Origin of the sequence: Cryobacterium sp. TMT2-17-1, assembly GCF_004402765.1 — a bacterium.
Classification (GTDB): Bacteria; Actinomycetota; Actinomycetes; order Actinomycetales; family Microbacteriaceae; genus Cryobacterium; species Cryobacterium sandaracinum.
Window position 1 is genome coordinate 1 of the sequence record NZ_SOGC01000041.1, and the last position, 57,164, is coordinate 57,164.

Sequence of the window (57,164 nt, forward strand, 5' to 3'; positions counted from 1 at the left end):
AAGAGATGAGGGCCTCCGTTGCATCGTGTTGAGTGTGGTAACCCAATCGATACCGGAGGTCCTCACCTTTTTAGCTCACGCCACGCTCACAACCTGTGTGGGAACAACATCTAGATCAGTCGGCATCAGAGCAAAATTATGGGAGCCGAAGATCACCGTTGGCGGTCTTCGCCTCCCACTCGTAAGGGTTCAACCCTTCAGCGCCGTTTCGATCCAGTCGGCTGGAATGATGTCGGAGAATGCGGGAGCATCGTCCACCAACCCTGTTTGGAGGTGGAAGTCGACGGACTTCTCGAAACCGGATTCGGTGGGTTGTGAGCTGGCTGAGACGTGCGCCTGAATGATCGGGATCAGGGCTTCCAGGGTGGCGGGGTCCATGGCCTCTTCGTATAGGGCAAGGAGTCTTTCCACCTCGGCTGAATCGCTCACAATGAGTTGCTCGGCCCGATCGATGGCTCGGAGAAATGCTGCCACGGTTGGACCCTTCTCGTCCAAGACGTCCTGCGCTTCTACGCCTCAGAATCAGCCCGTCGAAACGCACTGCCAGCATGGATCCACGAATACGATCACCACAAAGCCCCACACCGCCATCGGAAAATACCCGTCCATCAGCCGCTTAACTAACGTCTCTGGGCGGTACATCTAGGTCGATGGCCAAGAACGATCCAGATCCATGCGTCGTGCATCTGCAAGTGGATTTCCATGGTCACGTCCTACCAGGTTGTGCAATTCATCGGCAGTGCGCCGGTGATCTTCTTGCAGTGACCACTCCTGGTAAAAACTGCCTGCCGAAGTGCCCGCTATTTGTTTGCAGACTCCAGCGCGGCCGCCATCGCGTCAATGCTCGCGGACGAGAGGGCGAAGTCGATTGCCATGACGCTGGCTCCGATAATGCCGGCGTCGGCACCGGCTCGAGATTGTGCCACGATGAGATGTTCCGTGGCCAGCGGCATCGTGCGCGAATAGACAACTTCGCGAACGCCGGCAAGAAGATGGTCGCCGGCGAAGGCGAGGGAACCCCCGATCGAGATGATGGAGGGATTCAGGACGCTGACGCAGGTGGTGAGGACTTCGCCGATATCGCGGCCCGCCTGTCGAACTGCCTGAATGGCGGCCAATTCGCCAGCCTTTGTGGCGGCCACCACGTCGCTGAGAACAGCGATGGACTTGCCGTTGTATTCGACTCCGGCGAGGGCTAGTCGCTGAGCCAACGCTGGTCCAGCGGCCATAGCCTCCAAACAACCGCTGTTGCCGCAGCGACAGGGCACGTTCTGACCGCGGGCGATTTGCACGTGCCCGATATCTCCTGCGATACCTTCGGCGCCCCGTTGGAGTACGCCGCTGCTGATAATTCCGGAGCCGATCCCCGTGGACGCCTTCAGAAAGATGATGTTCTCCATGTCGGGCCAGGCGAACTTCTGCTCTCCGAGCGCCATGATATTCACGTCGTTATCGACAAGGACGGTCGCTGTGAGATGGTGGTTGACGAAGCCAGGTACATCGAAGTCATCCCACCCTGGCATGATCGGTGGGTTCGAAGGGCGCCCGGTAGAGTGCTCGACGGGGCCGGGGAGGCCGATTCCGATGGCGATCAGATCCGCTTCTTTGAGGCGGAGAGATGCGAGTTCTGAGCGAATTGTCCTAACCATCCAGCCGAGGCATGTTTCAGGACCATCCGCAATGATGATTTTTGACGATGTTCGGCCGAGGATCTCGCCTGCCAGATCTGTCAGAGCCAGGCTCGCTTGCGTTGCCCCAAAGTCCACGGCCGCAATCACACGGGCTTTGGGGTTGAGGGCTACTTGGGCTGAGGGTCGACCACCGGTAGAAACGGCATCATTGACAGGTGCAATGAGGCCCAGATCAAGCAAAGTGTCGATGCGGAGCTGGATGGTCGATCGAGCCAAGCCCGTCATTGTCACCAATTCGGCCTTTGTTCGTGGCTGCCCATCTCGTAGGAGCTGAAAAAGGGCTGCGGCACTGAAGCCGTTGAATTTGATTTGAATCTCAGCCATCCCCGAATTTTACTGGCGCCGGACGCAACGATCTGCCCCTGATCTGGTTGTTATCGACAGTAGTTGATAACAGGTAGGTAACGTAATGTTGATTTTCGACAGAAGACCATTGTTCACTGTCATTATCGATCCACACACAGAATCACCATGAGATCAATGCCACAGGGCAGTGGAGCTTTACTTATGAAAGGCACATCGATGAAGATTGGCTACTCGACCATTACATGGGGCGGGGTCGTCGGGCATCCCTCCGGCGTCACGGCTGTGAAAGACCTCTTTTATCGTGCGAACGGCGATACCCTCGAAGCGATCTCGGACATCTCATCCGTTGGTTATCAGGGGACAGAGGTGTTCGACGGAGATCTCGCCGAATATGCCGATCGGCCAGACGTGCTGATTGATGCTTTCAAGAAGGCCAAGCTTGAGCTCGTTGCCGTCTACACCGGCGCCAACTTCATTTATGACGACATCCTCGAAGATGAGCTTCACAAAATCTCCCAGTCGGCCAAGCTCGCCTCGGAGTTCGGCGCCACCAGGCTGGTTGTGGGCGGTGGCGCCAAGCGCGCTCGAGGCGAGCAGCCAGACGATATGGCCAAGCTGGGTCGTGCCCTTGACCAGGTTGTGGAGATCGCCGCCTCCTTTGGTCTGGACTGCACCTACCATCCTCACCTCGGAACCATCGTTGAGGGGCCGGACGCCCTCGAACGGCTGATGGGTCTGTCCACAATCAAGTTCTGTCCCGATACCGCCCACCTGACTGCTGGTGGCGGAAATCCGGTTGAACTGATCGAAAAATACGCCGACCGTCTGGCCCACGTACACCTCAAGGACTACAAATACGCCACCGGTGATTTTCTTCCCCTTGGACAGGGAGACATCGATATTCCTGGCGTGATTGCAGCAGTTCGATCAGCTGGCTACGACAGCTGGCTCATGGTCGAACTGGATTCATACGATGGCGACCCCACCGACGCCGCCGTCATCAGTAAGCGGTACCTCGATGACGTTCTTGCCCACTAGCAACACGCTTCGAGACTAATCCCCCCTCTCCCACAAAAAGAAAGCTATTTCAATGAAGAAATCAATTGCAGCGCTTGCCCTCGGCACAGCGTTGATGCTTGGTCTTGGAGCATGCTCAACGGCAGCCACCGGAACCGCGAGCAGTGAAAACGCTGATGTGTCGGCGCAGGTAGACGCGGCACTGTCCGAATTGTCGGGACAGGTGTTGAGTGTTGGTCCGAACGGCGAAAAACCCGCGGGTTTCGATGCAACGACGCTGACCGATGACGAAGTTGCCAAGGTCAAGACCGGAAACTTCAAGGTCGCGATTGTTATGCACTACGCCGGAAACGACTGGTCCACTGCACAGGTGGAAGGGCTCGAGTCAGAATTCACTCGCCTGGGCATGGAAGTCGTTGCAGTGACAGACGCCAACTTCAAACCCGAGCAGCAGGTCTCTGACCTGGAGACCGTACTCGCGTTGAAACCCGACCTGATCGTGTCTATTCCCACCGACCCGGTGGCAACCGCTTCCGCGTACGCACAGGCTCGCGACGCCGGCGTGAAGCTCGTCTTCATGGACAACGTTCCTGCTGGTTTTGTCGGCGGCAAGGATTACGTTTCGGTTGTCTCCGCCGACAATAAAGGCAACGGTGTCGTATCAGCTCACCTTTTGGCCAAAGCTCTCGGCGGCCAAGGCGAGATCGGTCTCGTCTTCCACGACGCGGAGTTCTTCGTGACAGCACAGCGCTACGAGGGTTTCAAAGAAACGATTGCCTTGTACCCCGGCATCACCATTGTTGAAGAGAAGGGTATCGGCGGCCCCGACTTCGCTGGCGACGCGCAGGCAGCCACCACCGCCTTGCTGACCAAGTACCCGAACCTCGCCGGAATCTGGGGAGTTTGGGACGTTCCTGCCGAAGGCATCATGGCCGCTGCCCGTGAGTCCGGTCGCCCGGACCTGAAGATTGCAACCGAAGACCTCGGAACCAACGTTGCTATTGCTCTGGCCAAGGACGAGCTCATCGTAGGCCTGGGCGCTCAGCGCCCCTATGACCAGGGTGTAGCGGAGGCTCGTCTTGGCGCAGCGGCACTCATCGGCAAGGCAGACATTCCGAACTTCGTTGCCCTCGGCGCCCTCCCGGTGACGCACGAGAACGTCCTCGAATCGTGGAAGACGGTTTACCAGGTCGAAGCACCTGATTCGATCTCAAGCGCTTACACGAAATAAAACGCACTTCCAACTGTGGGACCGGCAGCAGACATTTCATCTTTTGCTGCCGGCCCCACGGACTTCACGCTTTGCCCGAAACAGCTAGGTTGCAGCCTTTCCAAAGCTTTCGCCTAAAACGACAAGGAATTCACAATGAAGAGAATCAATGTTGGCCTCATCGGCGGCGGATTCATGGGCAAGGCCCACTCGCTGGCTTATTCGGCTGTCCCCATGTTTTACTGGCCCACCGACATCATGCCGGTCAAACACAGCATCGCGGAGGCCACGGATGACCTGGCTTCAGACGCTGCGGCGCGCTTCGGTTTTCAGAAGTCCACAAGTGACTGGCGCTCCATCATCGATGACCCGGAGATTGACCTCGTTGACATCGCAACCCCTAATAATCTTCACGCGGAGATCGCCATCGCCGCTCTCGAAGCCGGTAAGCACGTCATCTGCGAGAAGCCACTGGCCCGCACAGTGGAAGAATCAGAGAGAATGTACGAAGCCTCGCGCGGAAGCGATCGCGTCCACATGGTGGCCTTCAACTACCGCCGAACCCCCGCTGTCGCTCTGGCGAAACGATATATTGACGAAGGCGCCATTGGGCGCATCCTGAACCTTCGTGCGACGTACTTACAGGACTGGTCGGCCGACCCAAACTCTCCCCTGTCGTGGCGCTTCAAGAAGTCAATTGCCGGTTCAGGCGCTGTGGGCGACATCCTGACCCACGTGCTTGACATGGCTCGTTACCTCGCAGGTGAGATCACCGAAGTGAGCAGTCTGACGGCCAACATCATCACGGAACGCCCCTTGCAGCAGGCTGGTGCCGACTCGCTCGGGAATTCCAAAACCGATGGCGGACCAATGGGATCCGTTGATGTAGAAGACGAGGTCTTGTCGCTTGTGAAGTTCGCCAGCGGAGCCATCGGTTCCGTAGAAGCAACGCGTAATGCCTGGGGTCGCAACAACTTCATCACCCTCGAAATCCATGGTTCGGAGGGGTCCATCGTCTTCAACTACGAGAACAGGGACGAACTTCAGGTCTGTTTCAAGAGCGATGAAAACGATCGTCGCGGATTCCGCACGGTATACACCGGCCCCAACCACCCCAATGGCGCCAATCTGTGGCCCATCCCTGCGTTGGGTATCGGTTATGGCGAAACGAAGATCATCGAAGCCCATGACCTCTTCACCGCTATTGCAGGTGGTGACCCTGTTCGCCCCGACTTCGGCGATGGCTACCAGGTTGCTTTGGTCGATCACGCCATTCTCAGCTCGGCAGCGTCCGGGCAGTGGGTTAAGGTTCCTCAGCTCAACCGCGAGACCGGAAGGGTCGAATAAACCAGATGTCCACGACTCCTGTGCTCGCAGTTGAGATGTCCGGCATCACCAAGGCCTTCAGCGGAGTTCCTGTTCTTCGCGAGGTCGATTTTGAACTGGTCACTGGTGAAGTGCACGCTCTCGCTGGTGAAAATGGTGCGGGCAAGTCGACTCTCATGAAGATACTGCAGGGCGTGTATCAGCGTGACAGCGGCGAGGTGAGGGTTGCGGGTGAGACAGTCTCCTTGACCGACACCTTCGCTGCGCGGGCTGCAGGCATCGGTATGGTTTTTCAGGAGTTCAGCCTCATCCCCACCCTCACCGTCTGGGAGAACGTCTTCCTGACGGCTGAACCCATGGGCAAATTCGGTCTCATCAATGATTCACTCGCCCGTGAGAAAGCGCATGCCATTTTCGTGGACATGGGTGTCAGCGTCGACGTCACGAGCCTGCTCGAGAATCTGCCCACGGCGCTCTGGCAGCTCACCGAAATCGCCAAAGCTTTGGCCCAGAACGCCCGTGTGCTCATCATGGATGAGCCCACGGCATCGCTGGCCAAGCACGAGACGAATGCGCTCTTCGAACTCATCGAGCGACTCCAGGCCCGTGGAATCTCCATCATTTACATTTCACACCGCATGGATGAGGTTTACCGGGTTGCCGATCGCATCACCGTGCTTCGTGACGGCAAGAAAGCTCTGACCGCAAAACTCTCCGATGTCTCTCCGGCGCAGATTGTCGCGGCCATTGTTGGACGAGAAATGTCCGGAATCATGGCCTACGAAGACCGCAGCGCGAAGATCAGCACGGATGCCGTGATGACCGTGACCGGTTTGGCTTCCGGCAAACGTCTGTCAAATGTCACTTTCGACTTGCACCGCGGAGAAATTCTCGGTCTGGCAGGTCTCATGGGCAGCGGTCGCACGGAACTCGTGAACACGTTGTTCGGAATCGATCGGGCCTCCGCTGGAACCATCACGATCAACGGACAGACCGTATCCATTCGCAATCCAGGGCACGCGATCTCCCTCGGGCTCGCACTCATCCCCGAAGATCGCCGAGCTCAGGGTCTGGTGCTCGAGCACTCCGTGCAGGAAAACATCACCCTTCCTCTTCTCGACGAACTCAAGAGTGGTCCGCTCCTGCGTTCCTCCAAGATAGCCATACGAGCACAAGAGATCATTGGCAAGTTTTCCATCAAGGTCGCCGACCAAACAATGGATGTCTCGAGGCTCTCAGGTGGAAACCAGCAGAAGGTCGTGATCGGAAAATGGCTCGGCACTGATCCAGACATCCTCATGATGGATGAGCCCACGGCTGGCGTAGACATCGGTACCAAGAAGGAGATCTTGGCCATGGTTCGCCAGATTGCCGACGACGGCAAGGCCGTCATCATCATTTCGTCCGAACTTCCGGAACTGCTATCGGTGAGCGACCGCATCCTCGTTCTCCGAGATGGCGAAGTGGTTCGCGATCTTTCGCGGGCCGAGATCCCATCTGAAGAATTCCTTCAACTCGCTGTGCAAGGAGCATAAATGTCTACGCTGACTACGCAAATGACCCGCAGTTTTCGAATTGTTCAGCGCTTTGACTGGCGTCAGAACATTATTTACGTCGGTTTTGTAGTGGTGTTTATCCTCTTCGCCATACTCCTGGGCGACAGCGGTTTCACGAGTGCCAACAACCTCCTGAACATTGCGCGCCAGACGGCCACCATTTCGATCATGGCCGTGGCCATGACATTCGTGATCGCCACCGCCGAAATCGACCTCAGTATCGGGTCTGTCGCGGGTCTGTCCTCCGTGGTTTCTGCCCTGGCCGTGTCTTCCTATGGACTGGTACCGGGCATTCTCGCCGGCCTCCTGGTCGGACTCGTTGTCGGTGCTGTCAACGGCGGACTCGTGGCATGGCTCAAGGTCCCGTCTTTTCTCGTGACCTTGGGAATGCTCGGTCTCATTGTGGGCGTGGCTCGCTGGATCACGGCTTCTGCACCGGTGCCGATCGCCGATGCCACGTTCATCCAGATCTTCGGTGGCGGTAATGTCGGCGCGATTCCGTCCCTTCTGATTTGGGCCGTGGTCGTTGTGGCCATTGGCGCGGTCGTCATGAACAAGACGAAATTCGGCCGCCAAGTTCGGGCTACGGGTGGGAATACTCAGGCAGCCATGTTTACTGGAGTCAACACCGCCCGGATCAAATTCTACGTTTTACTCCTCTCCGGGCTCGTGGCCGCCATCGCAGGCATGCTCTACGCGGGTCGACTTCAGTCTGGACGCTTCCAGTGGGGAACCGGTGATGAACTCTCAGTCATCGCTGCTGTGATTCTTGGGGGAACGTCCCTCTTCGGCGGCCGCGGTGCAATCATTGGATCACTCTTCGGTGCGCTTTTCATCGGCCTGGTCAACAACGGTTTGATCCTCGCCGGCCTTGAAGTGAGTCAGCAGCAGGTCGTTCGTGGCGCCATCATCATTGTCGCCGTCGCCCTGTCGAGCAAAAAGGCCTCAAGCTGATGCAGCCCCGACTCCGAGCCGGTATCCTCGGCGGTGGTTTCATGGCAGAAGTACATGCCCGGGCAATCCGGGCAGCCGGCTCCGAGGTTGTACTGATCGCGAGCTCTTCGCCCGACAGCTCCGCTCGCGCTGCGGCTCGGTTGGGTATCCACGGTATCGCTCCAAACGCCCGCGCCTTGATCGAGTCCGATGCGGTGGATGTCATTCATGTCTGCACACCGAATGCGTTTCATTCTGAGCAGGCAGGGCTGGCTCTTCTAGCCGGAAAACCTGTCGTGTGCGAGAAACCGTTGGCGACGCGGGTGTCAGACGCGGAAGACCTGGTGAGCCGCGCAAGGATCTCTGGAACACCGACTGCCGTTCCGTTCATCTACCGTTATTACCCTGCGGTTCGTGAAATTCGGTCGCGCATCTCACACGGTTCGGCCGGAGAGATGCACCTGCTCCACGGCTCGTATCTCCAGGATTGGCTCGCACTGCCCACAACCACAAACTGGCGGGTCGATGAGAAGGTCGGCGGCTCATCGCGTGCCTTTGCTGACATCGGCGTTCATTGGTGCGACCTGATGGAGTTCGTGACAGGGCACCGCATCACCAGACTCGTCTCAGCGCTCTCGCGATCACATCCTGAACGCGGGTCGACCGAAGATGCCGCATCCATCTTGTTTGAGACAGATCGCGGCGCATCCGGCACGCTCATCGCCAGTCAGATTACCCATGGGCGCAAGAACCGGCTCCACTTTTCCTTTGATGGAGAACTGGAATCATACCGATGGAACCAGGAGCACCCGGGAAAGTTCACGGCTTCGAACCAGAGTAGTGAAAGCACAATCTACTCTGGCTCCGCAGAGCTGTCCGCCCTGTCGTCCCAGCGTCTTGCACATCTTCCTGCCGGGCATCCGAAGGGATATCAAGATGCTTTCAACGCTTTTACAGCGGATGCCTATGCTTCATTTCAGGACCAGAATGTCGATGGCCTTCCCACGTTTGTCGACGGTTTACGGGCTGCGATCATCACAGATGCAGTGTTGACTTCCGCACAGTCCGGCCGATGGATCGACGTCGTGGGTCCTACTGATGGAACTACTGCTGTGACGAACAACAGCCTCAGCGTCCTCGACGCAGCCCTAACTCAGTAGATTCATACTGACCACGAAGGAGGAACACATGTCTCGACCCGTCACCCTTTTCACCGGTCAGTGGGCCGACCTGCCGCTTGAGCAGGTCGCGAAGTATGCAGCCGAGTGGGGCTACGACGGCCTGGAAATCGCCTGTTCAGGCGAACACCTCGACGTATGGCGTGCCGCAGAAGATGATGCCTACCTTCAGGAACGCCTCGATATTCTCAAGCGCCACAACCTCAAACTCTTTGCAATTTCGAACCATCTCAAGGGCCAGGCCGTCTGCGATGATCCCATCGATTTTCGCCATCAGGCCATCGTTGGTTCGCGAGTATGGGGAGACGGTCAAGCCGAGGGCGTTCGCCAGCGCGCCGCCCAGGAGCTCAAACTCACCGGCATCGCCGCTCGCAGGCTTGGCGTCGACACCGTGGTGGGATTTACGGGCTCAAAAATATGGCCGTACGTTGCCATGTTCCCGCCGGTACCGGAGCATGTCATCGAGGCGGGTTATGAAGATTTCGCGGACCGATGGAATCCGATTATGGATGTCTTTGATGACAATGGTGTGCGGTTTGCCCTTGAAGTTCACCCAAGCGAAATTGCCTACGACTGGTATACGACGGAGAAGACGCTTGAAGCCATCGGACACCGTCCGGCGTTTGGCCTGAACTGGGACCCTTCACATTTGATGTGGCAGGACATCGACCCTGCGGCGTTCATACATAACTTTGCCGATCGGATTTATCACGTGGATTGCAAGGACACCACTTTGCTGCCGAAGGACGGCCGTCGCGGGCGGCTTTCATCGCATTTACCGTGGGGCGACCCGAAACGCTCATGGGACTTCGTCTCGGCGGGTCACGGCAGCGTGGATTGGGAAGCCAGTTTCCGCGCCCTGAACACGATCGGCTATACCGGTCCCATCTCCATCGAATGGGAGGACTCCGGTATGGACCGACTTCGCGGTGCCCCGGAAGCGCTCGCTTTCATTCGGGCACTACTCTGGACGCCAGCGTCGACTTCGTTTGACGCGGTGTTCAGCAACCAGGACTGATGGGGCAGTCCCGCACAAAGTCGCTGAGAGCTATGACATCAATCACATGCCGGGTTGAACCGTTCCCGGTTTCCTGCCAACGCGTTGCTGGCGTAAACAGCTGTCCACTGACTTGTTGATCTGAGGACTCAGCCCCGGCTCATGGGGTCCCCGATAAGACCGGTTACATCAGCCCGGCCGAAACCCACCAGTCCGGCCGAGCGGCACTCCCCCACTCATTCAGAGTGCGGCAACCGATGCGTCCTCCACGAACCAGACGTGTCGGATCATTGCATCGTCGCTTCTCGGTGTAAGGCTAGCGTTGCGAACTTTGAATGTCGTGGGCACGCTCACTGAATTACCGAAGATCAGTGCGTGCTGTTTTGGCAGAGACGGCAGGCGGCTGAGCACCGCTTCGGATATGAAAGGAGTCATTCGTCGGACGTGCTGGAGGTCTTCCGGGTTCTGGATCCGGTGCACCACGAAGTTAGAGCACTGCGAAAGTACCGTCTTGGAGATTTGGGACTGGCACCAGCGCCTCGGGTCCGGTGTTCACGCGGACGCAATCATGGACCGGATCATCCACAACACCATCTGGGTCGAGACCGGCACCTACAACATGAGGGAGCACACCGCACTGGCCACCGCCTAATCGATGACGGAGGCCGTCAGTGGTTCCCAACCACACCACCATTGGCGCGCTCCCGCACGATCGGTGGTGCTCAACCGCACGATTAGGTGGTGCTCACCGCCTCAAATACTCAAGAGCGCCTGACCCGCGTCACGTGTCGGTCTTCGGGCGTCACTGGTCATATGAGGGCTTCATGCTCATCCGCCTCTTTTCATTCCTTTTGGCGCACGACCAGGATTTTTGGCTGCGCTACAGCCAAAAGCCTGCGGCGTCGGAAATCACGCAAAGTTATTTATGGCTCCTTCATTTCGGCGTATAGGCGTCCCGTGTGGAGGGCGAGGTATGAGATTTCATCGATGGAGACTACTCGGTGAATCGCATCGCCAATCAATTGGGCGATGTCGATTGCGGCCTCCACGGCTTCCGGGTAAAGCTGCCGTACCGCTGCAAGCAAATCCTGATGGGAGCTGTGAAGCTGTTCGTCGGCGGCGGCTCGGGCGAACACGTAGCGCAGATGCGTCACAAATCTAGCGGCACTGCTCGCGTTCTCGTCGATGGGCTGACCCCACCGCTCCGCCAGGCGAAGAAATACTCGGCCAATAGTCTCGGTCATGACGACGGTCCTTGAAAAGTCACCCTTCGTCCACTGCTGATTGACGAAGTGCAGGGCGAAGGCCACCCACTCATCGTCCTGCAGTCGGACCCCAAGTCGTTCGGACACCAAGGTCACCACCTGACGCCCCAAGGCTGCTTCGGACGGGTAGAGCTGGGCCACCTCCCAACGGAGCGGGAAATCGATGCGAATTCCTTCTATAGCCCGACGCACTGCGAAGGTGAGGTGGTCCAGGACCGGGATCATCAGAGATTGTCGCGGTTCGAGGCCGAGTGTTGCATGACCCAGTTCAGTGATTGTCTGGGCCAAGGCGATTTGGTCCAGGGGTGCCTCACTCAGCAGCCCGGCGACCTGGGCTGCGCGGTAGGCCCCGTCAGCTACGAAGCGCTGATTGGCCAAGGAGGTGTCGATGGTCTCTCCTGGACGGCGCTGAAATCCGATACCTTTGCCCAGTAATACGACCTCCATCGTGTCGGACTCTATGGCGAGAACCACATTGTTGTTGTAAACCCGTTTGATGCTCGCTTGCGTGGATGGCTTCACTTCCATCGGGTGCGCTCCTGAAAATGTTGGCAGTCTCGTTTGTGGTGGCGAGTCTCCTCGTCGTGCTCGTTTCGTTTCTGTCCCGCAGTCTTCGCTGGACTCAGGACTTCATGAATGGACAGATGCAATTGAGGCACCGAATCCTGGCATAGGGCCGTGATGGGCCCGTTTGCCCAAAAACGCGGCTTTTCACGTCGGCGCAGATTCACGTTTGCAGTTGGGGGAGAAAAACCGGTCGACAGACCTAAGACCGTTTCTGGATCGCGTTCGCCGGCCGACCTGGCAATCATGGGCGCCGCAAGGCAACCCTCATCTGCGGGCGATTCGCGGGCGTTTCCTTCCATGATTACCTTTTTACTTCCGCCGGACCGTGATCACGGACTCGCCATTGGCCTCAAGGTCTGGCGAGCTCATGGCAAATTTGGCACCGTTCATCAAAATGACGGGGGTGACCATCGAGGGCACCTTCATCTTGATGTCGTCGAGGTCGCAACTGATGATGACGTCCCCGCGAGCAACCCGCTCGCCAACCTTCCGATGTCCGATTAGCCCTTCTCCTTTGAGAGTGACGGTGTCGATTCCGATATGGACCAGGACCTCCGCCCCGGCGTCGGTGCGGACAGCGAAAGCATGCCGTGTCTCCGCCATCAGGACAAGTTCGCCATCCACCGGGCTGCGGAACGATCCGTTGGTCGGCTCGATGGCGAAACCGTCACCGACGGAGCGCCGTGCGAAGACAGGGTCCGGGACTTCGTCCAGAGAAACGATTCGCCCTGCGACCGGACTGTAGACGGACTCGCCCCTTTTCTTGAATGGGTTCTGCATCGTTGTGCTCCTTCAGTCGTCGAGGCCGAGGCTCTCATTGATAGCGTTCTTGTACAAGATGGCTTTGCCGCCGTAGACCGCCTGAACGCCGCCCTGGACTTCAAAGACATCCGTGGCGCCGAGCCTGCGCAACGCGGTCTTGTCAACCTTGGCGGGGTCCTTCACGGATACGCGTAAGCGTGTAATGCAGGCGTCGACCTCTTCAAGGTTGGCGGCACCGCCAAGTGCTTCCAAGACCTTTGCGGCTTCCGTTTGAACTGCGCTTTGGCCGGTGAGGTCGCCGACCATAGCCGGGACGAGGGCGGCGCCTTCCGGGGCAGCCGGTTCTGCATCCCTGGCGATAGTGTCCTCCAAGTGTCCGGGAGTGCCGATTCGGAACCGTTTGATCGCGAAGCGGAAGGAGAAGTAGTACAGGGCGAACCAGACCACGCCAATAGGTAACACGAGCAACCAGTTGGTCCGTTCGTTGCCCTGCAGCACGCCAAAGAGCATGAAGTCGATCACTCCGCCGGAGAAAGTGTTTCCAATACTGATGTTCAGGATGTCAGCGATGAAGAAGGATGCACCGTCGAGCACGGCATGGAACACGTACAGCGCCGGTGCGACGAACAAGAACATGAACTCGATGGGCTCAGTGATGCCCGTGATGAATGAGGTCAGAGCCACGGAGAGAAAGAGGCCCGTGTACTTGGCGCGACGGCCCTTGGGGATGCAGTGCCACATTGCCAGGCAGGCTCCCGGAAGGCCGAACATCATGGTCGCGAAACGGCCGGCGAAGTAGCGGGTGCCTTCGGTGAACATTCCGACGTGATTGGGATCGGCCAGCTGGGCGAAGAATATCTTCTGTGCGCCGTCAACCGACACTCCGTTGACGATCTCGGTTCCACCCAGGGACGTGAACCAGAACATGGGGTAGATCATGTGATGCAAGCCAACAGCTCCGCTGAGACGCAACAAGAACCCGTAGAAGAACGTTCCTATCGGCCCAAGGCCCGCGATCGCCGTGCCGGCGCTGACCATTACCTGCTGGATGGGTGGCCATGCGAGGAAGAAAAGGATTCCCACGAAGATCGCTGCGAACGCAGTCACGATCGGCACGAAACGGGATCCACCGAAGAAACCAAGGACGGCCGGCAATTCGATATTGCGGTAGCGGTTGTGCAGCCATACGGCCGTTGCGCCGATGACCAGAGCGCCGACTACGCCTGTGTCTACAGGCTCGGCGCCAGGCTTGAAGATGTCCAGCATCGCCTTGATGGTGGCGGTCATCACCAGGTAGCCCACGATGCCGGCCAAGGCCGCGGTGCCCTTGTCGCGCTTCGCCAAGCCGATGCAGAGCCCAATAGACAGCAGAAGAGCAAGATTAGTGAAGACCGTCGCCCCGGCGGCGGACATAACGCCGAAGATTCCCTGCAGGATCGCGTTGTCCAATCCCGGGTATGCCTTGACAGTATTCGGGTTAGACAGGGCGCCGCCGATGCCGAGCAGGAGGCCGGCGGCTGGAAGGATGGCGATCGGTAGCATAAATGCTTTTCCGACCTTCTGAAGTTGCTTAAACACTGTTGCTTCTTTCATTTCGGGCACGACGACTCCGTCGTGGGTGAAGGGAAGGGCGATCGCTTACGCGAGAGCCGTTACGAAGTCCGTGGTAATTTCCAGTGGCCGGGTAATTGCACCGCCGACCACCACGCAGAAGGCACCCAGATCGATCATCTGGCGGGCCTGCAGCGGAGTGCGGATCCGGCCCTCAGCGATGACTGGCACGGCAGTCCTGGCCACCAACTGTTCGACCAGCGAAAAGTTCGGACCGGGGGCCCCTTGGGATTGGGGCGTATACCCGCTTAGCGTGGTCCCCACGAAATCGACACCAGACTCGGCCGCGGCCAAGCCTTCCTTGAGGGTGGCGACATCTGCCATAAGGACAAGATTCGGGAATGCGGCCCGGATCTGAGCAATGAAGCCAGCCGGGCTGAGTTTGTCCACACGCTCACGGAGAGTGCAATCCACTGCCACGATATCTGCGCCCACGGCCACAAGAGCTTGCACCTGAGTCATCGTGGCGGTGATATATGGCTCGTACGGCAGGTACTGGTGCTTTATGAGACCGATCACAGGAAGCCCAACAGCCGCCTTGATTTCGAGGACGTCACGCGCGGAGTTGCACCGGATCCCGACTGCCCCTCCCTGCTCAGCGGCCATCGCGAAGAGCGGCATCACGCCGCCTCCGGCAGCGAACAGGGGTTCGCCTGGAAGCGCTTGGCAGGACACAATGAGACCGCCACGGAGGCGGTCTATAAGACGGGGATTAGTCATGGATATTCCTCGGACCCTAGAAGACGTATTTGCCCATGCGCATAACCGCACATGAAGTTACGTCTCAGGTTTTGCCGAAAGTAACAATCCCGATGACATACGCGAAAATTCGCGTTGATCTAAAGCATACATCTGCCACGCCGATTTCGGTTGGACAGTATCTAAAGACCCGAGCGAATTGTGACAAAAGGTCGATGCTATCGGGTCACCTTAAGCGCAGGTCCATGCCGGGGCTTGACCGAGGCGCCGATCGCACGTCTCGTCACGCTGTGGCAAGTTCTTACCCCGCCCGAGTGCGATCCGCGAAGTTGCCTTGTAACCCTAGGGATACGAGACGTCTCACGCCCATGTCTTGGATCCCTCCGCGTTCGCCGGAATTTTGCGGCGCGCCGATTCTCATAACTACGTCCCGGACAACTTGGCGGCCGGGCCAGCGTCGCCTTTGGTGCGGTATCGGTGTAATCCACCGGTGGGAGTACTGCCGCGAGATGCCGAGTTCCTTCGCAACATGAGTCACTGGCTGGCCTTTACCGATGACGCGCTGAACGAGCACAGCCCTCCCGTGATGGTTCAATCGGTCATTAGCGTGGGACAAGAGCACTTCCTTGTTCGTGGCGACTTTGACATCTTCGTCAGAACCAGGGGTTCTTCCTATTTCAGCGGTCGGCTGTCACCAACCTGGCGGCTCAATTCACCGAGCGCGCCGCCAGCGCCTTGGTGAGGGAGCTTGTGGAGGTTGTCGAGCTGTTGATGCGCCAGTCGGTCTCCTTGAGGAAGTGGAACCAGACGAAACCGGTGACGTCGGGTTGCTTCGCCAGGTAGGCCACCAAGGCGGTGTTCCACTTCGACTTCGACCCGCCGGCCTCGGCGGACGAGGTTTCGGCGATAATGATCTGCTTCCCGGGCGCCAGTGCGCGCAGTTGGGCGAGCCCAGTGTCGAAGAGGGCCGCTGGTGCCTGCCAGGTGCTCCAGGCCGCCGACGTACCCCAGTTGTACCCGTCCAGCGCAACGACGTCGACGTACGCGGCGCCGGGGTAAAGTCCGGCCAGCGGGGTCGAACCGGTGTACGGGATGTTCGGGCTCCAGACCCAGGACACGTTGGTGGCTCCGGCTGCGGCGACGACGTCGTGCACGTGGCGCCAGGCCGCAGCGTAGTCGCCCGGGGCGTTGCCGTTAACGCTATCCGCCCAGGGATACCAGTTGCCGTTCATCTCATGGCCGTAGCGCAGCATCACCGGCTGCCCCCAGGCGGCCAGGGCCTGGCCCCACTGGGTGAGGTAGGTGTCGTAGGTGCCGTCAGTGACGCGAGTAGAAGAGTAGGCCGGCTGGCTTAGCCCGCCGCCCCAAACCCAGGGTTCCCAGGTGATTAGGCTCGTGGCTCCGCGCGCCCGCACGGAGTCGAGTTCGGCGATCGACAAGGCCTGGTTGAAGTCTTTGTACGACATCACGATCGAGGGGCTCTCGTTTACGAGAGTGGCGACCGCGTCCAGTTCGGAATTCGCCAGGGCGCCGCCCGGGGTGGCCACCCCGAAACGTAGACGGGACGCGCTGATCGGGGCGCTCGTTGTAATGGCCTGCTGGGTGAGGGTGGTGGTGGCTGCCGGGTCCACCGCGGTGGAGACGGGGGCGAAGCTGACGGTGAAGGACGCGCTGGCCGTCACGGTGCCTACTGTTGCCGTCACCGGCAGGATGCTGGTTGTGGTGTTGGGAACCGTCAGATCGGCGCTGAAGGTTCCGTTCGCCCAGGTTTGAACCGCAAGACGGGTAGTTCCCATGGTCACCGTGCCCGCGGTGTTTCGCGGAAATCCGCGTCCGCTGGCGGTGAGTGTGGAGCCGGCCGGGCCGGTGTTCGGGCTCAATGAGAGAGTGGTGGCACTCGACGCGGCCGACGCGCTGGGGGCGGCAGCCATGCCGGTGGATCCGGCCAGGATGGTAAGTAACACGACCGAAACCGCGACCGCGGATCGGATGTGACGGTGTGCGCGCATGGAAGCTCCCGGGTGGGGAGATTCACTCGGATACCACGGCACAATGCCGCAGTGAAAATCTCTTGTGTCGTCAGAGTAGGGCATCAAGGGGGCCCGCGGAATCCGCGGGGTCTGCTGGCCGCAAATAAAAAAACGTCGGTCCGCATGTACTTCAGGCCAGCACGTTGGGGTACCCAGGAGGTGGTGGCGTGCGAGGAGAGTCGCGCCGTGCCTGCTGGCGGATCCGGCTCGCCCGGGAACATCTCACTCCTGCGGGACACCAAGGAGCAGAGCCTGGTCACCTGCGACAAATCGCCCCTTTCACCCGAGTGCACCTCCACGCGGGCGAGAGCGAGGCCGTTCAACTCGCCCTCGAACCGCGGAGCTGTACCCACTGGGATGAGAACGCCGCGGCGTTGCGCATTGTCGGCGGTACTTACACCGTCACAGTCGGTATCATCGGGGCCGGCGGCTGGACCAAGGAGGCCACATTCCCGCTGAGAAGACTGAATCAGCTCGACTTGTCCCCGTCTTGAGCCGGGGCCAGGAAAGCGCCGACCAGCTCGCTGAAGAATTAATAGTTTCGAATGCTTTCGGCGGCAACAACGACCTCATTGCTCGCCCGAATATCGATCTCGTCGTCGTCCCCACTCCGGGTCCGCAACGCAGAGTGCTAAATTACCTAGTAGGTCATCGCTAGTTCGGAGGCGTTCAGCGACGTTTAGCGTCGCGATTGAGCGGCCGCGGAGATTTCGGATTGACGTTGTCCACCTCCCCCTGGATGGGGGCGGTATCGACACCCCTACCGAATTACAGATCGGACCCGCATGTTCAGCAACCTAACCGGATGGCATTCCCTGATCATCCTTGCAATCGTCGTGCTTCTCTTCGGCTCGTCCAAACTTCCCGCCCTTGCTCGCAGCCTTGGGCAGTCGACAAAGATTTTGAAGAGCGAAATGCAGAGTACGACCCCCGCCGAATCAGGCCTCGATGCCCCGGTGGCCGCTACACCCGAGTCACCGGAGCCTGCCCCCCGTCTCTGAGACGGGTGCCAAAGGGCATACAAGGAACGCCCGCGATATTGTCGTGGACGTTCCTTTTTTCGTAGCTGGTCCGGGGTCAGCCGGAGGTGACCTTCCCGCCCTCGCTGCCCTGCGTGTCCTGGTTGAGCTGGGCGTCGGTACAGACCCGTCGGACCTTTACAATCTGCACGGTCAACGTCAACCAGATGGCGGCGACGATGGTGAAGATCGCTATGACCGTGACCTTTCCCATCGTGACAAAGGGTTTGGGTTCGGCCGGATGGTATGCCGACTGGCCCACCGTGACATTCACGGTTACCGAGTCTGTGATCGGTTGCTCGCCCATAGACGGTGTGTAGTGGGCGAAGAATTCCTGCGGCCCGGCCTCTGACGGCCGGTAGAGGTGGTCAGAGTCTCCGCCCAGGGTCAGGACGGCGACGCCCGTGGTATCGGTGGCGATTGTGCCCAGGGGAAGGAGCCGTTCCCCCAGTGCGCTCGTCGTCGTGAGGAATTCGACATCCCCCTGGGACATGGGTCGACCGTCCGGATCGGTGAGGGTCGCGGTGAGCCGCACTAGGCCGGTCGCTTCCACCCCGGTCAGGGCTATGGATGCCGTGTCTGACGTCGTGTCCGCCTGAGCGGGAGCCGCAGCCCCGACTGCCGCCCCACCCATCAGCCCCACGAGCAGGACGACGATACCCACGGATCGGGCCATCCGCCCGTTACCATCGACCTTTTGCCCGGATTCTGCTTTCCGGATAGTCCCATTCGCGGCGTCGATCTCCTCGATCTCGTCGATGGACAACAGGGGCACCACCCGGAAGAGCAGCATGAGCAGCAGCGGAACGGCGGCCGCTGCGGCGAGGGTCATGGCCACTCCGACCCATGTGATTCGAAAGTCGCCGAAGGTTCCGGTCATGTTGTCGAATGTGGCCGGAGCAACGACCATGAGCATCCGTTTCAGCCACATTGCCGGAACGACGAGGGCCGCCGCTGTGACGATGCCCCACACATTCCTGGTCCAGGGCAACGCCATGATCACGATCGGCAGTACGCCCCCGACGATAACGAATAGCCAAAACCAGACGGCCAGGCGGCCGAGCAGGAGCTCGTGAAACACTGCGAGGGTGTCTGGTTCACCGATGTACGCGCCAGGCAGGAGATCCGCAAAGGTCATATAGAGGTAGGTCGCGGAGAAAGTGACCAGCAGCATCCCGAGACGGACGAAGTGTCTTGGGGTGATAAACGCCTCCAGGTGGTAGCCACGACGGAATGACGCGACGACAAGAATGACCAGCGCTACGCCCGAGTAGAGTGCTGCGACGACGAAGTACGGCGCCCAGATGCTTTCATTCCACCAGGGGCGGTTGGTTAGTGTGAAGGCCCATGACAGCACGGAATGCACCGACACCGCCAAGGGAATGATCATGATCGACACCAGTCCAAGTGACCGGTTCAGCACCTTCCGTTGTACAGGGTTACCCACCCAGCCGCGAGATAGGACTCTGTACAAGCCGGCTCTGAACCGGCCGAGCCGGTGCGGGCCCTCACCATGCAGGATGGCCATGTCCGGCACGAGTGGCAACAGGAAGAACACCAGGGATGCGGCGGTATAGGTCATCACGGCGATAAAGTCCCAGAACACTGGGGCCGCGAAGTTTGGTTGGGTCAACAGCTCCCAGACTCGCTCCGGGCGTCCCAGGTGCGGGATGATGAGTGCCGTGCCCACAAGCACAGTCACTACTGCGGTGCCCTCGGCAAGCCGGGTGAGCGGTGCACGCCAGTCGGCGCCGGTGAGGCGCAGGATCGCGGAAACCACCGCTCCGCCGTAACTGACCCCAATGAATGTGATCACGTCGGCGATGTAGATGCCCCAGAACGCCTGATCGTTGTAGCCGGCGACACCCATCCCAAACACAAGCTGTACGATCCAGGCGACGACACCGGCCAGGACCACAATGCCGAGGGCGGTGATCGCGTACCAGTAGCGGCGGCTGGGGGTCCCGAATGGGCGAAGCGCTGCGTCCCGGACCGGGTTGCTCACGAGAGGTCCTGTCCGTGGCCGCGAATGTAGTAAACCCGCGGGTTGGTCCCGAGTTCCTCCTTGAATCGCACGGCGTCGTTCTCTTTGAGAAATTCGGAGAGTACCTTGACGTCACCGAGGCCATTCACGGCGACGTCGGTGATCAGGTCACCGACATACATGACACCCATTGGGCAGCCGGTCACGCACGCGGGTAGTTCACCGTACGGCAGTCGGTCTGCGCATAGAACGCACTTGCCGACTGTTCCCTTCTGTTGGGGCACCGGCATTTGCGGCGTCGGAGGGAACGGCATCATGGTGACTGGTTTTGGTTCGTTCCAGTTGAAGTAGCGCGCCTCGTAGGGGCAGGCCGCCATGCAGGCCCGGGAGCCGACGCAGGTGTTCGGGTCGACGAGGACGAGCCCTTCGTCAGTGCGGAAGGTGGCGCTCACCGGGCAGACCGACAGGCACGGCGGGTTCTCACACATCATGCACGGCCGTGGCATCGGATAGGTGCCCCCTGTACTGTCCTCCATCGAATACACCTTTATCCAGGTCTGCTCCTCCGGTAGCTTGTGCCGCTGTTGACAGGCGATTGTGCACGCTTTGCAGCCGTCGCAGCTTCGGAGGTCGATGACCATGCACCACGCGTGCTCCGGTCCTTTCCCCTTCTTTCCATTCGTTCCTCCCTGCCCGGTTGTCGCCTCCGCGTCGTCGTTGAGGAACCCGAGGGCTATGGCACTTCCGCCGGCTGCCGCGATCCCGAGGGTGGCGAGGAGGTTGCGACGGCTGAGAGTGTGCCCCTTACCTGCCACGCCGGCACCGGTCTTTCTCACCCGGTTGTCGCCTGTCTCGACTGGCTCGTCTGCTTTATTAGACATTCGAATGTCCTGCCAAACTGCTTGGTGTTCGTGAGTGGAACGGGTGAGCGCTGCGTTCAGCGCTCGGAGACACGCCGTGGGATGCGTCGTGGGATTGCCGGGGCGAACGTCACCAGTGCGGCGGCGGCCGCGATCAGCGCGAGAGCCGATCCGGGAATGCCCCACATTGTGAAGTTCATAACCACGGTCGGGCCCACGACCAGTGGGGTGAAAGAGTCGATGGTCATCGGTGCGGAACCATCCAGGTTGTGTCCCATCTGCCAGAGGTGGAACTGCACATCGGCCAGCGCCCCGACAGGTATAAGCCACAATCCGGTGCAGGCGAGACGTCGCCACCAGGCTCTGTCCGCCGCTGTCGCAATGATTACTCCCAGCACAGCGAGCAGGATCACAAACGGCCACAGCGTCATCTCGGGCATTCCCGTAGCGTCGAAGCGTGGCATCCCGATGTAATGCGAGAGCACCGTGATCTCACTCAGGTCGCCACTGACGCTGTTGCCGTACGCTTCGATGTCGAGGCCGGCTGGGTATTGGGGGGCGAGGAACCTCATTTGCCAGATCGGCAATGTGGCAGCGACGAGTACCAAAGCGATCCCGGCAGCACCGGCAACGATCCGCGCGATTCCGATTCGCGTCACCGAACCTTGCCGGAAAAAGCGGGCGAAACCTTCGGTTCCTGCCGTCATGAGACCGTCAGCGTTCCTTCCATTCCGCCTGACCGATGCCCGGGTATCGAGCAGTACACCGCGTATGTGCCCGATGCGAGGGTGACGTCTGCCTCGACGGTTTCACCGGCATCAGCCATGAGATGCACATGCAACTCATCGATCAAGAGGTCATGCCCTGTCGTTCCCTTGTTCGTGAAGCGGATCGTCGTTTCGCCCGCGACCGCAGTGAGGGCGGCCGGCGTAAAGGAGAACTCCTTGCCGACCACGGCAAGCACCGCGGTGGACGAGCTGGACGAGGACGTCGCCGACCGGTCAGGCTGAGCCCCGCCGGTGCTGCATGCCGTCGCCAGCAGGACCACGGTCAAGAACAACGATGCAAGGCCCGCGCGTCGCGAGGATGCCGGCCTCATCAGGCACCCGCCGGTGCTACAAGCAGCCACCCGTACATTTCCATGTGCATGGCAGAGCAGAATTGGGCGCAGTAGAAGGCGAACGATCCCACCCGGTCGGCGGTGAACTCCACGCTCACGGTCTCCCCCGGGTCGAGCGTGGCCTGAAGGTTGTGATTGGGCACTGCGAATGTGTGTGTGGCGTTTTCCGCTGTCTCGATGTTGGTCAGGTGGATGCGCAGCTTCTCACCGACAGTGACCGGGATCTGCTCCGGAGTGAAGTGGCTGCGCATGACAGTCGCGTAGACATCGACGAAGCCGTCCGCGCGCACGATTCGTTCCTGCCCGGAGGCGGTCGCGAACTCCGATTTAGCCATGGTCTCCGGGTTGGTACCCGGAGGGTAGACCGTGAGCGGGTTGAGCCGGTCGACGCTGATAATCTGCGCATAGTGCGGCTCGGATCCGCCGAGGGGCAAACTGCTTAGCACGCGTGGCGGCGTGTGATCAATGTCGAAAAGCTCCAAGTTCACCGGATGCTGCGGACCAAGTTTCTGCACCTGATCGAGCGACCACTTGTTGAGGGCGACCATGTACGTCCCGACCGGCGCTACGGTGTCTCCGCCGGGGATCGCGAGGTGGCCAATGTTGTAGTGCACGGGGATCTTCTCAAGAACGGTAAACGGTTTTTCAGTCACACCGGCATCGGGACCCAGGGTCCACTTGATGATCGCACTGTCAATGAAGAGGCTCGTGTACGCGTTGCCTTTGCCGTCGTACTGCGTATGGAGCGGCCCGGCACCGAGTTCGACATGCGCCGCAGTGACGGCCGTGATCGGGATGATCGGAACGCCGTAGCGGTCCGTGCCCTCGAAGTTCTTGTCCTCGATGGCCTTCTTGATCATCGTGATCGAGTACACCGTCACGGCCGGGTCGAGCTTGCCCGCGATCACGATGTAGTTTCCGTCGGGAGAGACCTCAACTCCATGCGGATTCTTCGGCTCAGGAATGAAGTGCAGGATGCCCTCACTGATGGCCACTTGCAATGGGATCACGCGGATGCCGTTCCGCATAATGATCTTGCCTGCCGCGACGACCTTTTCGGCTTTCTTCCAGTCAATGACGTGGAGGTAGTCGTATTTGTTCTTGGCCGCCCCGATTTCAATCGGCGGGTTCTTGTGAGACATGCCGACCGAGAGCTCGGCGTTGAACGAATTCAGGAACCCGTAGCCCGCGCTGGCCAGCTTGCCCATGTCTGCGAGATCCTGATTATAGGGTGGGAGCTCGATCTGAAAGCTTTTTTCGGGCACCAGGTGGCCCGTCGTCTGGTCGATCGCACACCAGCTCGAGAAGCCTCGATAAAGGTCCGCGTAGCTTTCGAGCGGCGCATATCCGTTATCGGTAATCGGCCGGGGAGTGATGGACGACACATGGGCGTACTCGGAATCGGGCGTGACGAACACTCCGCCGTGAGCGCTGCCGATGTTGGGGATGTCGTAGATCTGCTTCGTCTTGTAGTCGGCGAGGTCAACCATACCGATCCGCCCGTTGGCACGGTCGTTGACGTACAGCCAGCGGCCGTCATACCGGCCTTCGGTTTCCGAGAGGGCGGGATGGTGGGTGTCGCCCCAGCTCAGCAGATTGCTCTTGGTCGGATCGGACCCCCGCGGGATGACGCCGTCAACGTCCGTACCAAAGCCATATCCAGAGAATGAATCGCGAGAGAACACGGGAATGATCTTTAGCAGCCGCATCGAAGGGATGCCGATGATCGAGATCTGACCGGAGTGCCCGCCGGACGCGAACATGAAGAACGGATCATACTTGCCGGGTGGCACCACCGACGTCAGAGCCGCACGGGCCTCGGCACCGGTCAGTCCCCGGCTTGAGGCCACAGCCGCGAGTTCCCCACCGGCTCCTAGATTGTTGCCAACGTTCGTGCCGGTGATGCCAACGGCCGCGCCAGCGACCACACCACCGCCAACCTTGAGAAAATCTCTTCGTTTCATGGCGGGGATCTTCATGGCATGTTCCTCCTACTTGTCGCAGGTTCACACGGCTTTTCGGCGCGCAAAACAGGCACTAATGGCAGGTCATGCTCGCCCAGCTGAGGATCCCGAACAGGAGGCGGGCCACTACGGGCAGTGGGTCGCGTCAAAATACGCTTGACGCACGTCGTCACGTTTGCCGCGGCGGCTCCCACGATGCGACCGGCGAGACTTGGCCGGGGGCATGGGGTGGACGCACTCCACTTGGAATGCGTTCTAGCCTACCAATTGGATGATGCTCATCGAAGCATACCGGGTCTCGCCCCCGGTTCCGGAACAAGGGCGGTAGTTCTCATACTGTCGCCGTCGGCACAACTGTGGATTTCGTGGGTGAACGGATCGACACCAGTCGGAGCCAGAGCGCCGACGCTTCTCAGCCTTTGTGAATCAGGTCTACGATTCTTTGGGCGTTGTCGTCTGGAGCGATGCTGATCTGCACATGATCATCCTCCAAGGCTTCCATCACCACGGCGGCAGCCTGTATCTCGCCGCCGATCTTGATAATCAGGCGCGCCGAATCTCCGGCTTGGACAGCCTTCACCGTGAGGGCGTTAAAGACGATCGCCCCGTCTTCGGTGAACGTCACGTCGACCGCGTTCTGCCCCTCACCTTCGGCGATGGTGGCATCCTTCACTCCAGCTCGCTCAAGTGCGGATGGGAGAACAACATTCTCGCCATTGACCTGAACGCATTGCGGGTCCGCCCCATCAGCGCACGTCTCCGATACTGCCAACTCGATCGCTCCCCCTGTAGCCGACGCTGTATCGCTGGCGCCAACACCAGCCGAACACCCACTGAGGGCCAACACGATAAGTACGACCAGAGAGAGCCTGGGGGTTCGAGAAGCCATGAATCTTCTTCCTTAGACGCGGGAGATGAGTGCTGGTACAGCTGCCGCGTCCAACCATTGTTGCCCGCCGCGGATTGGCGATCTACAAATTGGTCATTTGCACCAGCAGCGTCTCGGCGGCACTGGAGATGCTGCCAATTGAGGAGAGAGTGACGATGCCAGCAACGCCCCAGAACCAGTGGACGCGCTTTCCATCTCGGGGCACAGGTTACCAGGCATGGACTGGCGAGCGTTGGGGCGTTCACTTCGCGGGCATCACGGCCGGGCGCCGCTCCATGTGCCGCCAAGCTCCTCCGGTCAGTGGACTCAGCGTGACGAGCGTGTAGACGACCGCGACGATTCCGAAGGCGAGCGACAGTCCGATCGTGTCGGCGGCGATGCCGCCGAGCAGGGCGCCGAACGGCACCCCCGCCCACGCACCGGCGTTGATCAAGCCGAACACCCGGCCGCGCATGTGTTCGGGAACGCGTTCAAGCTCCACCGTTCCGAGAATCGGATTAATCGCCCCAGCCGCCAAGCCCGAGAGCGCGGTCATTGCGACGAGCACGGGCAGCGGCGCCCCGATGGCGAAGGCAGCGCTGGACGGGCCGCCAGCCACGGCGAAGCAAACCGCCAGGGTCACGCGGCGGGGCACACGGTGAGCGACGAATCCGAAGGCCACGTTGCCCACCAGAGCGCAACCGCCCATGACCGCCACCAGCAGACCCAGAGCGGCCGCGCCTCCCAGACGATCGTTCGCATAGAGGGGCATCAGGGTCGAGCCGCGGGCGGCGTCGAGCAGGTTCGTGACCAGCACGAGGCCGACGACCAAACGCATCAGCGGGTCGTGGATGACGAAGCGGAAGCCTTCAGCCAGGTCGGCCCAATACGAGGTACGGGGAGTGTCAACGCTGTCGCCGCTCAGCCTGACGGTGGCAGGGACGGCTGCCACGAACGTCCAGGTCAGCAGTGCTGAGACCGCGAACGTTGCCGCGTTGACGAAGAGGGCTGCGATCGGCCCCAGGAGCGCGACGAGCAGGCCGGCGATCGAGGCGCCGATCAGCTTGGCGAAGCGCTCAGAGCCGTCGAGGAGCCCGACACTCTGCTCGATCCGCACGCCGGCCCGTACCGTCAGCCCGGGCAGCATGACGCGGCGGGCGGTCTGTCCCGGGGTGTCGAGTAGTCCGCCCGCGAATACCAGGATCAGAAGGGCCCAGAATGGCAGCCCGACGGTCAGCGCCAGTACCGGCATGGCCAGCACGGTGGCACCGCTCACGAGGTCCGCAACGATCGCCGCTCGGCGGTGACCCACCCGGTCCACGACAACCCCGCCGAGCGCCCCGCCGACCACAACCGGGGCGGTAGCGAAGAATGCCGCGATTCCCACCTCGACGCCCGACCCGCCGAGGCCGAGGACGTAGAAGGGGATGGCGAACGCTGTGATCACGTTGCCCGTTTGCGAGATCGCGTGGGCAGCCAGCAGGGCCGAGAGGGCGCCGGTTGCGCGGCGATCGCGAGGCAGCGCCTCGTTCATGTTCTTGCTCATCGGCGGTCTGACTCAGGGACGGCGATAGGCCTGGTAGACGAGCACCACAGGCTCGGCGCCATCGGCCGTCGCCGGGTCGTGAGCAGCGCTCGCGTCGACCCACCGGGTGACCAGGGCTTCGAGCTCGGCACGCATGGTGCCCAGCTCCTCGATCGTTAGACGCAGGCTGCGATCCCCGCTCGCGCCTGCCGCGACCCACTCACGAGGCAGGGCAGGTGTCGCGTCGATGTAGTCGGTGAACCGGGCGGCGTAGGCCTGAGCAATGGACTTCTCCAGAACAGAAGAAGCCGCGAGCTTATCGGGGTCGTCGAGCAGATCGGCGGGCTCCCAACTGGTCAGTAGGGTCGTGGCCTTCCACCAACGTTCGCGGTGGTCGGTGCTCTGAGCCTCGGCGGGCTCGATCAGGGCGATGGAGGCAAGCTTGCCGAGATGGTAGCTGATGGTACCGGGAGCCTCATCAACGACGTCGCCCAGCTGGGCTGCGGTCAACGGGCCGCGTTCGCGAAGCAGGCCGAGTAGACGCAACCGGGTCGGATGCGCGAGGACCCGCATGGAGGCAGCCGAGCTGAGCGTGGTGCGTGAAGCGTCGCGGGGGGACATACCGCTGACCCTATAAGAACAACAGTTATTGCGCAATGATTGTTGCGCGATAACTGGTACTCGAGCGCCCTCTCGCTCCTAAGCTGAGCCCATGGTCAACGAGGCGAAACATGAGGGCCGGGCTCTTCGGATCGAAGGTTTGGTGAACGCACGCGATCTCGGTAGCCTCCCACGACAACTCACGGCACGACAATAGAGGGCGCATTTCGCTCCGCACTTCTCGGCCTCGACCTGGTCACACTCCTCGAATCCCCGGGACTCAACGACGCCAACCGGGCCGCGGTCACGAACTGGCGAGGCTCCGTCTGACCCGGGTGCACGACATTTCGCCCTGAGGTTCCGCTTGCAGCCTTTAGGTTGGTGGGATGGATGAAGAGGTTCTGGCCGGTGGAAACTCGAGCATGGTCGTGCGGGTGGGCGATACCGTTCACCGCCCCGCCGGTCCTTGGACTCCCGCGGTACATCAACTTCTGAGCACACTCCGCGCGGCGGGAGTGACGGCAGTACCTGAGCCCTTCGGCATGGACGAGCAGGGCCGCGAAGTGCTCTCCTACCTTCCGGGAATCGTCGGCAACTACCCGTTGCCCAGCTGGATCTGGTCGTCGACGATCCTGCACGAGGCTGGGTCCTTGCTCCGACGGGTACATGACGCGAGCGCACCCCTCGCGCACGCGGCCGCTGAATGGCAGTTGCCTGCACACGAACCAATCGAGGTGGTGTGCCTGAACGACGTCGCACCGTACAACATGGTCTTCCAAGACGGGCACATCACCGGTCTCATCGACGTTGACATGGCCTCCCCCGGGCCACGGATTTGGGACCTCGCGTACCTCGCATATCGACTCGTCCCGCTCGGCGAGTACGCAGACCCTGACGCTCCGGACTGGGATGCTCGCCTCGGCCGGCTCGATGCGCTCATTCGCTCCTACGGTCATGAGTTCGACCAGGCTGCCGTTCTTCGGGCGGCAGCGCACCGCATGGAGGATCTGGCCGTGTTCACGGATCAACGTGCCGCCGACACGGGCCGCAATGATTTCCTGGAGCATGCCGCACTGTACCGCCGCGACCGCGACCGACTTCTCGACATGATCGCAAGCCTGAAGGCCCCGTGAACGCGGATATCCAGGTAGTCCAAGTCAACGATCCACGCTTGAAGCGTCTAACCGAGGCGGGGTACTTCGTTGTCGGCGAATCGTGGGGTGCCCGCCTGCGCCTGAGCGATCCACCCAACCTGACGGTTCTGCACGCCGCCGTCGTGGCGGCAACAGGCCAAGGATTCCGGATCGAGGAACTCGATGCCAGCTGGGCGCCTCAGGTCACAGCACTCGAAGCCATGAACCACGCCGACTACCCGTACACGCCAGCGACATCCGTGCCCCACCGCGACGAGTCCGACGTGCTCGACCTGTGGACATTCGGCTGCCGTCTCTTTGGCGCCATCCATGACGGACAACTCGTGGCCGTCAGCGTAATGAGCCTGACTGCCGCGCGCGCGGAAACCGAATTCACTTCCGTCCACCGCACTTACCGCCGACGAGGGCTCGCCGTTGCCGTCAAGGCCGCATCGATCACGGCGTTGGCCCACGACGGCGTCAGGATCTTCGGCACGGGTGGTGCTCAAGTCAACGCCGGCAGCATCCGTATGAACGAACACCTCGGCTACGCCATCGAAGAACGCTGGCTCAGCCTCACCGTGCCGCATTAGAACAAGAACACACGCGCTCGGAGGAGGTTTGTACACGGCCACTATCCCCTGGGCGGCGGTTCATGCCCTGAAGCGGCGTTCAGGCCCAAGGCGGCGGGACCGAGGCGCCGCCACGCAGTGCCACCTGGAGGTTCAAATCGTCACCGGCCTGGAGCTGGCGGCTAGTGAGTGGGTTGAGGAAGCCGAGATCGTCGACCGTGATGCCGAAGCGGTCGGCGATGTCGTTGAGCGTGTCGCCAGCGACCGCCCGGTAGGAGATGGGGGCACCATCGGTTGTGGCGGTGGCGCCGCCGGCGCCGAACCGGGAACCGGTGTCAACGGCGAGCAGCCCGGGCCGGGTGTCCGGCACGTCCCAGGTGATCGTGCCGACCGCCCGGGGAGTGAGCACGCAGCCGTCAGGATCGGTCGTGCTCGGGTCGGTCTCCGTGATGACGGCAGTCAGGAAGTAGCTGGGGTTGCCCCGGGAGTAGTCTCTGTCTCCCAAACTCAGCCCGGGCTGATCGGCGTCCGTGGATAGGTTGCCGAAGGAGAAGTTGTACATGTCGGCCAGGCAAGTCGTGGTCTCCGACCAGGGACTGAAGAACAGTTGCAAGCCTCCGGGAACGTCCGAGTGGAAGTCTTTCAGTGCGACGTCGAACCCGCCGCCTGCGGCCATGACGACGACGGTTCCGGAGACGGTGTCGTCCCCCGAGGCCGACGTGAGCTCGGCCGTGCCGATGACACCGTCGGGGATGACGACGTCGACCGCGCCGTCGGGCGGGGCCGACGCATCAGTGTGAACGGCCGTGTCGAGCGGTGGAGTCTGGGTTGTCGGGGGCGAGCAGGCCACCAGTCCGAGCACCAGAGCGATGCTCCCCAGAACGGATGTCGTCAGTCGTGGCATCAGGTCCCCTCCCCGCCGGGCCCAGTATGGCAGTCGGCCGCGTCGCCGGTCCAGCCGCGGGCCCGAGAAACGAGATGGCTCGACCGACGTCGCCACCGGACGCACCGGTCGCTATGAACCCTCCCGTTGGCGGTTGGGCTTGCGGGCGAAGCAGGGGGACTTTTCAGTCGCCTGAATTGCCCGGATGCCGCGGTTCAGACGTGCTCGTGGGCTACCTGCCGGGGCTGGCAATGAGGCGCGTCGCGGACCTGCACGCGGGCGAAGCCAAGACCGACGCCCGCGATGCCGCGATCATCGCCCAAGCCGCGAGGAGCCTCCCGCACGCTTTGCGGTCGCTGCAGCTGGCCGATGAGCAGGTCGCTGAGCTCTCGATGCTTTGCGGTTTCGACGACGATGTCGTCGGCCAGATCACGGCCACGAGCAACCGTATCCGGGGCCTGCTCGCCCAGATCCACTCTGCGTTGGAGCGGGTCCTGGGCCCGCACCTGGACCATCCGGCGGTGCTGGATCTGCTGCAGCGCTACCCAACGCCAGCGGCGATGAAGGCCGCTGGCCCAACTCGACTTGGCAACCAGCTGCTGAAGTTGGCACCGCGAATGGGCCGGCGCCTCGCGGACGAGATCACCCGGGCGCTGGGCGAGCAGACCGTCGTGGTGACGGGCACGAACGCGACCAACGTCGTGCTCCCCAAGCGTGCCGAACAGCTCGCCGCGCTCCGCCGGCACTCGCAGACGCGAACCGACTTCCGACCGCCGCTCTAGCTCGAAGCCTGAGTGGGTCCCTGGCCACTCCGATGACAGCTACAAAGCGATGGCACTAGTGAGGTTGACGAGCACATGGTGAGGGGCAACGGCCAGCACCACGTTTGCATATTGGCTGAGTATGGTTGCTCGCAATGGTCGATTGGTTCCTTGGGCTGCTGACACCCGCTCAGTGGGATGCGTGGCGCACCTGGCCCGCGACCGATGGGGGGGCTCACCGCGCTGCTCATCGAAGCCCTCCGGTCCAACGGCTAAATGAGGTCGGGTACATCCGCTTCCGAGATCAGACGCTTATCGCGACCTTTCCACGGGCGTGCTCGTCGACGAAGTACCGCATGGCAGCGGGCACCTCGGCAAGCCCATAGATGCGATCGATTACGGGGGTCACCCGCCCGGCCTCAATCAGGTCGCGTCGCTCGTTCAGCGTTTTCGTGCTGCCATTCTGGGTGAATGGTTTGAGTTTTTGGCCAATGAATGGCGATATGGCAACGGCTTTGAGGATGCGCCCCGTAGGCCCGACCACGCGTCCGCCTGTGCCACTGGAGAGCACGAGGACTCCCTTGGAAATGAGTGCGCTGCGCAATTCGGTCAGCGTGTGGTTCCCGATCAGATCGAAGATGACGTCGTGCCGAGCGGTTCCACGGGTGAAGTCGTCGCGGCCGTAATCGACGACGTGGTCGGCACCGAGTGAAAGTACGAGCGCAGCGTTGGCGGCGCTGCTCACGGCGGTGACCTCGGCGCCGAGCGCCTTCGCGATCTGCACAGCGAAAGTCCCCACTCCCCCGGATGCCCCATTGACCAGCACCCGCTGACCGGGCGTCACCGAACCGGCATCGCGCAAGCCGACCAAAGCTGTCATCCCGGACAGAGGCACCGCGGCGGCTTGCTCGAAGGTCAAATTGACCGGCTTTCGCGCCAGAAGGGAGGCGGGTGCGGCGACGTACTCCGCAAAGGTTCCTGAACTGAGCTCTCCGTAGACCTCGTCGCCCTGGCGGAAGGCCGTGACGTTGGTGCCGACCGACTCGACGACGCCCGCGACATCCTTGCCCCGCGTCATCGCTTTCGGTCTTCGAGTGCCGAAGGCCAATCGCGCGACAAGCGGTGTGCCCGACATGTGAATCCAGTCGGCATGGTTGAGGCTCGCGGCTACCACGCGGACGAGAACGTCGTTTTGACCAACGACCGGATGGTCGATGTCTTCCACTTTGAGCACTTCTACATCGCCGTAGTCCCGCTGAACTATTGCCTTCAAGATGTGCCTCCTAGTTCGGCTGCAGGGTACCGCTTACCGGTAACGTCTTTCGGCGCTGCGCACAGCCGGGCGGCGGTGACGCGACCGGTGGCCTGGCCGGAGCGGTGCCCAATCACGGCTGGCCTTTTGTGGGACAGGGGACGGTCATGCCCGAGCCGTTACGGCTGCGGTCGTGCCAAAGCCCCGCACAATGAGCCAAATGGCGAAGAACAGCTCGAACAGGCCACCCGGAACGGTGGAAACGAGGCTGGCACCCACTACGCCGGCGAGTTCGAGAAAGCACCCGCCCGCGAATAACGCGTAGCCAATAAATCCCCACACGGCCAGGAACCGTGGCACGAGGCGTGAGCGGTAGAGCGCAATGCAGAACAGCAGGCTACCGACGCCAAGGCCCGCCATCGCAATGTTGTATGCAAGGAAGTTGGTGCCGCCCATGCCTGCGAGTAGCGCGACCGCGCCGACCGCCAAAAACCCACCCTCGAAGATCCGGGTGGCGAGGTAGCTGGCCGCGATTCCTGGAGCGTGTGGCCAAAGGACAGGAAGCATGACAGCTCCGATCGCGATCACGGCCACCGAGTTCAACACCATGAGCACCACTCCTGCGGTGAGGAGGCCGCCGGGGGAAGCGGTCGTCGCGATAGAGCTTCCAGTGCCGTAAAGGAAAAAGGCGGCAAGCATCAGCGCGCCGACTGTGCGGGCAATTGTGCGTGTATTACTCATACGTTTCTCATCTCCAGTCGTCGCACCTTACGGTGTATGGTGGACAGTGCGAAAGTACCATACGGCGTATGGTGATGTCTATGGCGAAGCTTGAAGATAGAACACCGGTCACCCGTGAGCGAGCGATCAGGGTCGCCATGGCGCTGGCCGATGCCGACGGGATCGAGTTGCTCAGCATGCGCAAGCTGGCCGCCGCACTCGACATAACGGCCATGTCGCTCTACTACCATTTGAAGGACAAGGAAGATCTTCTCGACGGGATGCTCGACATCGTGCACTCCGAATTCGCGACGCCGAGTGCTGGGGACGAGTGGCGGGCGGCGATGCGGAAGCGGGCGGGGTCGACGCGCAGTGTCCTGGCACTGCATCCTTGGGCCATCAGCATGAAGGCCCGCACATCCCCTGGACCGGCGACCCTCGGTCACCTCGATTCGGTCATCGGCTGCTTAACGGCTGCGGGCTTCTCGATGGCCATGACGGGCCACGCCATGTCGATCCTGGACAGTTACGTGCTGGGCTTCGCCCAGCAGGAGGCCTCGCTGCCGCTCGACCCGTCCGGCGACATCGGCGACGCGACCGAAGCCATTATGGCGCAGCAGGAAGCCATGACCGACTCCTTTAAGAACCTCGCCGCGATGGCAGTATCGCTGATCCTGCAGCCCGGATACGCCTTCGGCAACGAATTTGACTTCGGTCTCGAACTGATTCTCGACGGTCTCGAAGTAGCCCTTCTCAGCGACTCCGTTCCTCCTAGTCAGTAACGTTCGGCCGGACAAGGCCAAACACCTTCCATCGGATGAGACCGGCGGACCACTGACTCCCGATCTGACCCAGCGCGAGGCGCGAATTCATTCGCTGCTCGGCCTCAGACGAAGGCGACCGCGCGCACCGGCGCCCCGTCGCCGCCGAGTCGCAGGGGGAAGAAGCCGATCCGCACCTGTGACGGCAGGTCATCCAGGCCGCAGAGGTTCTCGACGATCAGCCCGCCGCGGCCCAGCACGACCTCGTGCACGGGAAAGGCGGCCGACGACGTGCCGGTCGGGTCGGGACTCAGCGTGTCGACCGCGAGGATCCGCATCCCGCGAGCGACGAGTTCGCTCGCGGCACCGGCATCGAGGGCCGGATGCCGCACTGCGCGTGCGTCGCCGAACCACCGCGCCCAGCCCGTGTCGATCACGACGATCGGGGGCAATCGATCCGGTAGCGGATGCTCCGCATTCAGCCGGTCCCACCCGTATACCTCGCCCTCGGCGAGCGCTCGCACCCGCACCACCAGCGCATCGCCGAGGAGCTCGTCGAGGGCCACATCGGCCATTGTCCGGCCACCGGGGACGGTATGGGACGGCGCATCTATGTGCGTCCCGGTATGAGACCCCATTCGCAGCCCTGTCACGGCCACCCCGTCGCGGTCGAGGACCAGCGCGGCTTCGACGTGGACCGCCGGGTCGCCGGGATACACCGGCATCCCGTCGGTGATCGGGTGACTGAGGTCCCGGAGCGCCGTGCGCGGCGGCGCTCCAGGGCCGTCAGCGAGAGGTGTCGGCATCGGCGAGGTGCTGGCTGGGCTCGAAAGGCGTCCTGCTGCGGCGCGCGAGCGAGAAGGCCAAGTACACGGCGAAGGTCAGGAGGAATGCGGGAACGGTCGCACCGAACGGAAGCGGCCACACGTACGCCCACACGTAGGCGGACACCGCACCGACCACCCACGACGCGACAGCGAGCCAATTGATGCCGCCGGTGTACCAGTAGCGACCGCCTTGAGCCTTCAGGATGTCGGCGCTGTAGCTGCCGCGTGCGACGATGTAGTAGTCGACGATCATGATCGCGAAGATCGGTGCGAACAGGGCACCGATCGTGACCAAGAAGGTCGTGAACTGGGCCAGCAGACCGAAGAAGGTCGAACCGATGATCGAGATGAGCCCGAGGACGATCGCGGTGGGCAGGAACTTCATCCGGCGGCCGGGGAGCGCGTTGACCACGCTTGTGACCATGCCGTAGACGACCATCGTGTTCGTCGCCATCACGGATAGGAAGATCGCGACCGCGAACAGGGCGCCGAAGGGTTCGATGATCGTCACAGGGTCGAACGCCATCGCGTCGCCGCCCCGCAGGACGACGTAGCCGATCGCGCTCGCGCCGAGCGTCATCGAGATCACCGTCGACAGGGTGTAACCGATTCCCGAGCCGACCACGCCCGCGCGGGTCGTCGATGCGAAGCGGTTGAAGTCGGCCGAGAGCACCGTCCACGATATGGCGGTCGCGACCACGACATCGAACGCCAGTCCCGGGGAGTAGAACGGCTCGAGCGTCGCCGGGATGGCCGCGAACTCTGCCGGCGGGAACGTAGAGAACGCTACGACGAAGATGTAGGCGGCGATCGCGAGGATGACCGCGGCGAACCACGGTTCCACCCGAGCGACTCCGGCGTGGCCGAAGATCGCAAGGATCACGACGATCGTCTGGCAGAGCACCGCGAAGATGACGGGGTTCGAGAACCCGGTCATCGACGCGACGATGTAGTTGAGGGCGATCCCGGCGAGCATCGCCTGCACCCAGCTCCAGCCCATGAGGATGACCACGTTGGCGGCCACCGGCAGCAGGCTCCCGCGCGTCCCGAACGGTCCGCGCGTGATTGCCATCGTCGGCAGGCCGGTGCGCGTTCCGATCGCACCGACCGTCACGAGCACTGCTGCTCCGACGATCGTTCCGCCCACGATCAGAGCGATGACGAGGCCGAACGGCACATCCGGCACGAAGAGCGTGCCGGTCAGAAGGGTGGTGACCACAAGGTTCGCGGCCAGCCAGATCATGAGTACGCGGCCGAGCGAGTAGGTTCCGCGAACCGGGCCCGCGTCATCTGAGTTGGTGTCCAGTCGGCGGTCGAGACGGGTGTAGAGCGACATCTTTGGGCTCCTCGATGAATAGGGACTGGTCAGGGCTGGGGTGACAGGTGTTCGTGGATGGCGATGAGACCGGCAGAATCAGACCGGAAGACGATCGTTTCGCGCTCCCGGTAAGACATGGGTCCGTCCGCGGTGCTCACGCTCGTGCTGACGGAGTGGGTGAAGACGGCTCCGCCGGGAAACGCCTGCACCGCGGCCGCGCTCGATGCGCAGGATTGCACGCTCCAGCCGCCGCCCACCCATTCCTCCCACATGGCTTCGTAGGCAGCCCGGTCCTCGATTCGCGCAGGTTCGGTGTGGAAGACGAAGGTTGCGTCAGGTGCGAAGAGTGAGAAGTAGCGCGGGCCGTCGGTGGCGGCGAACGCCTCGACGATGGCGGATGCCGCGGCACGGACTTCTTCGTCCGTTGGGGTGGGCAGTGTCATGGGTGTCTCCTGCGTCGGGCTTGTCGGTCGGGTTCGGGACTTCTACGTCAGGTCGGGGCTTTGTCGGTCGGGGTGGGTCACCCCAGGCGCCATCGCGCTCAGCAGCTCGTAGACGATGTGGCTGGCCGCGACAGCGGTCAGCTGGGCATGGTCGTACGCGGGGGCGACTTCGACCACGTCGGCGCCGATGATGCGCAGGTCGGCCAGGGCACGCAGCATCCGTAGTAGTTCTCGACTCGTGAGCCCGCCCGCCTCCGGAGTTCCTGTTCCCGGCGCGTGGGCGGGGTCGAGTACGTCGATGTCGATCGAGATGTAGAGCGGCGCGTCTCCGACTCTGGCGCGGATGCGTTCGACGGCGGCCGCGACCCCGTGCTCCTCGACGAATTCGCTCGTGACGATCGCAAAGCCGAGCCGGGCGTCGTCTTCGAGGTCGTCCTTCGAGTACAGGGGGCCGCGAATTCCAACGTGCATGCTCGCGGTCAGGTCGATGAGGCCTTCTTCAGACGCCCGCCGGAAGGGGGTCCCGTGAGTCATCGGCGCCCCGAAGTACGTGTCCCACGTGTCGAGGTGGGCATCGAAGTGCAATACCGCGACGGGCCCGTGCTGCGCGTGCGCGACGCGAAGCAGCGGCAGAGCGATCGTGTGGTCTCCGCCGATGGCGACTAGTCGGTCGGCGTGCTCGCTGAGCTGGCGCGCGCCCGCCTCGATCTCGGCCACGGCAGCAGCGATGTCGAACGGGTTCGCGGCGATGTCGCCGGCGTCGGCGACCTGCTGGGCGTCGAACGGGAAGACGTCCTGCGCAGGGTTGTACGGTCGCAGTAGGCGCGAGGCCTCGCGCACATGAGCGGGGCCGAACCGAGCACCGGGTCGGTAGCTCACTCCGCTGTCGAAGGGAATCCCGACGATCGCGATGTCTGCCCGCTCGACCTCGTCGAGCCGCGGGAGTCGCGCAAAGGTCGCGATTCCGGCAAACCGGGGCACGACACTCGCGTCCACCGGCCCGCGGGGCTCATCCGTCGCATCTTTGCTGAACGGTTGCATATTTGACAACTTTCGGTACGCTATAGACAACTACAGCGCTACCGTACGCTGTCCCGTGCAGATCGTCAAGAACGAATGTGTGAGCAGCTTCGAGGAGGAACTGTGCGCGCCATCCACCCCACCGCCGAAGGCACCGCGACACCCATCGGCGCCAAGCTGCGCTCCGCGCGCACCGCTCAGGGCATGTCACTCGCCCAGGTCGCTCAGACGACGGGCCTCAGCAAGGGCTTCCTCAGCCGGGTCGAGCGCGACGAGACGTCACCGAGCGTGGCAACGCTTGTCCAGTTGTGTCAGGTGCTCTCGTTGCCCGTCGGAGCGCTCTTCGCCGAGCCCGACGTTCACCATGTCGCGTACGCCGACGCTCCGCGGATCAACTTGGGCGGAGTGCACGCCGACGAGCGACTGATGTCGCCGCGCGGCGAGGAGCGGGTTCAGCTGCTGCGATCAGAACTCGAGCCGGACGCGCACGGCGGGACCGATCTGTACACGATCAACTGCGACGTCGAAGCGCTCCACGTCGTCTCGGGATCACTCACCGTGCGATTCGCCGGTCGCACCGTGGCCGTCCACGCCGGCGACGCACTGACTTTCCCCGGTCGAGAGCCGCACACCTGGCAGGTCGAGGGCGGCGAGCCAGCCGTCGTGCTGTGGGTCATCGTGCCCGCGCCGTGGAGCGGCTCGGCCTGACCGAGACCGCGTCGTATTCGAACCCCAGCGTCCAGATCAGCGCAGGCAGGGGCGCGGCCGCCCCGAAATCGTTGAGGAATCCGCTGATGGCATCCAGGAGCCCGGCAGATAAAACCCTGTCCAGGTCGGGACCGAGGCCGGTCATCCACTTCGTCCCTTCCGCAGCGCGGTGGTCCGCCACAGCTTCGTCGACGCGTTCGAAGGCGACGCTCGGGCCGGCGAAGTCGAACTCGGCCGCCCGCAGCACATCCGGGTCCACGTCGACCGCTTCACACTAAAGCCTGTCCGCGTCTCACTCTGAACGTTAGGCTTGCTAACAGAACCCTTGAGATCGGAGGAGCAGCATGAATGGTGACGGCACACAGAGTGAACCGATCCAAGACCAGCATTCTAAATCGGACGAGGACAAGGTGGCGGGGATTCTCGCACAGGAGGAAGCTGACCTCGCCGGCCACAGTGAGCCCCAAGTCCTCGACGCGCTGCGTGAACGATTCGCAGATGCTGGACACACCGTGAGCGAAGAAGCACTCCACGAGCATGCGCGTCGAATCGCCGGCCTCGACCCGAACGATTTCTCCAGCAAAACACGGTGACTTCCTAACGACGATGCAGCGCCACCATCGCGGATGCCGACAGGGTTCTGCGTGGGCATTCAGGAACGGCGTAGGAACCGGATCAGAACCGCGGACCCAGGCTAGCGACAAACAGTAGCGTCGCCGCTACCGGCCGAGCACCCCTCGACATGTGCGAGTCCTCATCGCGACGGCGGAATCTGGACGGGGCGGCCTGGGTGCGAGCCTCTTCGGTCACCCCACTCTCGGCGAGCGGATCGGGGTTACTGCCCATCGAGGCGGCCACCCGTTCTCCACCGCGTCGACGCGGTCGGATGCCAGAAGCGGCAGCGAGTGACCTCTAACTCTCTCCCGGCTTCATCAGCAAGGGGGTCGTCCCGTCCCCTTCCGAGTATCGCCAGGAACAGGGATCTCAATAAGAATCGCTCAACGATGGTTCGGCGACCGCAAGGAGGTGCGCGAGGGAGAATGCTCCGCACGGTCCCGGATGCCCCGGAGCATCCGCTCGGTCATGAGGAAGCTCACCATCTCGATCGGCTCCACGAGTACCTTGGCCCAGTCGGTGAGGTACGCGTACCGCTCGCGAACGACAAGCCGCGTCGCCCCGTCGGTTCGAGGTTGAAGGACAAACGCCCACGTGAAGTCGTAGGGCGCTCCGGCGCCCGTGCCGTCGAGGGCGATCGCCATCGCGCCGGCTAGCCCTCGCATCCACACCATGAAGTTACTATCCCACCCGTGCAAATCGAGGGCAACGGATGCCGCCGCACTGGAGTCTGGCGCGCGCCCGAGCTCATGGACTAACGACGCTCGAGCAATAGTCCGGCGGACACTGACTCGGATCGGACCCAGCGCGAGGGGCAAATTCATTCGCTGCTCAGCGGTGTCGACGCCCAAAGGGCAGGTCGATAAAACCACACCCATCAAGAAGGCCCGGAACGCAAACTTCCGCTGGGGCTGGGAAATCAATATCGCCGTCCGCGTCGACTCCGAAACCCCTGGGAAGCACCGGTTTCCCGGACTGGCCGTCGCCGCAGATCTCGCACACAACTCAAGAATCGCGACCGGAAACGGACGCGAGAACCCCATAATCCAGAAATGGCTCCTGAGAAGCCTCAGGAGCGATTTCTTTTTGTTTCGACCGGACCGTTTCGTAATGAGTTTCGCAAATGGCCCTTTGGTGGGACTGACAGGATTTGAACCCGCGACCCCATGAAGGCTCAGACCTTAACTTTGTCTTCGCCGAATGACTCGGAAAACTCGCGGATGCCCCTGTGTTGACAGGGAACCGGGCGGTTCACTACCTGCAATTGTACTTTGTCAATTTGGGTCGAATCGAGATGAATGTGATGAGTAAATGATGACCATTTGAACCGTCGCGGTCGGCACCGCGATCCCAAGTCCTTCAGCACTTTGGGTCGCGACTTAGGACTCTGAGGGCACCAAAGGCAGTTCGGCTCCGTAGTTCCACGACAAGATGGCCGGCTGCTCTCGGTAATAGCTCAGCACGGAGACTGATCCAGCATCCAGGCTGATTTGAGCACCGAATCGAGGGGCCATCCTCAGGTACACGGCGGTGAGAATGCGCAGGAAATGTCCGTGCGCGATCAGGGCGACATCTCCCTCCTCCATGGCAGGCAGCACCCGCGTGAGCACCCGCGACGCGCGGGCGGCGACCTCCTCCACCGTCTCACCAGGCGTTTCACCACGAATCACGCCGTGGGTGAATGCGCTCCAGTTGTAGCCGAGTTCACTGCGGATGTCCCGCGTCGTACGCCCCTCGTACCCGCCGTAGTCCCATTCGACGAGGAGCGGATCAACCTCCGCTTGAAGGCCAGCGAGCTCAGCAGTGCGTCGCGCACGCTGCAGCGGCGACGTCAGAACGAGCGAGAAATCGTAGTCGGCTACCAACCTGCCCGCGCCGTGGGCAAGTCCCTCTCCCCGGGCAGTGAGCGGAATATCCGTGAGCCCAGTGTGTTTGCCATCCTTCGACCACTCCGTCTCCCCATGGCGCAAGAGAATCAGCTTCCCCGACGGGTTATCCGGAGCGGGGTGGCTGGGCAGCGGCTCGATCGTAAACATACGGCAACAGTAGTATCGCACCCCCGTTTCGATGGAGGTTCTTGATTGCTGGAGCCAACGTTCACCCCTGCGGGTGTTCGAAGCGGGTGGGGGAACGGGTGGGGGAACGGGCATCCCTGCGGGTGTTCGAAGCGGGTGGGGGAACGGGCATCCCAGCCATCACGCGGCTACGGCCGTTCATGGTGAGCGCAGACGGCTCGGAAAGCGAAGAGCTGCTCGCCCACCCCGGAACAACGGATGTTTCGGGCAGCACTTACACGAGGACGATTCGGGATGAGAACGTGCCGGCAGGGTTCTCCCGTCGCAACATAGTACTAGACAAGTCCGTCCTGGCGAGTGTCTAAAAATGCCGCAGAGTGCTAACCGTCTTGGCCGAGCCGACCTGATCGACGGCCTCCGGGACCTTGTCCAACGTCTGCAGGGCGACGGTTTGAGCACCGGTGTCTACTTCATTGGAGGCGCCGCATTGTCCCTTCGATACATCCCTGATCGTGGTCTCACCGACGATATCGACGCTGAGATTCGTCCCTCTTCCCGAGCGCTTGAGTAGGCCCTCGAGATCGCCGACAACCGAGGGCGGGGTGGCGACTGGCTCAACGCCCACGCCGAGACATACATACCCATAGCGAAGAACCCCGGCTGGGAATCCCTCTACGTCGATGACTTTGTGTCCGGGTGGGTGGCCTCACCGCCCGCAGCCCCGCCGGCTCCAGAACGGGGACCGTCCCGGAGCAACTAGCGACCCACCAACGCCCCAGCCACCGGACACCACGCCAAGGCCAGAACCGGAGGGACATTCTCGCCCGTTGCTCATCATCTGCGGTTAACTGACCGGCGTCGGGGCGCTCGTCACTGCGAACCGAGCGACAAGCGCACCTCGACCTCGCGTTCGACGAAGATCCATTCCTCGGTGCTCCGCAACTCATCGAGCAGCTCGTCGAAATCCGCGACACTTTCGGGCGCGTACTCAAACCAGGTCAAAAAATCGAACGGCCCACCCCCATCACGGCTGTGATGGAGCCGCCGGGCCACAGCTGGCAGCGAGTTCATGGAACGTCGGATGTGGTGACTGGTTTCCTCGAAAATCTGCCGGCGTTCGTCTTGGGCCAGTTCCCACCACTCCTTTGACTTGGTGATGGGGATAAAGGAGGCGACGGTCGCGCCGGGTCGGCCCAGAGCCGGTGACCGCGCCGTCAGCTCGGCCAGTTCGGCAGCGGTCGTGTAACGCTGATGACTAACGGTGCCGCGCAGGGTCCACCCCGGGGCGTCCGTGGCCGATGACCCCGACAACCATGATTCATCCTCTGCCGCTCCTTCACGAATCAGCAGACGCGCGGCGGCGGGGAGCCCGTCACCGGTCACCGCGATGATGCGATCAATACGCCACTGGCCAGCATCGCCTGCAGTGAAAGTGACGGGTAGGGCGTCGGTCATTGGAACTCCTGACGGTATCAGCGACTTCGACGCTAACATCATCTTGAGAACCGCCCCAGCAGGCTCTGATGGCGTGCGATCAGGCATCCTCAGGTCGACGCCCCAGCGTCAGCCCAAAAAGGTTCGGCCGCCAGATCTGGGCCTGGCGCCCGTCATGGTTGACGGTGACCAGCTCGGCTCGGTCGATTCCTTGGTTGGATCCTCGGGCTTCCAGGGTGGTGCCGCCTGTGACTCCTCGTCGTGCTGCGGCCTTCCCACGGACGTGCTCTGCGATGAGGAGGTCGATGGTGGCATCGCCGCGGGTCCACCGGTGCTGATGGCCTTCTGGGCTTTCACCGGCGGACTCGAATCCGATGTCAACGAGGGCCTTGGTGACCTGATGGAGGATGGTCGGCTGCGCGCGCACATCCAAAACAGCATCCGCGTCGTCGGTCGGCCGATTCGGCGTGGTGTCGCGTTCGACGCACCAGAGGTGCACCATCTGGCCGCCAACCAGGCACCAGTTATTCGGCACCTTCTCGGATAGGTCGAAAAGGGCGTGCCAAGCCAGCGAGGACCTCTGACCGAGTACCGGCATGTCGATGACGGTCATCGGTTGCTCAGCAGTTCCTTGATCCGCTGACTTTCGCGTGGCCCGGCGTGGTCGGCGAGGTCAGCGAGGACAAGGCCCAGCGGCGCTCGCCCGTCGGCGTCAGCTTGGACACGAGCCAGGTGGAGCCAGACATTCGCATTCTTCGCCTTCACCAACAGGTACTCGTTGATGAGCTGCTGGGCGATCTCGGGGTCAACATACGCTTCAACCTCATGTTCGCTGCTAAGCCCCGCGCGGTCGTCACTGATTCCGGAGAGGACTATTCGCTTGTCGCTGCGGAGGTCACCGAGATCATCGGCGTTCGCGTGCAAGGCACGGACCGGTGCGCGATTCCGGAGCCAGCTGGCAAGGAGGAGGGCCGGCGCATTGCTTTCTGCCAGGGCAGCGCACTTGCGGTTCAGGAGCCAGCGAGCCTTCGCCTCCATGTTCTCGGGTTCGACGCCCGACAGCAGAGCGATGAGCGACCATGAGTTGGCCGGGCTCAGCGGGCGGGAGAGCGGAGGCTGTCGACGGAGCTCCGACTCGTCGATTCCCCAGCTTGAGCCGATCTTCTCGGCATCGACCTTGCCCTCGCGGATCAGCTGGTGCACGCGCGCGACAGAGATGTCCTGGCGGGCGGCGTACTCTTTTACACTCAACATGTCACAAGGGTACAACCGCTGAAACCCTTGTGACAAGCGACAGCACCAAATGAATGTGTCAAGCTCGTCCAGATGAGGGACGGCCCAACTGACGGCCCCGCAGCGCGACCACCTCCGTCGCGCCCTGGTCCGCCAAGCCCCTGTGCAGTCCTGTCACACGAGGTTTCTGGGTCATGACGGGGGGAACCGGCGCACAGTCGTGGAATGACCGCGGACCCGACGCGGTCCATGACGCTGACCGGCGCACCGCGCGTCACCTCGGCAGCAGCGTCGCCAAGCTCGGGCAAGTCGCCATCTAAACTGAGTTTGGTACCCACGGAAGGAACCTCAATGAGCATGGAAGGCGCGGCCTGGAGCTCGCTGCACAAGATCTCGACCGCCAGGGACGGCAAGCGCGGCTTCTCCCGTGAGTCCGTGCGGCGGATCATGACGTTCGCGGTGCCCTACCGGTCCAAGCTGCTGATCTTCATCGCCCTCTCTATCGTGGGAGCTTTCCTCGCGGTCGCGACGCCGGTACTCGCCGGCCAGGTGGTCGACGTCATCGTCGCCCAGGGCGAGGTCACCACGATCGTTTGGCTCGCCGTCGTCATCGCCCTCGTGGCCGTGGCCGACGCCGCCGTGTCACTCGTGACGCGCTGGTACTCGGCGCGGATCGGCGAAGGCGTGATTTTGGACCTCCGCACCTCCGTCTTCAACCACGTGCAGAAGATGCCGATCGCGTTCTTCACCCGCACGCGGACGGGCGCCCTCGTGAGCCGCCTCAACAACGATGTGATCGGCGCTCAGCAGGCCTTCAGCGGCACGCTGTCCGGCGTGGTTACGAACCTCGTGGCGCTGATCCTCACCCTGATCGTCATGCTCAGCACGTCCTGGCTCGTGACGGTTCTCGCCGTGATCATGCTCCCCATCTTCCTGGTACCCGCGCGCCGCATGGGCAGCCGCCTCGCCGCGCTGCGCCGCGAGGCCGCCGATCACAATTCCGCCATGAGCACGCAGATGACCGAGCGCTTCTCGGCGCCCGGCGCCACCCTCGTCAAGCTGTTCGGCCGGCCCGACGAGGAGGCCGAGGAGTTCCGCGTCCGCGCCGCCCGCGTCCGCGACATCGGGGTCCGGACCGCGATGCTGCAGTTCGTCTTCTTCACCGCACTGATGCTCGTCTCCGCTCTCGCCCTCGCGCTCGTGTATGGGCTCGGCGGCTTCCTCGCACTCGCCGGCCAGCTGAATACCGGTGACGTGGTCACCCTGGCGCTCCTCCTCACCCGCCTCTACGCGCCGCTCACCAGCCTCGCAAACGCACGGGTGGAGATCATGAGCGCGGTGGTCAGCTTCGAGCGCGTCTTCGAGGTGCTGGACCTCGACCCGCTCATCAAGGAGAAGCCCGACGCCGTCGCCGTCCCCGAAGGCCCAGTGGCCGTCGAGTTCGACAACGTCCGCTTCGCCTACCCGTCCGCGGACAAAGTGTCCCTCGCCTCTCTCGAGGAGGTTGCCACGCTGGACACCCGAGGCGGCGAGGAGGTGCTGCACGGCGTGTCCTTCAGGATCGAGCCGGGGCAGACCGTTGCCCTCGTTGGTACGTCCGGTGCCGGCAAGTCCACAATTGCACAGCTCCTCTCGCGCCTGTATGACGTCGACAGCGGCGCCGTGCGCCTCGCGGGGACGGATGTCCGCGATGTCACTTTCGTCTCCATGCGGCACACCCTGGGCATGGTGACGCAGGACGGCCACCTGTTCCACGAGACCATCCTCTCCAATCTGCGCCTCGCGAGACCGGAGGCGTCCGACGACGAGGTGTGGGACGCCGTCCGCCGTGCGCGGCTCGAGCCGCTCATCCGGTCCCTGCCGGACCAGCTGGACACCATGGTCGGTGAGCGCGGCTACCGACTGTCCGGGGGCGAGCGCCAGCGGATGACCATCGCGAGGCTCCTGCTCGCCCAGCCGCGCGTCGTCATCCTCGACGAGGCGACGGCGGCGCTGGACTCGACGTCTGAGGCCGCCGTGCAGGCGGCGCTCAGCGAGGCGCTCGAGGGAAGGACGGCGATGGTGATCGCACACCGCCTCTCCACCATCCGCAGCGCAGACCTGATCCTCGTGGTTGAGGACGGCTCGATCGTGGAGCGCGGTACGCACGAGGAACTGCTGGCTGTGGGTGGGCGTTACGAGGAATTGCACCGGACCCAATTCGCCGTGCAGAAGAATGATGCGGCCGATGAGGAAGCACTGAGCCGGACCTAGTCGCTGGGCTCGGTATCCCTGCCCCGAGCGCCTCGGAAAGTCGTCTCATCACGTTTCGTTTAATGGGGACTGATGACGACTTGCCTGACAGTACGCTTGGGTCACCAGGCCCCAGAGGCGCTGAGGCGCTGAGGAGGCTCCATGTTCAAGCCATCTCGATCAATCACCACGGCCATGCCGTCGGATCTCGCTATCTCGCGCGCTGCGGCCCGTCGCCCGCTTGAAGAGGTTGCAGCCGACATGGGCATCGGTCCACACCTGCTGGAACCGCACGGAAGTGCAGCGTCGAAGATCTCCCTCGATGCGATCGATGAGCTCCGTGACCGTCCACGGGCCAAGTATGTCGTCGTCACCGCAATCACGCCGACTCCACTCGGGTCGGGCAAGACGACCACCGCGGTCGGGCTCGGTCAGGGCTTCCGGCACATCGACAAGCTCGGGATCGTCGCGATACGGCAGCCGTCGATGGGGCCGACGTTCGGCATCAAGGGCGGAGCCGCTGGTGGCGGCTACGCTCAGGTGGTCCCGATGGAGGCACTGAACCTGCACCTGACCGGCGACACGCACGCCGTTACCGCGGCCCACAATCTATTGTCGGCGATGATCGGCAACCACATCCACAAGGGAAACCGTCTCGGGTTCGACCCCCATGAGATCACCTGGCGACGTGTCCTCGACGTCAACGATCGCGAGCTGCGCACCATCATCACCGGGCTCGGCGGTCCTGACGACGGCAATCCGTTCCAATCCGGTTTCGACATCTCCGCAGCCAGCGAGGTGATGGCGTTGTTGTCGCTGTGCACGTCGTTGCGGGATCTCCGTGAACGGATGGGAAGAATCGTCGTCGGCTACAACCGCGGCGGCGAACCGGTGACCGCCGAGATGCTCAAGGCGGCCGGCGCCATGACCGCGATACTCAAGGACGCCATCAAGCCGAACCTGATGCAGACCGTGGAGCAGACGCCAGTGCTCGTCCACAGCGGTCCGTTCGGGAACATCGCCACCGGTAACTCCTCGGTCGTCGCCGATCTGATCGGCATCCATGCCGGCGACTACCTCATCACCGAGGCGGGGTTCGGTGCAGACATCGGCGCGGAAAAGTTCTTCAATATCAAGTGCCGTGCCTCCGGGCTGGCGCCGGATGCCGCCGTCATCGTCGCGACCGTGCGTGACCTGAAAACTCACTCAAACAAGTACCGGGTAGTCGCCGGCCGACCGCTGCCACCGGAGATGCTCGCCGAGAATCCCGACGACGTCATCGCCGGGGCAGCGAACCTGCGCCGGCAGATCGCCAACATCCGACGGCACGGAGTGACGCCGGTCATTGCGGTGAACGCATTTCCCACCGACTACGACAGTGAGCATCAAGCGATCATGGACGTCGCGGCAGAGGAAGGTGTGCGCGCGGCGATCAGCTACCACTTCACCGAAGGCGGCAGGGGTGCGGTCGAGCTGGCCGAGGCGGTTGCGGAGGCCTGCGCTGAACCGTCGAGCTTCCACCGGCTCTATCCCGACGAACTTCCCTTGGTCGACAAGATCGATGTGATCGCGCGCGAGATGTACGGCGCCGACGGCTTGGACCTCTCGCCTCTGGCAGCTCGGCAACTCGACAAGTACGAGCGGGCAGGCTTCGGCAGCCTGCCGGTGTGCATCGCCAAGACACATCTGTCCCTGTCGGCCGACCCCAAAATCAAGGGAGCACCCACCGGGTGGCGACTGCCGGTGCGTGAGGTGCGTGCGTCGATCGGGGCCGGGTTCATCTATCCCATCTGCGGCGACATGCGCACCATGCCTGGTCTCTCGTCCGCACCGGCAGCCGAACGCATCGACATCGACGACAACGGCGAGATCGTCGGGTTGTCCTGATCGGCGGACCCGGCCGGGCACGTCGGGCTTCTCGATGAAGCCTTCCCCGCCCACGAACCGGCAGTGAACGATGGTCTAAAAAGCCCGGAAGTCGAGCATCGATTCCTCCACCCACTCCTCGGTCGTCGACGCCTGATCGCGGAGGGCCATCGGCAGAACCGTCGGTGCTCCGCTGAACCGCGGGTCTGAGAGTCGTTCGAAGCCCTCTTGCTCACTTACCACCGGGTACATCCCTAGAGCAACGACGTCGGCGAGGGCACCGTTGGCGGAGACGACACCATCTTCTGCCATCTCAAATGACCAACCTTGGTCGAGCTGCTGCCCGTCGATGACCGGTTTTGCCTCGGCGGCTCGCGTGGGAGAGCCTTCCCACACCTGAGAGGTAAATTCGAACGCGGCAGGGTCCCGGCCTGCGGCGACGAGGAGCGCGCGAAGTGCTCCGATCGCAGCGTCTTCGCTGGGCGGCTCGCCGGTCGGCTCGCAGACCTGATCACCCTCGCACTGCCACGAGTTCACCTCCGGGTTCTGGAAGTAGAAGGACAGCATGTCGTCGAGACTCACTGACAGGCTCGGGGCGCTGCCGTCCTGCGGGCCGGCGACCCAGCTGCCATCGCGCAGTTCGACTGGTAACCCGATGCCGAGCGCCGCGGTGAACGCGGTGATCTTGTCTGAGCTGGATGCCGAACGGGGGTCGTAGGCGTGGGCCTGAGCTGTGCCCGCCTGTGTGCCAAGACTGGACGCGCTGAAGGCGTTCCGGCCGGATCCATAGGGGTAGGTCAAGGGAGACATCTTCTGTTCGATTGCGGCGCCAGAGCCGACGAATGGCTCCATTCCGCCTTGCGCGCCGCTTTCGGGGCCGTCGGCTTGCTCGCGCCTGGGCCAGGTCGGCCACGGGTGCCGATCCGGCCGTCGGTTCAGCCTCAGGGCCGGTCATCCGAGCGACAACCTCGTCGGCGAACCCGGCACGCGCTTCGATATCCCCCGCTGGGTCGGCGGCACGCAGCCGGGCAACCGGGTCTCGTTGTTTGTCGTCGTCGTTCATGTCGATCACCCTCCGGAATTTCGGTTCACCTGGGATATGTGCGGGGCGCGCCGAATCTTGCAGAAGCCCTAGAACGACATCCGCTCGCCCCAGGCTTCTCGCAATCGCTTGCGGGCGCGCGACAGCGCGGCGTCCGCCCCGGATCGGGAGATACCGAGCACCTCGGCGAGCTCGCCTCCGTCGAGACCCTCCCACGCGTGGAGGAGAAGGATCTGCCGGTCGCGCTCCCCCACGCTTGCAAGCGCGCCGCGGAGTTCCGCATCGAACAGGAGGTTCAACTCCGGATCGCCGTCGACTCGCACTACGCCCGACTCGGGCACCTCGTCGACGGGAAGATCGATGTGCTTCCTGCGCGAATTCGCGAGCGTGAATCCCGCCGTGCGATACAGCCAAGGCAGCACCGCCTCCCGTGGCAGGTCATTGCGGCGTCGCCAAGCCGTCGCGAAGACCTCAGCGGCCAGGTCCTCGGCATCCTGACGCGATCCGCGGCGGGCGAAGTAGCGCACGAGCGCAGTCGAGTGCAGCTCGGCGATCACTGCGCTGTGTGCCCCGTCGAGAGCGGCGTTCTCGCCGTCAGCCCACGCCGTCTCGGCGATGGCGTTGGAATAAATCAGGATCATGTATCGCACGGATTCCCCACTTCTTGTCGAGGCCCACTACACCAGTACGACGCGGCGGGCTCGAGAGGGAGGACACCCTCGTGCGTATCCTGCTCACGAACTCAACCTGCGCAAGATCGCCGCCTTCATTAAGAAAAAGAGTTAAGAAGACGCCATGAAGCAGGCCAAGTGACAGCCCGTGATGCCTCCGATCCGTTGCCGCGACCGCGAATTTCACAGGCTCAAGGGTTGGTGGTTTCGGGCGGCCCTGAGGGCAACGTGGTGCCGGTGAAAAACCGCAGACACTTGTGGTCCATCCCTGGTAGCGGGATAGTTCCTCAACCACAGACCCCTAACAGTCTGGCTGAATCTCATCAACGGAGAACCCATGGGAGAGCCTGGAACGGACCTGACGGCGAACGAAAGGCGCGAGTTTGCTACCCGACTCGCACGGTTGGCCGTAGACAGCGCTGCACCGGATGAGTTGTTGACGTTCGACGAAGTCGCTGAGGAATACTACGCGGATCCACAATCGACTTTGATGGTCAACAAGAGAGACGAAACAGTCGGATTCGGCCTTGAACTGGCGTTGTTGACTCCCTTCGCCTTGGCGGTGGCGGAGTTTGTCATTGGTTTCGTCATCGACCTGCTGCGCGACATCGCAAAAGATGCGGCTAAGCCCGGACTCTCAGCGGCCATGAAGCGGGTGTTGCGGGTGCGTACCGACCAAACTCCTCCGCCTGGTCAGGTAGAGCTGACTGATGAACAACGGGCGCGAATATTTGCTGCTGCCCGAGAACAGGCCGCGAGATTAGGGCTCGACGAGGACAAAGCTGTCCTGTTGGGAAACGCAATCGTTGGCGTGCTGAGCAGCTAGTTCTTCGCTATCGTGCAGACCCGATTGAGGAGGTTAAAGTGTGAAAGAAAAGCCGTCAGCCTCAGCCCTGTTGGACCGCCGTGTCAATGTACTTGCGTTTCCGGCACCGACAACGGGGCTGTATCTCCTCTTCATCGCCGCCCTCTTAGCCGTTGGCCTATTTGTGGGTTCATGGATGCACAACATAATCTTGGGGAAAGAGTGGATTCAGGCGCTCAATAACTGCTTCGCGTTGGAAGTTGATCAGCAACGGGGCTGCAAAGCACCCATTGAGTTCAGGCGTGGTTCGTGGTCACTTGCGGGTGCCGCTCTGGTAGCCGGACTCTCTATTGCGGTGTTGTACTCCGTGCCGTCTGTGATCAGGCGGCGTCGTTCGCTAAAACTTCCGATGCCAAAGCATCAGGCAGTGGTGGAACGTTTTGCCCTGTTGGCTTCGCAGGCCAATTTACTTCGGACGCCGAGGCTGTACATCGGACCTGCCAGGATGGGCGATGCCTTTTCGTTCGGGAGGCCTGGTTCGCCGGCTGTGGCACTTCCCCCCAAGATTGTGGGCATGTTGGTGCGGCCAGGGCCGGCGGACGGAGTAGTGCTCCACGAGTTCGCGCACATCCGGCACCGGGACGTAGAAATGGCTTGGGCGGCACGTAGCGCTTGGTACGTGGCACTGCTGGTCCTCTTGTTCCCAATAGTGGGGGCTGTGTGGGAGGGCCCCTCCATGCTTCCCTACTATCTCTGGCGCGCGGCCTTGCTTGCCGTCGTTGTGGAGTTCGTCGCTGCCGCCCTGCTCAGGGCACGAGAGTACGACGCGGACCTTCGAGCTGCTGCAGAGCTGCCATCGTTTGAGGCGGTGAAGGCCGGTTTGGGACTGCTGGACACCCGCAGCCCTGGGAATTGGCTCCGGCGCTTGCTCATGCTCCACCCGACGCGGACTGAACGCCTCGATGTCCTCGAGTCACCGCATCTGGCGGCCGGTAGCAGCTTTCTCCACGCCCTCTCTGCGGGACTCCTCGCGGGAGTTGTGGGTCCTCTTGTGGTCAACACTGCGACACCATTGCTGTCCGGAACAGACATTGTGCTTGGTGGGATCTGGACATCAGCGGCTGTAACGGGGTCACTCTTAGGGCTGACCATCGGTCTGGACATCTGGAGGTCCCAATTCGCTTCTTCCTTGGCTCATGGAACCGATGGGCCCGGTTCGCTGGCGATGCGCGGAGTGTTCGTTACGGCCATGGGTGTGTCGGTGGGCTTGGCACTTGGACAACTCGTATCGTTGGGAGGCATCGGTCAGGACGTCTCCGCTCCCTTGAACCCCGTGACGTTGATCGCCCCCATACTCGGCGGGCTTGGAACCGTGTTTATCTGCGCTGCTTTTGGAGCGTTTTGCCTACCCCTAGCAGTTCTCGTGACGCGTCCATGGCGCTTCTGGCTCCCAGCCGTGATGCTCAACATCGCCCTCTTCCTAGGGGCAACCTGGATGGGGGAAAGCGTGGACCTGGCGTTGACGGGCTTCGGGTGGTCGGGGGCCTACCTTTGGATCACGTATGGCTATGACGAATGGCCCATAGTTGGCCTGGCGGCGTTGATGACTGTCGTGGCCTTCCTCGCTTCACTCCTGGCACCCATGTCGCGTCGACGCGGAGCCCGGGATTGGATGTATTTCCCGAGCCATACATCCGGGGCCACGTACTCCAGCCCCCCGTCTTCAACGACTGGCAGCACGATCCGTTTTCCGCTGGTCTTAGGCCTCGCAGCAGGCCTTGCGGGGAGCATATTCTTGATCTCACAACTTCTGATGATTGGTCCGATCATTACACCTGAGGCTGCTGATCAGGCTGAATTCATGTGGGTATCGACGACCGTCATCTGCTGGGTGTTACCGTGTGTAATTCTCTGTTTGATCAGCCCCATCCTTGGGCCTGCAAAAGTGTTTATCGCCGGGCCAATAAGCTTGAGCCTTTGTGTCCTGGCTGTGACTGTTCTCCGGTTCGCTACTCCTGGCTCAGCCCCGTTAGATGATCTATTGGGCATCTGGTCTGTCGCCACGGCCCGTGGTCTTGCGGCCTCAATCATGATCGTCGCTTTGGTAGTCCCTGTCCGTTACGCCATCCGATTGGCCACCCAGCGGCGGTACCACAAAGCACCTCCCTGAGCACGGGCAATCGGAATTTCTGGTCGTCGGCAACATGTTTGCGCTCTCGGCCCATCTGCGGCAGACAGTTTCCGCGGAGTTCAATCCACGCGGCGCGCCCAAGAGACCTGCAATCATCCCAGACGGATAGATCAAGAGACCAGTCCGCATTCATAAGACTCCACCCGCACGTTCCGCTCGGTGACCACGCGAAGGACACCTGGCGGCGTTTCGCTCGCCCGGGCCTCGGGACTGCGATGCGCACAGTCGAGTCATTTCATAGTGGTAACCAGGCGCTGAATCAGCCTGGCCTCCGACCCCACCTGCATGCTGCCCTCGTTCGAGCAGCCACCGGCTGGCGACCGCTCGCCGCAGGTGAGGACGCATCGATCATGATCGAAAGAGACCGCATCGGAGCGACAACGAACCAATGGTACGAGGACAATCACGGCGACCGGATCGATATTCACCCGCGGTGGTGGTGACGACCTAGTAGCGATCCCGGGCAAGCAAGCTACTAGCTTCACGACGGCCGTGCAGATGGCGGGCATCCGTTTCGAGCTGGACGATCCGCAGGTGCCCGCGAAAATCGCACAGAACGTCGGGCTCCGGGACCTGCCACACACTCACCTGGTCAGCCGCTAATTCGTTAAGCGTCGCAGCCGATGCCGTCCTTGTCGCGGTCAAACTTGGGCTGGAAACCCGGCGATCCCTCGGAGATCGGGGCCGCTCCCGCAGCGCGCACAGCATCGCAGTTCTCGTAGTAGACGTCGACTGGTGCCGGCGCAGGGGCAGGTGCCGGCGCAGGGGCAGGTGCCGGAGCCGGTTCAGGGGCCACGACGACAGGAGCCGGCGCAGGAGGGGCGACAACAACCGGAGCTGGCGCAGGCGTGAACGAGGAGGTCAGTGCCATTTCACCAGTGCAAGAGCCGAGGACGCGGGTCATAGCGTCGTGTTCCGCCTGAGTCACCCACAGACCATATGTTGCTTTGACGGACACCTGACGTGCGACGTAGCCACAGCGGATCGCCTCGTTCGACGGCAACCAGGTGGCGGTGTCGCCGTCGCCTTTTTGAGCGTTGGAGCGACCATCGACGGCGAGGAGATTCATGGGATCGTTCGCCAGAGAAACGCGCTGAGCCTGAGTGAGCTGCTGAGCGCCCGTCTGCCACGCATTCGACAGAGCGACTACATGGTCGATCTGGACCAACGCTGACGTGTCCTGACCCCGAACGAAGGCGATTGGCGTGGCGGTGTAGGGCGAAACGAGGTAACCGGTCATCACCCGACAGGTGCCTGACTTGGTGGTGGGGTTCAAGTCCCGAGCGAGGATGTCGTTGCGGGTGTCGCATCCGTTTCGGTCCACGTCTATCCAGGCGGATCCGAACATGCCAGTGCGCTCGTAGCCGGTCTTCGCGGCCTTTCCCTTGACGGGGATGGTTGCGAGGAGCGTTAGTGCCGTGGTGTCGGTGGAGCTTGTATCGACAACTACGACCGATGCGCCCTCAGTCGCCGCAGTGACCGTCGCGGGGTCGACCGGCGCTTCTTCGGAGAATTCCGGTCCCGGCGTCGGGGTTGGGCTTGGGCTTGGGCTGGGAGTGGGGGTTGCGCTCGGCGTCGCGCTAGCGGTGGGCTGCCCAGCCAAGGCAGTTTCCGCTGCACCTGGCGCCGCGGCAGCGACCCCACCGGAGATGAAGAAGACAAGGCTGGCCGCCACCGCGATCGCAGTTGTCTTGCGGGCTGATACGGATGCCCATGGCCGGCGACCAGAGATCGCGTAGACGCCCGTCACCAGAGCCGCCATTCCCAGAATGACGAGAATTGCGGGGAATCCACCGAGGATGGCGTACATCAGAGCGAAGAAAGCGACCAGGCCACCGAGGACCCAGGTACTGAGAGTCGGCTTGGACGCCTTCTTTTCGGCTGTCGAAGACGTGTCGATCAGTGGCTTCGCTGGCTCCGGTTTTTGCCTGCCGAATTTCATCATCTGATCCCCCATTTCACCGCACTCAGCACAGAGTGCAGACACGACTGTTTGAAATCTACTGGAGGCAGGGATTGGTCGGAGACGGGGCGAACACCCCAGAACGGGGGACCAGAGCGACCCAGCGACGTTTCCCGTACCGACTCATGTCGACCGCGCGGAATCGGGAGCAGCTACACAGCGATCGGTATGAATCCCCGCAGATAGTTGCGAAGCGCGGGGTCGCAGACGTACACGTAGGTCCCCCGGATGCCGCGGGTGAGCAGTACGGCGTAGATGTTGGTGATGAACCGCAGGAGGTCGTCGTCGGTGTACGTCTTGCCCAGGACCGGATTGTTCTCCTTGCCCTTCTTGTCGAAGTACGACCCTCGATCGATGACCAGCTTCCCTGCGACGGGATCGAAGCGAAGGTCAGGGCCGATGATCACACCTGCGTAGTTGAGGTCGTATCCCTGCACGGTGTGGATCGAGCCGACTTCGTCCACCGACTTCGGCGACGCGATCCAGTCGGTCTGCGTGCTGTTCCACCGCAGTTGACAGCCGTCGATCTCAATGTCGTAAAGGGTCTTGTCGGTCTTGGTCTTCCATGCCCACGCGTACCCGGCGAGCAGGCGCGAGAGCCCGACCGCGGCATCCTTACGGCGGATCTCCGCCCGCATTTCCGAGACGCTGTCGAACATCCGAAAGTCGTAGCCCTCGAACAACTCCGCAGCGACCGGCGGCAACGTACTGGTCACCTGCGTATCGAGAATGCGCCTGACGTAGCCGACGTAATCCGACCCGGCCTGAACCCGCATCTGGGACATCAACGGATGGTGACGCCTCGAGAGTTTCGCCTGGCGCACGAGACCGGTCAACAACTCGGGAGGCACATCGGCCGGGCGCACGCTCTGCGCCGCGTCCAGCAGGAAGATCTGATGCTTGCTCTTCGCGGTGATCCAATCGAGCTGGGTCTTCGTCTTGTCGTCACTCCCGAAGAGCTTCTGGGTGATCACACTGAAGTTCTTGTTCTGAACGCCCGAGGGCTGATTGGCTCGTTGGTTCAGCCGGTGCGATTCGTCGACGATGAGCAGGTCGAAGTCTTCCTCGGCGAAGCCCACCTCAAACGCGGTCATGACCATCTCCGGCCGCAGCCCCGGCGTCTTGCGGAACACCTTCTTGATCGACTCGCGGAGCGACTGCTGCGGCACGACCAGGCCAATCCGGATGTCCGTGAGAAGTTCCCGATACCCCGGCACGAAGAACTCGGAGAACAGGGAGTCGCTGTCCACGTCATCACCGGGAGTCGAGGCCGCAATGTCGACGAGCAGCTTGAGCAGGTAGATGGCGACCACGGTCTTACCGGTTCCCGGGTCACCCTGCACGACGATCGTGCTGTCGGTGCCGGCCTTGAAATCTTGGAAGAGCCCCTCGAGGATACCGTCGACAGCGACGGCCTGGTCCTGCGAGAGCGCCTTGAACGGTGACAGCTTGAAGAGATCGCTGTTCTCGATCTCGGGAATGCTGCGGGTGAAGACCCCGTCACGCCGGAGCTCGTCGAACACCTCGCGGAAGGTCTCGCGGTACCGGCCGCGGTCGTAGTAGTCCGCCTCGGTGATTCCATCGTTGCGGTTCAGCACGCGGTAGAAGCCGTCTCCGGCGAGCATCCGAATCAGGTAGGACTCCAGATCGAGGCACACCGATTTGTTGAATGTCGCGTCGACGATGACACGGACCGTGCTCAGATGCTGTTTCTCGGTCGACTCGAAGTGCTGGCGCATGCGCCCGGCCGCGTTACGCGACTCCCCCACATAGACGTCGTTGAGCCCGCCCCTGACCGCGGGCGTGCTGCCGGCTTTGGCATCGTCCAGAACGTAGACGACCGGCCAATTGGTGTTGCGGTGGTCGCGCGGCGCCCAGGCCCGCATCGCTTCCTTCGTGAAGTCGAGCCGCTCGATCTCAAAGGACGTCATACTTGTCGCTGCGCCCCCGCGCTTTGTCGACCGGATACTTCTCGCGGGTCTTGGCCAGCTTGTCGAGCACGATCTGATTCGGATCCACCCCGAGGCGATCGGCCAGCAGGATGCAGTACGTGAGTACGTCGGCTAGTTCGTCGCTCACCCGACCTGTGTCAGCATCCGCGTTCCACTGATAGCACTCGAGTAGTTCGCCGGCTTCGATGGCGATGCTCTTCGCCAGGTTCTCTGGGCTGTGGAATTGCGCCCAATCACGCTCGGCGACGAAGGCCGCGATCTCGTCGCGGACTGAAATTTCGTCCATGTCGCAAACCTAGCAGCGTCACCTCCCATCGGTTTCCGGCACCGTTAGACCGTAACTGGCCCGCTGACCATACCGAACCCCAGTACTCATGCCGCGGACCCGACGGAGCCTCGGCCGACTGTTCAGGTATTCGGCATTCTCCGTGACCGGCACGTCGCTTGCCCTTGCCCTTGCCCTTGCCTTTGCCTTTGCCTTTGCCTTTGCCTTGGATTATGAGAAAGCCTACGGAAGAGCCCCGTGGCGGCCGGACGCCAAAAAGTTGGCGGATATGACAGGAGAGGACACCGTGAACCAGAACGAGCCCCTCGTGCACATCCTTGAAAGCTACCGAGACTCGATGTCCGTCGTCAGCCACGTCACCGTGGTTTTCCCGCAGTTCGCCGAGAGCTTCCTCGAATGCGCGGACATCACCGGATACGTCGGTTTCGGCGATCCGAATGAGGAGGCCAAGACGATCCTCGACGGCTTCGGTTCGACCTACATGCGGCCATTCGAAAGCCTCACCCGCAATTAGAGACAACGTCAGGGGCCCGACAGTCAGAGACTCGGGACGTGAAGTTCGTCACCGTCTTGTTCCAACCTCGGCATCGTCGCCTCGCAGTTCGCCGACCGTCCCCGGGGGCCAGGTGAGCCCAGAAACTGCATCACCAAGAACGGCCGCACCGTTGCGTGCGGAGTTTCGGGAACGGCCCGCTGGTTTTGATCGGGCTGACAGGATTTGAACCTGCGACCCCTTGAAGGTTCAGGCCTTAATTTAGTCGTTGCCGAATGTCTCCGAAAACCCGCGGATTCCCTTGTGTTTACAGGGAACCAGGCGATTCGCTGCCTCCAATTGTAGCCCATCGTTTTGGGTCAAATAGAGATGAATTAGATGGGAAAATGATGGCTTTGAGGGCCGCTCTGAGCGGTACCACGCACCCTCTCAAGCAATCCTCATTTGCCCGCCGCAGGTGACCGACCATCGCCGGTGATGGCGCTCGACCGCGGTCTGGTTCGCATCACCCCCGCGCAATAAACTGGGCGCGATTTCGGGCGTCGACGAGAAATGGCACCGGCAATCGCTTGAGGACGGTTCCACGAACGCGGGGCACCCATCAGAGGAGAGCAGCGAGATGAGACCACTCCGATACTCGATCAACGTCACCCTCGATGGCTGCTGCCATCACGAGGCCGGACTCCCGCCAGACGAAGAGTCGATGCGCTACTGGACCGCTCAGCTGGAGCAAGCCGACGCCCTGCTCTTCGGCCGGGTAACGTACGAGATGATGGCGTCAGCGTGGCGGAAGCCGGCCACGGGCACGTGGCCAGACTGGATGGGCGAGTGGCAGAGACCGTTCGCCGAAACCATCGACCGGGCGAAGAAGTACGTCGTG

54 protein-coding genes and 4 pseudogenes (1 of these 58 running past the window's edge) are annotated in these 57,164 nt (G+C 62.1%); 23 read left to right on the top strand and 35 right to left on the bottom strand.

Features of this window, described 5'->3' with window-relative positions:
- Positions 1–189 precede the first annotated feature (189 nt).
- On the bottom strand, positions 190–495 hold the full coding sequence (locus E3O47_RS12095) for a hypothetical protein (RefSeq protein WP_134416678.1): 306 nt from the start codon (positions 493–495) through the stop codon (positions 190–192).
- Between the two features lie 9 nt (positions 496–504).
- Here E3O47_RS12095 and E3O47_RS16610 point away from each other — a divergent pair.
- Positions 505–646: pseudogene (locus E3O47_RS16610) on the top strand (IS481 family transposase); the annotation flags it as partial.
- A gap of 154 nt (positions 647–800) precedes the next feature.
- Here E3O47_RS16610 and E3O47_RS12100 read toward each other — a convergent pair.
- Positions 801–2,015 carry an ROK family protein gene (locus E3O47_RS12100; RefSeq protein WP_104100460.1) on the bottom strand — a complete coding sequence of 405 codons (1,215 nt, stop codon included), beginning with the start codon at positions 2,013–2,015 and terminating at the stop codon, positions 801–803.
- 198 nt (positions 2,016–2,213) lie between these two features.
- On the opposite strand from E3O47_RS12100, the gene E3O47_RS12105 reads away from it, so the two are divergent.
- The 8 genes and pseudogenes from E3O47_RS12105 to E3O47_RS12145 all read left to right on the top strand — a co-directional run.
- Complete coding sequence (locus E3O47_RS12105) at positions 2,214–3,035, top strand: sugar phosphate isomerase/epimerase (RefSeq protein WP_134420649.1); 822 nt, start codon at positions 2,214–2,216, stop codon at positions 3,033–3,035.
- 52 nt (positions 3,036–3,087) lie between these two features.
- Positions 3,088–4,245, top strand: a complete 1,158-nt coding sequence (locus tag E3O47_RS12110) for a substrate-binding domain-containing protein (protein WP_104100458.1) — start codon at positions 3,088–3,090, stop codon at positions 4,243–4,245.
- Between the two features lie 135 nt (positions 4,246–4,380).
- Entirely contained in the window at positions 4,381–5,571 is a 1,191-nt protein-coding gene (locus tag E3O47_RS12115; RefSeq protein ID WP_104100457.1) for a Gfo/Idh/MocA family oxidoreductase, read from the top strand.
- 5 nt (positions 5,572–5,576) lie between these two features.
- Positions 5,577–7,085 carry a sugar ABC transporter ATP-binding protein gene (locus E3O47_RS12120; RefSeq protein WP_198416294.1) on the top strand — a complete coding sequence of 503 codons (1,509 nt, stop codon included), beginning with the start codon at positions 5,577–5,579 and terminating at the stop codon, positions 7,083–7,085.
- Positions 7,086–8,060, top strand: coding sequence for an ABC transporter permease (locus E3O47_RS12125; RefSeq protein ID WP_104100456.1), 975 nt, complete (start codon positions 7,086–7,088; stop codon positions 8,058–8,060). It begins immediately after the preceding gene.
- Positions 8,060–9,199 carry a Gfo/Idh/MocA family oxidoreductase gene (locus E3O47_RS12130; protein WP_134420651.1) on the top strand — a complete coding sequence of 380 codons (1,140 nt, stop codon included), beginning with the start codon at positions 8,060–8,062 and terminating at the stop codon, positions 9,197–9,199. The genes E3O47_RS12125 and E3O47_RS12130 overlap by 1 nt, the downstream gene beginning before the upstream one ends.
- 28 nt (positions 9,200–9,227) lie before the next feature.
- A complete protein-coding gene (locus tag E3O47_RS12135) occupies positions 9,228–10,235 on the top strand; it encodes a sugar phosphate isomerase/epimerase family protein (protein ID WP_134420653.1) in 1,008 nt (335 codons plus the stop codon).
- A gap of 502 nt (positions 10,236–10,737) precedes the next feature.
- Positions 10,738–10,866: pseudogene (locus tag E3O47_RS12145) on the top strand (ATP-binding protein); the annotation flags it as partial.
- A gap of 271 nt (positions 10,867–11,137) precedes the next feature.
- Here the strand turns inward: E3O47_RS12145 and E3O47_RS12150 are convergent.
- The 6 genes and pseudogenes from E3O47_RS12150 to E3O47_RS12175 form a co-directional block, all read right to left on the bottom strand.
- Entirely contained in the window at positions 11,138–12,007 is an 870-nt protein-coding gene (locus tag E3O47_RS12150; protein WP_134420655.1) for a PRD domain-containing protein, read from the bottom strand.
- A gap of 348 nt (positions 12,008–12,355) precedes the next feature.
- Entirely contained in the window at positions 12,356–12,826 is a 471-nt protein-coding gene (locus tag E3O47_RS12155; protein WP_104171233.1) for a PTS glucose transporter subunit IIA, read from the bottom strand.
- A 12-nt stretch (positions 12,827–12,838) separates the two neighbouring features.
- A complete protein-coding gene (locus E3O47_RS12160; RefSeq protein WP_241986198.1) occupies positions 12,839–14,401 on the bottom strand; it encodes a PTS transporter subunit EIIC in 1,563 nt (520 codons plus the stop codon).
- Positions 14,402–14,446: 45 nt separating this feature from the next.
- A complete protein-coding gene (locus tag E3O47_RS12165) occupies positions 14,447–15,139 on the bottom strand; it encodes an N-acetylmannosamine-6-phosphate 2-epimerase (RefSeq protein ID WP_134341913.1) in 693 nt (230 codons plus the stop codon).
- Between the two features lie 460 nt (positions 15,140–15,599).
- Positions 15,600–15,734, bottom strand: a pseudogene (locus E3O47_RS16615) (leucine zipper domain-containing protein); the annotation flags it as partial.
- A gap of 91 nt (positions 15,735–15,825) precedes the next feature.
- The gene (locus tag E3O47_RS12175) at positions 15,826–16,821 is read right to left on the bottom strand and encodes a glycosyl hydrolase (RefSeq protein ID WP_347232588.1); all 996 of its coding nucleotides are present in this window, start codon (positions 16,819–16,821) and stop codon (positions 15,826–15,828) included.
- 91 nt (positions 16,822–16,912) lie between these two features.
- Between E3O47_RS12175 and E3O47_RS16620 the strand changes: the two genes are divergently transcribed.
- Positions 16,913–17,113, top strand: a complete 201-nt coding sequence (locus E3O47_RS16620) for a hypothetical protein (protein ID WP_241976810.1) — start codon at positions 16,913–16,915, stop codon at positions 17,111–17,113.
- Positions 17,114–17,933: 820 nt separating this feature from the next.
- Positions 17,934–18,149: a twin-arginine translocase TatA/TatE family subunit gene (tatA, locus tag E3O47_RS12185; protein ID WP_104100451.1), complete on the top strand. Its 216-nt coding sequence runs from the start codon at positions 17,934–17,936 to the stop codon at positions 18,147–18,149.
- A gap of 76 nt (positions 18,150–18,225) precedes the next feature.
- On the opposite strand, the gene nrfD is transcribed toward tatA, so the two are convergent.
- The 8 genes from nrfD to E3O47_RS12225 all read right to left on the bottom strand — a co-directional run bounded on the left by nrfD (position 18,226) and on the right by E3O47_RS12225 (position 27,109).
- Positions 18,226–20,172 carry an NrfD/PsrC family molybdoenzyme membrane anchor subunit gene (gene nrfD, locus E3O47_RS12190; RefSeq protein ID WP_134420661.1) on the bottom strand — a complete coding sequence of 649 codons (1,947 nt, stop codon included), beginning with the start codon at positions 20,170–20,172 and terminating at the stop codon, positions 18,226–18,228.
- Positions 20,169–21,032, bottom strand: coding sequence for a 4Fe-4S dicluster domain-containing protein (locus E3O47_RS12195; protein WP_134420663.1), 864 nt, complete (start codon positions 21,030–21,032; stop codon positions 20,169–20,171). Before E3O47_RS12195 ends, nrfD begins: the two co-directional genes overlap by 4 nt.
- A gap of 56 nt (positions 21,033–21,088) precedes the next feature.
- Positions 21,089–21,670: a hypothetical protein gene (locus E3O47_RS12200; RefSeq protein WP_134420665.1), complete on the bottom strand. Its 582-nt coding sequence runs from the start codon at positions 21,668–21,670 to the stop codon at positions 21,089–21,091.
- A 44-nt stretch (positions 21,671–21,714) separates the two neighbouring features.
- Positions 21,715–22,059, bottom strand: a complete 345-nt coding sequence (locus E3O47_RS12205) for a cupredoxin domain-containing protein (protein ID WP_241986200.1) — start codon at positions 22,057–22,059, stop codon at positions 21,715–21,717.
- Positions 22,060–22,109: 50 nt separating this feature from the next.
- On the bottom strand, positions 22,110–24,110 hold the full coding sequence (gene nosZ / locus E3O47_RS12210) for a Sec-dependent nitrous-oxide reductase (RefSeq protein WP_134420669.1): 2,001 nt from the start codon (positions 24,108–24,110) through the stop codon (positions 22,110–22,112).
- 397 nt (positions 24,111–24,507) lie between these two features.
- On the bottom strand, positions 24,508–24,768 hold the full coding sequence (locus tag E3O47_RS12215) for a hypothetical protein (RefSeq protein ID WP_104100445.1): 261 nt from the start codon (positions 24,766–24,768) through the stop codon (positions 24,508–24,510).
- 457 nt (positions 24,769–25,225) lie between these two features.
- Positions 25,226–26,509, bottom strand: coding sequence for an MFS transporter (locus tag E3O47_RS12220; protein ID WP_134420671.1), 1,284 nt, complete (start codon positions 26,507–26,509; stop codon positions 25,226–25,228).
- Positions 26,510–26,521: 12 nt separating this feature from the next.
- Positions 26,522–27,109, bottom strand: coding sequence for a helix-turn-helix domain-containing protein (locus E3O47_RS12225; protein ID WP_134420673.1), 588 nt, complete (start codon positions 27,107–27,109; stop codon positions 26,522–26,524).
- A gap of 365 nt (positions 27,110–27,474) precedes the next feature.
- On the opposite strand from E3O47_RS12225, the gene E3O47_RS12230 reads away from it, so the two are divergent.
- Together E3O47_RS12230 and E3O47_RS12235 are read left to right on the top strand one after the other, a co-directional pair.
- Positions 27,475–28,221, top strand: coding sequence for a phosphotransferase (locus E3O47_RS12230; RefSeq protein ID WP_134341904.1), 747 nt, complete (start codon positions 27,475–27,477; stop codon positions 28,219–28,221).
- A 38-nt stretch (positions 28,222–28,259) separates the two neighbouring features.
- Entirely contained in the window at positions 28,260–28,814 is a 555-nt protein-coding gene (locus E3O47_RS12235) for a GNAT family N-acetyltransferase (RefSeq protein ID WP_134373162.1), read from the top strand.
- 79 nt (positions 28,815–28,893) lie between these two features.
- On the opposite strand, the gene E3O47_RS12240 is transcribed toward E3O47_RS12235, so the two are convergent.
- Complete coding sequence (locus E3O47_RS12240; RefSeq protein ID WP_134420675.1) at positions 28,894–29,697, bottom strand: LysM domain-containing protein; 804 nt, start codon at positions 29,695–29,697, stop codon at positions 28,894–28,896.
- A 200-nt stretch (positions 29,698–29,897) separates the two neighbouring features.
- Here E3O47_RS12240 and E3O47_RS12245 point away from each other — a divergent pair.
- Positions 29,898–30,419, top strand: a pseudogene (locus E3O47_RS12245) (transposase); the annotation flags it as partial.
- Positions 30,420–30,741: 322 nt separating this feature from the next.
- Here the strand turns inward: E3O47_RS12245 and E3O47_RS12250 are convergent.
- A complete protein-coding gene (locus E3O47_RS12250; RefSeq protein WP_241986193.1) occupies positions 30,742–31,662 on the bottom strand; it encodes an NAD(P)-dependent alcohol dehydrogenase in 921 nt (306 codons plus the stop codon).
- Positions 31,663–31,854: 192 nt separating this feature from the next.
- Complete coding sequence (locus E3O47_RS12255) at positions 31,855–32,430, bottom strand: DUF4386 domain-containing protein (RefSeq protein WP_134401350.1); 576 nt, start codon at positions 32,428–32,430, stop codon at positions 31,855–31,857.
- An 80-nt stretch (positions 32,431–32,510) separates the two neighbouring features.
- On the opposite strand from E3O47_RS12255, the gene E3O47_RS12260 reads away from it, so the two are divergent.
- Positions 32,511–33,191: a TetR/AcrR family transcriptional regulator C-terminal domain-containing protein gene (locus E3O47_RS12260; protein ID WP_198411453.1), complete on the top strand. Its 681-nt coding sequence runs from the start codon at positions 32,511–32,513 to the stop codon at positions 33,189–33,191.
- Between the two features lie 104 nt (positions 33,192–33,295).
- Here E3O47_RS12260 and E3O47_RS12265 read toward each other — a convergent pair whose 3' ends face one another.
- Genes E3O47_RS12265 through speB form a run of 4 tightly spaced genes read right to left on the bottom strand, consistent with a single transcriptional unit; the run spans position 33,296 to position 36,799 of the window.
- On the bottom strand, positions 33,296–33,976 hold the full coding sequence (locus E3O47_RS12265; RefSeq protein WP_134420679.1) for a cyclase family protein: 681 nt from the start codon (positions 33,974–33,976) through the stop codon (positions 33,296–33,298).
- Entirely contained in the window at positions 33,957–35,333 is a 1,377-nt protein-coding gene (locus E3O47_RS12270; protein WP_134416705.1) for a cytosine permease, read from the bottom strand. The genes E3O47_RS12265 and E3O47_RS12270 overlap by 20 nt, the downstream gene beginning before the upstream one ends.
- Positions 35,334–35,362: 29 nt before the next feature.
- Complete coding sequence (locus E3O47_RS12275; RefSeq protein WP_104100435.1) at positions 35,363–35,758, bottom strand: nuclear transport factor 2 family protein; 396 nt, start codon at positions 35,756–35,758, stop codon at positions 35,363–35,365.
- Positions 35,759–35,800: 42 nt separating this feature from the next.
- The gene (speB, locus tag E3O47_RS12280; RefSeq protein ID WP_134420681.1) at positions 35,801–36,799 is read right to left on the bottom strand and encodes an agmatinase; all 999 of its coding nucleotides are present in this window, start codon (positions 36,797–36,799) and stop codon (positions 35,801–35,803) included.
- Positions 36,800–36,901: 102 nt separating this feature from the next.
- On the opposite strand from speB, the gene E3O47_RS12285 reads away from it, so the two are divergent.
- A complete protein-coding gene (locus E3O47_RS12285) occupies positions 36,902–37,486 on the top strand; it encodes an XRE family transcriptional regulator (RefSeq protein ID WP_104100433.1) in 585 nt (194 codons plus the stop codon).
- Here the strand turns inward: E3O47_RS12285 and E3O47_RS12290 are convergent.
- Positions 37,452–37,745 (bottom strand): hypothetical protein, encoded by a 294-nt coding sequence (locus E3O47_RS12290; protein ID WP_104194495.1) that lies wholly within the window; start codon positions 37,743–37,745, stop codon positions 37,452–37,454. The two genes, E3O47_RS12285 and E3O47_RS12290, sit on opposite strands and share 35 nt — an antisense overlap.
- Before the next feature lie 85 nt (positions 37,746–37,830).
- Between E3O47_RS12290 and E3O47_RS12295 the strand changes: the two genes are divergently transcribed.
- Positions 37,831–38,079, top strand: coding sequence for a hypothetical protein (locus E3O47_RS12295; RefSeq protein ID WP_134341898.1), 249 nt, complete (start codon positions 37,831–37,833; stop codon positions 38,077–38,079).
- 405 nt (positions 38,080–38,484) lie between these two features.
- Here the strand turns inward: E3O47_RS12295 and E3O47_RS12300 are convergent, their stop codons facing one another.
- The 6 genes from E3O47_RS12300 to E3O47_RS12325 all read right to left on the bottom strand — a co-directional run bounded on the left by E3O47_RS12300 (position 38,485) and on the right by E3O47_RS12325 (position 42,804).
- Positions 38,485–38,775 (bottom strand): hypothetical protein, encoded by a 291-nt coding sequence (locus E3O47_RS12300; protein WP_174721920.1) that lies wholly within the window; start codon positions 38,773–38,775, stop codon positions 38,485–38,487.
- A 705-nt stretch (positions 38,776–39,480) separates the two neighbouring features.
- Positions 39,481–40,137, bottom strand: coding sequence for a histidine phosphatase family protein (locus E3O47_RS12305; protein ID WP_104100429.1), 657 nt, complete (start codon positions 40,135–40,137; stop codon positions 39,481–39,483).
- Between the two features lie 340 nt (positions 40,138–40,477).
- On the bottom strand, positions 40,478–40,741 hold the full coding sequence (locus E3O47_RS16305; RefSeq protein WP_104100428.1) for a hypothetical protein: 264 nt from the start codon (positions 40,739–40,741) through the stop codon (positions 40,478–40,480).
- Positions 40,742–40,986: 245 nt separating this feature from the next.
- The gene (locus tag E3O47_RS12315; RefSeq protein WP_104100427.1) at positions 40,987–41,571 is read right to left on the bottom strand and encodes a chlorite dismutase family protein; all 585 of its coding nucleotides are present in this window, start codon (positions 41,569–41,571) and stop codon (positions 40,987–40,989) included.
- 79 nt (positions 41,572–41,650) lie between these two features.
- Positions 41,651–42,163 carry a hypothetical protein gene (locus tag E3O47_RS12320; protein WP_134420683.1) on the bottom strand — a complete coding sequence of 171 codons (513 nt, stop codon included), beginning with the start codon at positions 42,161–42,163 and terminating at the stop codon, positions 41,651–41,653.
- Positions 42,160–42,804: a helix-turn-helix domain-containing protein gene (locus E3O47_RS12325; protein ID WP_104194499.1), complete on the bottom strand. Its 645-nt coding sequence runs from the start codon at positions 42,802–42,804 to the stop codon at positions 42,160–42,162. The genes E3O47_RS12320 and E3O47_RS12325 overlap by 4 nt, the downstream gene beginning before the upstream one ends.
- Before the next feature lie 330 nt (positions 42,805–43,134).
- Between E3O47_RS12325 and E3O47_RS12330 the strand changes: the two genes are divergently transcribed.
- Both E3O47_RS12330 and E3O47_RS12335 read left to right on the top strand, forming a co-directional pair.
- Positions 43,135–45,036: an ABC transporter ATP-binding protein gene (locus tag E3O47_RS12330; protein ID WP_104100417.1), complete on the top strand. Its 1,902-nt coding sequence runs from the start codon at positions 43,135–43,137 to the stop codon at positions 45,034–45,036.
- Positions 45,037–45,210: 174 nt separating this feature from the next.
- Entirely contained in the window at positions 45,211–46,902 is a 1,692-nt protein-coding gene (locus tag E3O47_RS12335) for a formate--tetrahydrofolate ligase (RefSeq protein WP_134420751.1), read from the top strand.
- 75 nt (positions 46,903–46,977) lie between these two features.
- Here the strand turns inward: E3O47_RS12335 and E3O47_RS12340 are convergent, their stop codons facing one another.
- Positions 46,978–47,682 carry a hypothetical protein gene (locus tag E3O47_RS12340; protein ID WP_134420685.1) on the bottom strand — a complete coding sequence of 235 codons (705 nt, stop codon included), beginning with the start codon at positions 47,680–47,682 and terminating at the stop codon, positions 46,978–46,980.
- A gap of 330 nt (positions 47,683–48,012) precedes the next feature.
- Entirely contained in the window at positions 48,013–48,564 is a 552-nt protein-coding gene (locus E3O47_RS12345) for a sigma-70 family RNA polymerase sigma factor (RefSeq protein WP_134420687.1), read from the bottom strand.
- 367 nt (positions 48,565–48,931) lie between these two features.
- Between E3O47_RS12345 and E3O47_RS12350 the strand changes: the two genes are divergently transcribed.
- Positions 48,932–49,420, top strand: a complete 489-nt coding sequence (locus E3O47_RS12350; protein ID WP_134420689.1) for a hypothetical protein — start codon at positions 48,932–48,934, stop codon at positions 49,418–49,420.
- A 40-nt stretch (positions 49,421–49,460) separates the two neighbouring features.
- Positions 49,461–51,569, top strand: coding sequence for a M48 family metalloprotease (locus tag E3O47_RS12355; RefSeq protein ID WP_134420691.1), 2,109 nt, complete (start codon positions 49,461–49,463; stop codon positions 51,567–51,569).
- A 628-nt stretch (positions 51,570–52,197) separates the two neighbouring features.
- Here the strand turns inward: E3O47_RS12355 and E3O47_RS12360 are convergent.
- The 3 genes from E3O47_RS12360 to E3O47_RS12370 all read right to left on the bottom strand — a co-directional run bounded on the left by E3O47_RS12360 (position 52,198) and on the right by E3O47_RS12370 (position 55,791).
- A complete protein-coding gene (locus E3O47_RS12360; protein WP_241986195.1) occupies positions 52,198–53,532 on the bottom strand; it encodes a DUF1524 domain-containing protein in 1,335 nt (444 codons plus the stop codon).
- Positions 53,533–53,705: 173 nt separating this feature from the next.
- A complete protein-coding gene (locus tag E3O47_RS12365; protein WP_134420693.1) occupies positions 53,706–55,484 on the bottom strand; it encodes a DUF2075 domain-containing protein in 1,779 nt (592 codons plus the stop codon).
- Positions 55,471–55,791, bottom strand: coding sequence for a nucleotide pyrophosphohydrolase (locus E3O47_RS12370; RefSeq protein WP_134420695.1), 321 nt, complete (start codon positions 55,789–55,791; stop codon positions 55,471–55,473). The genes E3O47_RS12365 and E3O47_RS12370 overlap by 14 nt, the downstream gene beginning before the upstream one ends.
- A 142-nt stretch (positions 55,792–55,933) precedes the next feature.
- Between E3O47_RS12370 and E3O47_RS16045 the strand changes: the two genes are divergently transcribed.
- Both E3O47_RS16045 and E3O47_RS12380 read left to right on the top strand, forming a co-directional pair.
- On the top strand, positions 55,934–56,305 hold the full coding sequence (locus E3O47_RS16045) for a hypothetical protein (protein WP_166785391.1): 372 nt from the start codon (positions 55,934–55,936) through the stop codon (positions 56,303–56,305).
- A gap of 598 nt (positions 56,306–56,903) precedes the next feature.
- Positions 56,904–57,164 carry the 5' end (the start) of a dihydrofolate reductase family protein gene (locus E3O47_RS12380; RefSeq protein WP_134420699.1) on the top strand. 312 nt of this gene lie beyond the right edge of the window, so 261 of the gene's 573 nt are visible here — the first part of the coding sequence; it begins with the start codon at positions 56,904–56,906; the stop codon falls past the right edge of the window.

Bases quoted from the DNA above. Each gene is read 5' to 3' on its own strand.
- E3O47_RS12100 (WP_104100460.1), bottom strand. From the start codon at position 2,015: ATGGCTGAGATTCAAATCAAATTCAACGGCTTCAGTGCCGCAGCCCTT.
- E3O47_RS12105 (WP_134420649.1), top strand. From the start codon at position 2,214: ATGAAGATTGGCTACTCGACCATTACATGGGGCGGGGTCGTCGGGCAT.
- E3O47_RS12110 (WP_104100458.1), top strand. From the start codon at position 3,088: ATGAAGAAATCAATTGCAGCGCTTGCCCTCGGCACAGCGTTGATGCTT.
- E3O47_RS12115 (WP_104100457.1), top strand. From the start codon at position 4,381: ATGAAGAGAATCAATGTTGGCCTCATCGGCGGCGGATTCATGGGCAAG.
- E3O47_RS12120 (WP_198416294.1), top strand. From the start codon at position 5,577: ATGTCCACGACTCCTGTGCTCGCAGTTGAGATGTCCGGCATCACCAAG.
- E3O47_RS12125 (WP_104100456.1), top strand. From the start codon at position 7,086: ATGTCTACGCTGACTACGCAAATGACCCGCAGTTTTCGAATTGTTCAG.
- E3O47_RS12130 (WP_134420651.1), top strand. From the start codon at position 8,060: ATGCAGCCCCGACTCCGAGCCGGTATCCTCGGCGGTGGTTTCATGGCA.
- E3O47_RS12135 (WP_134420653.1), top strand. From the start codon at position 9,228: ATGTCTCGACCCGTCACCCTTTTCACCGGTCAGTGGGCCGACCTGCCG.
- E3O47_RS12150 (WP_134420655.1), bottom strand. From the start codon at position 12,007: ATGGAAGTGAAGCCATCCACGCAAGCGAGCATCAAACGGGTTTACAAC.
- E3O47_RS12155 (WP_104171233.1), bottom strand. From the start codon at position 12,826: ATGCAGAACCCATTCAAGAAAAGGGGCGAGTCCGTCTACAGTCCGGTC.
- E3O47_RS12160 (WP_241986198.1), bottom strand. From the start codon at position 14,401: ATGAAAGAAGCAACAGTGTTTAAGCAACTTCAGAAGGTCGGAAAAGCA.
- E3O47_RS12165 (WP_134341913.1), bottom strand. From the start codon at position 15,139: ATGACTAATCCCCGTCTTATAGACCGCCTCCGTGGCGGTCTCATTGTG.
- E3O47_RS16620 (WP_241976810.1), top strand. From the start codon at position 16,913: ATGGTCACCGTGCCCGCGGTGTTTCGCGGAAATCCGCGTCCGCTGGCG.
- tatA (WP_104100451.1), top strand. From the start codon at position 17,934: ATGTTCAGCAACCTAACCGGATGGCATTCCCTGATCATCCTTGCAATC.
- E3O47_RS12195 (WP_134420663.1), bottom strand. From the start codon at position 21,032: ATGTCTAATAAAGCAGACGAGCCAGTCGAGACAGGCGACAACCGGGTG.
- nosZ (WP_134420669.1), bottom strand. From the start codon at position 24,110: ATGAAGATCCCCGCCATGAAACGAAGAGATTTTCTCAAGGTTGGCGGT.
- E3O47_RS12220 (WP_134420671.1), bottom strand. From the start codon at position 26,509: ATGAGCAAGAACATGAACGAGGCGCTGCCTCGCGATCGCCGCGCAACC.
- E3O47_RS12225 (WP_134420673.1), bottom strand. From the start codon at position 27,109: ATGTCCCCCCGCGACGCTTCACGCACCACGCTCAGCTCGGCTGCCTCC.
- E3O47_RS12230 (WP_134341904.1), top strand. From the start codon at position 27,475: ATGGATGAAGAGGTTCTGGCCGGTGGAAACTCGAGCATGGTCGTGCGG.
- E3O47_RS12240 (WP_134420675.1), bottom strand. From the start codon at position 29,697: ATGCCACGACTGACGACATCCGTTCTGGGGAGCATCGCTCTGGTGCTC.
- E3O47_RS12255 (WP_134401350.1), bottom strand. From the start codon at position 32,430: ATGAGTAATACACGCACAATTGCCCGCACAGTCGGCGCGCTGATGCTT.
- E3O47_RS12260 (WP_198411453.1), top strand. From the start codon at position 32,511: ATGGCGAAGCTTGAAGATAGAACACCGGTCACCCGTGAGCGAGCGATC.
- E3O47_RS12265 (WP_134420679.1), bottom strand. From the start codon at position 33,976: ATGCCGACACCTCTCGCTGACGGCCCTGGAGCGCCGCCGCGCACGGCG.
- E3O47_RS12270 (WP_134416705.1), bottom strand. From the start codon at position 35,333: ATGTCGCTCTACACCCGTCTCGACCGCCGACTGGACACCAACTCAGAT.
- E3O47_RS12275 (WP_104100435.1), bottom strand. From the start codon at position 35,758: ATGACACTGCCCACCCCAACGGACGAAGAAGTCCGTGCCGCGGCATCC.
- speB (WP_134420681.1), bottom strand. From the start codon at position 36,799: ATGCAACCGTTCAGCAAAGATGCGACGGATGAGCCCCGCGGGCCGGTG.
- E3O47_RS12295 (WP_134341898.1), top strand. From the start codon at position 37,831: ATGAATGGTGACGGCACACAGAGTGAACCGATCCAAGACCAGCATTCT.
- E3O47_RS12300 (WP_174721920.1), bottom strand. From the start codon at position 38,775: ATGGTGTGGATGCGAGGGCTAGCCGGCGCGATGGCGATCGCCCTCGAC.
- E3O47_RS12305 (WP_104100429.1), bottom strand. From the start codon at position 40,137: ATGTTTACGATCGAGCCGCTGCCCAGCCACCCCGCTCCGGATAACCCG.
- E3O47_RS12315 (WP_104100427.1), bottom strand. From the start codon at position 41,571: ATGACCGACGCCCTACCCGTCACTTTCACTGCAGGCGATGCTGGCCAG.
- E3O47_RS12320 (WP_134420683.1), bottom strand. From the start codon at position 42,163: ATGACCGTCATCGACATGCCGGTACTCGGTCAGAGGTCCTCGCTGGCT.
- E3O47_RS12325 (WP_104194499.1), bottom strand. From the start codon at position 42,804: ATGTTGAGTGTAAAAGAGTACGCCGCCCGCCAGGACATCTCTGTCGCG.
- E3O47_RS12330 (WP_104100417.1), top strand. From the start codon at position 43,135: ATGAGCATGGAAGGCGCGGCCTGGAGCTCGCTGCACAAGATCTCGACC.
- E3O47_RS12335 (WP_134420751.1), top strand. From the start codon at position 45,211: ATGCCGTCGGATCTCGCTATCTCGCGCGCTGCGGCCCGTCGCCCGCTT.
- E3O47_RS12345 (WP_134420687.1), bottom strand. From the start codon at position 48,564: ATGATCCTGATTTATTCCAACGCCATCGCCGAGACGGCGTGGGCTGAC.
- E3O47_RS12350 (WP_134420689.1), top strand. From the start codon at position 48,932: ATGGGAGAGCCTGGAACGGACCTGACGGCGAACGAAAGGCGCGAGTTT.
- E3O47_RS12360 (WP_241986195.1), bottom strand. From the start codon at position 53,532: ATGAAATTCGGCAGGCAAAAACCGGAGCCAGCGAAGCCACTGATCGAC.
- E3O47_RS12365 (WP_134420693.1), bottom strand. From the start codon at position 55,484: ATGACGTCCTTTGAGATCGAGCGGCTCGACTTCACGAAGGAAGCGATG.
- E3O47_RS12370 (WP_134420695.1), bottom strand. From the start codon at position 55,791: ATGGACGAAATTTCAGTCCGCGACGAGATCGCGGCCTTCGTCGCCGAG.